50 protein-coding genes and 1 tRNA gene (1 of these 51 running past the window's edge) are annotated in these 57,671 nt (G+C 61.6%); 29 read left to right on the top strand and 22 right to left on the bottom strand.

Annotated elements, in window-relative coordinates; translation table 11 throughout:
• Both GQB03_RS16325 and GQB03_RS16320 read right to left on the bottom strand, forming a co-directional pair.
• On the bottom strand, nucleotides 1-1,112 hold the 5' portion of the coding sequence (locus GQB03_RS16325; RefSeq protein ID WP_159691686.1) for an acyl-CoA carboxylase subunit beta. Its footprint begins 442 nt before the window's first position; the window shows 1,112 of its 1,554 coding nt (coding positions 1-1,112); its start codon is at nucleotides 1,110-1,112; its stop codon lies beyond the left edge, outside the window.
• Nucleotides 1,113-1,364: 252 nt separating this feature from the next.
• Nucleotides 1,365-1,441 (bottom strand) — tRNA-Met (locus GQB03_RS16320).
• Between the two features lie 149 nt (nucleotides 1,442-1,590).
• On the opposite strand from GQB03_RS16320, the gene GQB03_RS16315 reads away from it, so the two are divergent.
• The 11 genes from GQB03_RS16315 (at nucleotide 1,591) to GQB03_RS16265 (ending at nucleotide 14,732) form a co-directional block, all read left to right on the top strand.
• Nucleotides 1,591-1,962, top strand: a complete 372-nt coding sequence (locus GQB03_RS16315) for a hypothetical protein (RefSeq protein WP_235027099.1) — start codon at nucleotides 1,591-1,593, stop codon at nucleotides 1,960-1,962.
• Nucleotides 1,963-1,975: 13 nt separating this feature from the next.
• Nucleotides 1,976-3,313, top strand: a complete 1,338-nt coding sequence (miaB, locus tag GQB03_RS16310; RefSeq protein ID WP_159691684.1) for a tRNA (N6-isopentenyl adenosine(37)-C2)-methylthiotransferase MiaB — start codon at nucleotides 1,976-1,978, stop codon at nucleotides 3,311-3,313.
• Nucleotides 3,314-4,327, top strand: coding sequence for a PhoH family protein (locus tag GQB03_RS16305; protein ID WP_159691682.1), 1,014 nt, complete (start codon nucleotides 3,314-3,316; stop codon nucleotides 4,325-4,327). It abuts the gene before it with no gap.
• Nucleotides 4,324-5,040 (top strand): rRNA maturation RNase YbeY, encoded by a 717-nt coding sequence (ybeY, locus tag GQB03_RS16300; RefSeq protein WP_159691680.1) that lies wholly within the window; start codon nucleotides 4,324-4,326, stop codon nucleotides 5,038-5,040. Before GQB03_RS16305 ends, ybeY begins: the two co-directional genes overlap by 4 nt.
• An 88-nt stretch (nucleotides 5,041-5,128) precedes the next feature.
• Nucleotides 5,129-5,971, top strand: a complete 843-nt coding sequence (locus GQB03_RS16295; protein WP_159691678.1) for an HlyC/CorC family transporter — start codon at nucleotides 5,129-5,131, stop codon at nucleotides 5,969-5,971.
• Nucleotides 5,971-7,458, top strand: coding sequence for an apolipoprotein N-acyltransferase (gene lnt, locus GQB03_RS16290; RefSeq protein ID WP_159691676.1), 1,488 nt, complete (start codon nucleotides 5,971-5,973; stop codon nucleotides 7,456-7,458). The genes GQB03_RS16295 and lnt overlap by 1 nt, the downstream gene beginning before the upstream one ends.
• A gap of 102 nt (nucleotides 7,459-7,560) precedes the next feature.
• A complete protein-coding gene (locus tag GQB03_RS16285) occupies nucleotides 7,561-10,272 on the top strand; it encodes a cation-translocating P-type ATPase (protein WP_159691674.1) in 2,712 nt (903 codons plus the stop codon).
• A gap of 121 nt (nucleotides 10,273-10,393) precedes the next feature.
• Complete coding sequence (gene glyQ / locus GQB03_RS16280) at nucleotides 10,394-11,311, top strand: glycine--tRNA ligase subunit alpha (RefSeq protein WP_159691672.1); 918 nt, start codon at nucleotides 10,394-10,396, stop codon at nucleotides 11,309-11,311.
• Nucleotides 11,311-13,392 carry a glycine--tRNA ligase subunit beta gene (glyS, locus tag GQB03_RS16275; RefSeq protein WP_159691670.1) on the top strand — a complete coding sequence of 694 codons (2,082 nt, stop codon included), beginning with the start codon at nucleotides 11,311-11,313 and terminating at the stop codon, nucleotides 13,390-13,392. The genes glyQ and glyS overlap by 1 nt, the downstream gene beginning before the upstream one ends.
• A 75-nt stretch (nucleotides 13,393-13,467) precedes the next feature.
• A complete protein-coding gene (gene gmhB / locus GQB03_RS16270; RefSeq protein ID WP_159691668.1) occupies nucleotides 13,468-14,004 on the top strand; it encodes a D-glycero-beta-D-manno-heptose 1,7-bisphosphate 7-phosphatase in 537 nt (178 codons plus the stop codon).
• Between the two features lie 8 nt (nucleotides 14,005-14,012).
• Nucleotides 14,013-14,732 carry a lysophospholipid acyltransferase family protein gene (locus GQB03_RS16265; RefSeq protein ID WP_159691803.1) on the top strand — a complete coding sequence of 240 codons (720 nt, stop codon included), beginning with the start codon at nucleotides 14,013-14,015 and terminating at the stop codon, nucleotides 14,730-14,732.
• Between the two features lie 175 nt (nucleotides 14,733-14,907).
• Here the strand turns inward: GQB03_RS16265 and phaP are convergent, their stop codons facing one another.
• The 5 genes from phaP to GQB03_RS16240 form a co-directional block, all read right to left on the bottom strand.
• A complete protein-coding gene (phaP, locus tag GQB03_RS16260; RefSeq protein ID WP_159691801.1) occupies nucleotides 14,908-15,471 on the bottom strand; it encodes a phasin family protein in 564 nt (187 codons plus the stop codon).
• A 300-nt stretch (nucleotides 15,472-15,771) separates the two neighbouring features.
• Nucleotides 15,772-16,548, bottom strand: a complete 777-nt coding sequence (locus tag GQB03_RS16255) for an enoyl-CoA hydratase (protein WP_159691666.1) — start codon at nucleotides 16,546-16,548, stop codon at nucleotides 15,772-15,774.
• A 96-nt stretch (nucleotides 16,549-16,644) separates the two neighbouring features.
• Nucleotides 16,645-17,211, bottom strand: a complete 567-nt coding sequence (gene lptA, locus GQB03_RS16250; protein WP_159691664.1) for a lipopolysaccharide transport periplasmic protein LptA — start codon at nucleotides 17,209-17,211, stop codon at nucleotides 16,645-16,647.
• A 5-nt stretch (nucleotides 17,212-17,216) separates the two neighbouring features.
• Nucleotides 17,217-17,783, bottom strand: a complete 567-nt coding sequence (lptC, locus tag GQB03_RS16245) for an LPS export ABC transporter periplasmic protein LptC (RefSeq protein WP_159691662.1) — start codon at nucleotides 17,781-17,783, stop codon at nucleotides 17,217-17,219.
• Nucleotides 17,784-17,807: 24 nt separating this feature from the next.
• On the bottom strand, nucleotides 17,808-18,794 hold the full coding sequence (locus GQB03_RS16240) for a KpsF/GutQ family sugar-phosphate isomerase (RefSeq protein WP_159691660.1): 987 nt from the start codon (nucleotides 18,792-18,794) through the stop codon (nucleotides 17,808-17,810).
• Nucleotides 18,795-18,905: 111 nt separating this feature from the next.
• Between GQB03_RS16240 and GQB03_RS16235 the strand changes: the two genes are divergently transcribed.
• Nucleotides 18,906-20,876, top strand: coding sequence for a cation:proton antiporter domain-containing protein (locus tag GQB03_RS16235; protein WP_159691658.1), 1,971 nt, complete (start codon nucleotides 18,906-18,908; stop codon nucleotides 20,874-20,876).
• 48 nt (nucleotides 20,877-20,924) lie between these two features.
• On the opposite strand, the gene GQB03_RS16230 is transcribed toward GQB03_RS16235, so the two are convergent.
• A complete protein-coding gene (locus GQB03_RS16230; protein ID WP_159691656.1) occupies nucleotides 20,925-21,563 on the bottom strand; it encodes a prepilin-type N-terminal cleavage/methylation domain-containing protein in 639 nt (212 codons plus the stop codon).
• Nucleotides 21,564-21,772: 209 nt separating this feature from the next.
• Here GQB03_RS16230 and GQB03_RS16225 point away from each other — a divergent pair, with 209 nt between their 5' ends.
• Complete coding sequence (locus GQB03_RS16225; protein ID WP_159691654.1) at nucleotides 21,773-23,479, top strand: ATP-binding protein; 1,707 nt, start codon at nucleotides 21,773-21,775, stop codon at nucleotides 23,477-23,479.
• Here the strand turns inward: GQB03_RS16225 and GQB03_RS16220 are convergent.
• From GQB03_RS16220 to GQB03_RS16165, 12 genes are all read right to left on the bottom strand, one after another.
• The gene (locus tag GQB03_RS16220; protein WP_159691652.1) at nucleotides 23,455-24,753 is read right to left on the bottom strand and encodes an adenylate/guanylate cyclase domain-containing protein; all 1,299 of its coding nucleotides are present in this window, start codon (nucleotides 24,751-24,753) and stop codon (nucleotides 23,455-23,457) included. The two genes, GQB03_RS16225 and GQB03_RS16220, sit on opposite strands and share 25 nt — an antisense overlap.
• A gap of 106 nt (nucleotides 24,754-24,859) precedes the next feature.
• A complete protein-coding gene (locus GQB03_RS16215; RefSeq protein ID WP_159691650.1) occupies nucleotides 24,860-25,549 on the bottom strand; it encodes a type II secretion system protein in 690 nt (229 codons plus the stop codon).
• The gene (locus GQB03_RS16210; protein WP_159691648.1) at nucleotides 25,537-26,754 is read right to left on the bottom strand and encodes a type II secretion system protein; all 1,218 of its coding nucleotides are present in this window, start codon (nucleotides 26,752-26,754) and stop codon (nucleotides 25,537-25,539) included. The genes GQB03_RS16215 and GQB03_RS16210 overlap by 13 nt, the downstream gene beginning before the upstream one ends.
• Nucleotides 26,751-27,134, bottom strand: a complete 384-nt coding sequence (locus GQB03_RS16205; RefSeq protein ID WP_159691646.1) for a hypothetical protein — start codon at nucleotides 27,132-27,134, stop codon at nucleotides 26,751-26,753. The genes GQB03_RS16210 and GQB03_RS16205 overlap by 4 nt, the downstream gene beginning before the upstream one ends.
• Nucleotides 27,131-27,736: a hypothetical protein gene (locus tag GQB03_RS16200; RefSeq protein WP_159691644.1), complete on the bottom strand. Its 606-nt coding sequence runs from the start codon at nucleotides 27,734-27,736 to the stop codon at nucleotides 27,131-27,133. The genes GQB03_RS16205 and GQB03_RS16200 overlap by 4 nt, the downstream gene beginning before the upstream one ends.
• The gene (locus GQB03_RS16195; protein ID WP_159691642.1) at nucleotides 27,736-29,274 is read right to left on the bottom strand and encodes a hypothetical protein; all 1,539 of its coding nucleotides are present in this window, start codon (nucleotides 29,272-29,274) and stop codon (nucleotides 27,736-27,738) included. The genes GQB03_RS16200 and GQB03_RS16195 overlap by 1 nt, the downstream gene beginning before the upstream one ends.
• 4 nt (nucleotides 29,275-29,278) lie before the next feature.
• Nucleotides 29,279-30,481, bottom strand: a complete 1,203-nt coding sequence (locus GQB03_RS16190; RefSeq protein ID WP_159691640.1) for a type II secretion system F family protein — start codon at nucleotides 30,479-30,481, stop codon at nucleotides 29,279-29,281.
• A gap of 4 nt (nucleotides 30,482-30,485) precedes the next feature.
• On the bottom strand, nucleotides 30,486-32,198 hold the full coding sequence (locus tag GQB03_RS16185) for a GspE/PulE family protein (RefSeq protein ID WP_159691638.1): 1,713 nt from the start codon (nucleotides 32,196-32,198) through the stop codon (nucleotides 30,486-30,488).
• Nucleotides 32,195-33,430 (bottom strand): tetratricopeptide repeat protein, encoded by a 1,236-nt coding sequence (locus tag GQB03_RS16180; RefSeq protein WP_159691636.1) that lies wholly within the window; start codon nucleotides 33,428-33,430, stop codon nucleotides 32,195-32,197. The genes GQB03_RS16185 and GQB03_RS16180 overlap by 4 nt, the downstream gene beginning before the upstream one ends.
• Entirely contained in the window at nucleotides 33,427-35,079 is a 1,653-nt protein-coding gene (gene mshL / locus GQB03_RS16175) for a pilus (MSHA type) biogenesis protein MshL (RefSeq protein WP_200832257.1), read from the bottom strand. The genes GQB03_RS16180 and mshL overlap by 4 nt, the downstream gene beginning before the upstream one ends.
• 251 nt (nucleotides 35,080-35,330) lie before the next feature.
• Nucleotides 35,331-36,806, bottom strand: a complete 1,476-nt coding sequence (locus tag GQB03_RS16170; protein WP_159691632.1) for an ExeA family protein — start codon at nucleotides 36,804-36,806, stop codon at nucleotides 35,331-35,333.
• A 9-nt stretch (nucleotides 36,807-36,815) separates the two neighbouring features.
• Nucleotides 36,816-38,270 (bottom strand): sigma-54-dependent transcriptional regulator, encoded by a 1,455-nt coding sequence (locus GQB03_RS16165; protein ID WP_159691630.1) that lies wholly within the window; start codon nucleotides 38,268-38,270, stop codon nucleotides 36,816-36,818.
• Nucleotides 38,271-38,428: 158 nt separating this feature from the next.
• On the opposite strand from GQB03_RS16165, the gene GQB03_RS16160 reads away from it, so the two are divergent.
• From GQB03_RS16160 to murA, 10 genes are read left to right on the top strand one after another with little or no spacing between them, the layout of a single operon-like run.
• The gene (locus GQB03_RS16160; RefSeq protein ID WP_200832262.1) at nucleotides 38,429-39,259 is read left to right on the top strand and encodes an ABC transporter ATP-binding protein; all 831 of its coding nucleotides are present in this window, start codon (nucleotides 38,429-38,431) and stop codon (nucleotides 39,257-39,259) included.
• Complete coding sequence (gene mlaE, locus GQB03_RS16155; protein WP_159691626.1) at nucleotides 39,256-40,044, top strand: lipid asymmetry maintenance ABC transporter permease subunit MlaE; 789 nt, start codon at nucleotides 39,256-39,258, stop codon at nucleotides 40,042-40,044. The genes GQB03_RS16160 and mlaE overlap by 4 nt, the downstream gene beginning before the upstream one ends.
• A gap of 2 nt (nucleotides 40,045-40,046) precedes the next feature.
• Entirely contained in the window at nucleotides 40,047-40,517 is a 471-nt protein-coding gene (gene mlaD, locus GQB03_RS16150) for an outer membrane lipid asymmetry maintenance protein MlaD (RefSeq protein WP_159691624.1), read from the top strand.
• 16 nt (nucleotides 40,518-40,533) lie between these two features.
• Complete coding sequence (locus GQB03_RS16145; protein WP_159691622.1) at nucleotides 40,534-41,361, top strand: MlaA family lipoprotein; 828 nt, start codon at nucleotides 40,534-40,536, stop codon at nucleotides 41,359-41,361.
• Nucleotides 41,362-41,381: 20 nt separating this feature from the next.
• Nucleotides 41,382-42,005, top strand: a complete 624-nt coding sequence (locus GQB03_RS16140; protein ID WP_159691620.1) for an MlaC/ttg2D family ABC transporter substrate-binding protein — start codon at nucleotides 41,382-41,384, stop codon at nucleotides 42,003-42,005.
• Nucleotides 42,002-42,313 (top strand): STAS domain-containing protein, encoded by a 312-nt coding sequence (locus GQB03_RS16135; protein ID WP_159691618.1) that lies wholly within the window; start codon nucleotides 42,002-42,004, stop codon nucleotides 42,311-42,313. Before GQB03_RS16140 ends, GQB03_RS16135 begins: the two co-directional genes overlap by 4 nt.
• On the top strand, nucleotides 42,310-43,206 hold the full coding sequence (locus GQB03_RS16130) for an ABC transporter ATP-binding protein (RefSeq protein WP_159691616.1): 897 nt from the start codon (nucleotides 42,310-42,312) through the stop codon (nucleotides 43,204-43,206). The genes GQB03_RS16135 and GQB03_RS16130 overlap by 4 nt, the downstream gene beginning before the upstream one ends.
• Nucleotides 43,207-43,213: 7 nt before the next feature.
• Entirely contained in the window at nucleotides 43,214-43,969 is a 756-nt protein-coding gene (locus tag GQB03_RS16125) for an ABC transporter permease (protein ID WP_235027098.1), read from the top strand.
• 10 nt (nucleotides 43,970-43,979) lie between these two features.
• Nucleotides 43,980-44,237, top strand: coding sequence for a BolA family protein (locus tag GQB03_RS16120; RefSeq protein ID WP_159691614.1), 258 nt, complete (start codon nucleotides 43,980-43,982; stop codon nucleotides 44,235-44,237).
• 15 nt (nucleotides 44,238-44,252) lie between these two features.
• Nucleotides 44,253-45,506, top strand: a complete 1,254-nt coding sequence (gene murA, locus GQB03_RS16115) for a UDP-N-acetylglucosamine 1-carboxyvinyltransferase (RefSeq protein ID WP_159691612.1) — start codon at nucleotides 44,253-44,255, stop codon at nucleotides 45,504-45,506.
• A gap of 27 nt (nucleotides 45,507-45,533) precedes the next feature.
• On the opposite strand, the gene rnk is transcribed toward murA, so the two are convergent.
• On the bottom strand, nucleotides 45,534-45,941 hold the full coding sequence (gene rnk, locus GQB03_RS16110) for a nucleoside diphosphate kinase regulator (RefSeq protein ID WP_159691610.1): 408 nt from the start codon (nucleotides 45,939-45,941) through the stop codon (nucleotides 45,534-45,536).
• A 145-nt stretch (nucleotides 45,942-46,086) separates the two neighbouring features.
• On the opposite strand from rnk, the gene hisG reads away from it, so the two are divergent.
• Together hisG and hisD are read left to right on the top strand one after the other, a co-directional pair.
• Nucleotides 46,087-46,728, top strand: a complete 642-nt coding sequence (gene hisG / locus GQB03_RS16105) for an ATP phosphoribosyltransferase (protein WP_159691797.1) — start codon at nucleotides 46,087-46,089, stop codon at nucleotides 46,726-46,728.
• A complete protein-coding gene (gene hisD, locus GQB03_RS16100) occupies nucleotides 46,725-48,029 on the top strand; it encodes a histidinol dehydrogenase (protein WP_159691608.1) in 1,305 nt (434 codons plus the stop codon). Before hisG ends, hisD begins: the two co-directional genes overlap by 4 nt.
• An 80-nt stretch (nucleotides 48,030-48,109) precedes the next feature.
• On the opposite strand, the gene rpoH is transcribed toward hisD, so the two are convergent.
• On the bottom strand, nucleotides 48,110-48,964 hold the full coding sequence (gene rpoH / locus GQB03_RS16095) for an RNA polymerase sigma factor RpoH (RefSeq protein ID WP_159691606.1): 855 nt from the start codon (nucleotides 48,962-48,964) through the stop codon (nucleotides 48,110-48,112).
• A gap of 245 nt (nucleotides 48,965-49,209) precedes the next feature.
• On the opposite strand from rpoH, the gene GQB03_RS16090 reads away from it, so the two are divergent.
• The 4 genes from GQB03_RS16090 to GQB03_RS16075 all read left to right on the top strand — a co-directional run.
• Nucleotides 49,210-51,396, top strand: a complete 2,187-nt coding sequence (locus GQB03_RS16090) for a type I secretion system permease/ATPase (protein ID WP_159691604.1) — start codon at nucleotides 49,210-49,212, stop codon at nucleotides 51,394-51,396.
• The gene (locus GQB03_RS16085; protein WP_235027097.1) at nucleotides 51,393-52,808 is read left to right on the top strand and encodes an HlyD family type I secretion periplasmic adaptor subunit; all 1,416 of its coding nucleotides are present in this window, start codon (nucleotides 51,393-51,395) and stop codon (nucleotides 52,806-52,808) included. The genes GQB03_RS16090 and GQB03_RS16085 overlap by 4 nt, the downstream gene beginning before the upstream one ends.
• Complete coding sequence (locus GQB03_RS16080; RefSeq protein WP_159691602.1) at nucleotides 52,805-53,449, top strand: LuxR family transcriptional regulator; 645 nt, start codon at nucleotides 52,805-52,807, stop codon at nucleotides 53,447-53,449. The genes GQB03_RS16085 and GQB03_RS16080 overlap by 4 nt, the downstream gene beginning before the upstream one ends.
• Before the next feature lie 138 nt (nucleotides 53,450-53,587).
• Nucleotides 53,588-57,671: retention module-containing protein (locus GQB03_RS16075; protein WP_159691600.1), on the top strand; the 4,084-nt coding region annotated here is incomplete at its 3' end.

Genomic DNA, 57,671 nt, shown 5'->3' with positions numbered 1-57,671 from the left:
ATGCCGGGCAGGAAGCCGGGCACGTCGACCAGCGTCACCAGCGGAATGTTGAAGATGTTGCAGAGGCGGATGAATCGCGCGCCCTTGTCCGAAGCATCGATGTCCAGGCTGCCCGCCTTGACCTGCGGTTGATTCGCGACGAAGCCGACGACCACGCCATCGATTCTGCCAAGTCCAATCACGAGGTTCCGCGCGAAGTCGGCCTGCACCTCGAGAAAACTGTTGTCGTCCGCGATGCGCATGATGATGCCCTTCACGTCGTAGGCCATCTTTGCATCCTCGGGCATCAAGGCTTCGATGCCATTGTCATCGCGCAGTGTGATCTCATCATCCATGTGGTGCGGCGGATCCATCATGTTGTTCGAGGGCAGGTAGCCGAGCAACGCGCGAACCAGCTCCAGCGCATGACGGTCGTCCTCGGCAACGAAATGGATGTTGCCCGAATCCCTTGCATGGGCTTCAGCCGAGCCGATCTCTTCCATTGTGGTGTGCTGGCCGGTGACCGCGCGGATGACTTCGGGTCCGCAGATGAACATGCTCGCCGAACGCCTGGTCATGATCACGAAATCCATCAGTGCCGGCGAGTACACTGCGCCGCCCGCGCAGGGGCCGCAGATCACTGCAATCTGTGGTACCACGCCGGAGAGCAGCACATTGCGGTTGAACACCTGGCCATAGCCCGAAAGACTCTCCACGCCTTCCTGGATGCGCGCGCCACCCGAGTCGTTGAAGCCGATGATGGGCATTCCACCCCGTCCGGCGTGGTCCATCAACTCGCAGATCTTGCGGGCGTGTACCGTACCGAGTGACCCCCCTGCAATCATGAAGTCCTGGCTGAAGCCTGCGACCGGGCGTCCGTCGATAAAGCCGATACCCGTGATCACGCCGTCGGTGGGCAAGGTCTTGCCCTCCATGCCGAAGCCGTGCGTCTGGTGTTGGGCATGAAGGCCGAATTCCTGGAAGGTGTGCTCCGCGTAAAGGCCCTCGAGTCGCTCGCGGGCGGTCAGCAAACCCTTTTCATGACGTCGGGCGATTCTTTCAGCGCCGCCGGACTCGAGCGCCTTGGCCCGTCGATGTTCGAGATCGTCGATCAGCTTCTTGTCGATCGCCATGAATTTCCTTGGATGCGGGAAAGGCTGCCGCCTTTGCGGTGGCGAACCTGAACAGTAGCATGGGCATGCGACGGATATGTGCCGGAACCGCCCACGGGGACGGTTTGCTCCGGTCTTCCCGCGGGCGGTCGAAAACCGACGACCCCAAGCCGCTGGTTTGCCGTAATCGGGCGCGGCCAGACTGTCCGGCCGGGGCCACCTTCGGGCCCATAAGGAATAAGGGCCTGCATTTCTGCAAGCCCCCGAATTGGTTGGTGGTGATGGGCAGAATCGAACTGCCGACCTATGGGTTATGAATCCATCGCTCTAACCGTCTGAGCTACATCACCGACCGAGCCGATGAATATAGCGGGTCAGGCATTGCGCGTCAATATCCTCGCAATGCGCCGGTATTGCGCCGCTTGGTTGTCGAGGCATCTGCCGTCAAGCTGTAAGTGTTGATTTATAAGGCTTTTGCATTGACATCAAGGGGGCGATCATGGATCATCCGTGTCTTGTGGCTCTTGTCGGCGATAGCGGAAAATCTGTGCGCACATTGCGTCTCGTCTTGTTGGCCGTGTTCGGCTGTGTGTTTTTCTCGCAGGCGCAGGCTGCCGTAACCCGGCCGATCCCGCTCGCCGCCAAACGTGTGGTCATGGCTTTCTCGGGCGGCAATTCCGTTGAATTTGCAGGTGGAGTTCGGACGTTGAGCCCGGGAGCGCAGATTCGCGACGTACACAACCGGATCGTCCTGCCCGGGGCGATGTCCGGTGTATATACGGTGCGCGCTCTGATCGATAACAATGAGCAGGTTCACCGGGTCTGGATCCTCACCCCTGAAGAACTCGCGGTGCCTGATCCCAAGCAGTGATTTCCCCCAACAAATGAAGAAACTCTACATCCGCACTTTCGGGTGCCAGATGAACGAGTACGACTCCGACAAGATGGCGGACGTGCTCGGTGCTTCCGAAGGCCTCACCAAGACCGACAATCCAGAAGAGGCTGATGTCATTCTTTTCAACACCTGCTCGGTGCGCGAGAAGGCTCAGGAGCGTGTCTTCCACGACCTTGGCCGGGTGAAGCATCTCAAGCAGCTGAATCCGAACCTGATCATCGGTGTGGGCGGTTGCGTGGCGAGCCAGGAGGGCGATGCGATCGTGCGGCGCGCACCCTATGTCGACGTGGTGTTCGGGCCGCAGACCCTGCATCGGCTGCCCGGGCTGATTGCCGAGCGCAAGTCGTCGGGCCGCTCGCAGGTGGACATCTCCTTCCCCGAGATCGAGAAGTTCGACAATCTGCCGCCCGCGCGGGTCGAGGGCGCGACGGCGTTCGTGTCGATCATGGAGGGGTGCTCCAAGTACTGTACTTTCTGCATCGTCCCCTATACCCGTGGCGACGAGATCTATCGTCCCCTTGGCGACATCCTTGCCGAGATCGCCGGTCTGGTGGAGCAGGGCGTCAAGGAAGTGACCCTGCTGGGCCAGAACGTCAATGCCTGGCGTGCGCCGATGGCACCGGACAGCGATGAGATGGCCGATTTCGCCTTCCTGCTGGAGTGCGTGCACGACATCCCGGGCATCGAGCGCCTGCGCTACACCACCTCGCATCCGCGTGAGATGACGCAACGCGTGGTCGAGGCCTATGCTCGGCTGCCAAAGCTGGTGTCCCATCTGCATCTGCCGGTACAGTCCGGCTCCGACCGGGTGCTGGCGGCGATGAAGCGCGGCTACACGGTGCTTGAGTTCAAGTCTCTGGTGCGCAAGTTGCGTGCGGCGCGGCCGGATCTTTCGCTTTCGTCGGATTTCATCGTCGGATTCCCCGGTGAAACGGAAGCCGATTTCGAAGCCACGATGAAACTCATCGAGGAGGTCGGCTTCGATGCCTCGTTCAGTTTCATCTACAGTGCCCGACCCGGTACGCCCGCGGCCGATCTGGCGGACGATACGCCGCAGGACGTCAAGCTCAAGCGTCTCGCACGGCTGCAGAAGCGCATCGACGAGCAGGCGGCGGTGATCAGCGAGCGCATGGTCGGGTCGCGTCAACGCATCCTTGTCGAGGCGGTATCGAAAAAGAATGCGGATGAGCTGGCCGGGCGCACCGACAACAACCGGGTGGTCAATTTTGCCGGGAATCCGCGTCTCATCAATCAGTTCATCGAGGTGAACATCGCCTCGGCAATGCCGCACAGCCTGCGCGGTGAAATCGTGATCCGGGAAGTCTGAGTGCCACGAACCATTGAAGTTGCCATGGAGCCAGCCGACAACCAGCGGCTGGCCAATCTCTGCGGTGTGCTCGACGAACACCTGCGTCAGATCGAAACGGCCTACGACGTTTCTATTGCGCGCCGTGGCGCGCATTTCAGCGTGGGCGGCACGCCGACCCAGGCCCGGCTGACCGTCAAGGCGTTGCGACATTTCTACGACAAGGCCGGTGAGGATCTGTCGATCGACGATATCCAGCTCGGGCTGATCGAACTCGCCAATGCCGGTGAGTCGGACCGTCCGGCGCCATCCTTGCTGACGCGCAAGTCTGAACTCCATGGCCGGACACCGCGGCAGGTCGAGTATCTGCGCAACATCCAGGAGCACGACATTACCTTCGGTATCGGTCCGGCCGGTACGGGCAAGACCTATCTCGCGGTGGCGAGTGCGGTCGATGCCTTCGAGCGTGATCTTGTCGAACGCATCATCCTTACGCGTCCGGCCGTAGAGGCGGGTGAGCGGCTGGGTTTCCTGCCTGGCGATCTGGCGCAGAAGGTCGATCCGTACCTGCGGCCGCTCTACGATGCCCTCTACGATCTGATGGGCTTCGATCGCGTGGCCAAGCTCTTCGAGCGTGGCTCGATCGAGATCGCGCCGCTCGCCTTCATGCGGGGACGCACCCTCAATCACGCCTTCATCATTCTCGACGAGGCGCAGAACACCACGCCGGAGCAGATGAAGATGTTCCTGACCCGCATCGGCATCGGTGCCAAGGCGGTGGTCACCGGCGACCTGACTCAGGTCGACCTCCAGCGCGGACAGATCAGCGGCCTGCGCGAGGCGCGTGACGTGCTTGGCTCCGTGCGTGGGATCGCGACGACGCAGTTCCTCAAGGAGGACGTGGTACGCCATCCGCTGGTCGCCCGTATCGTCGAGGCCTACGAGCTGCGTGAGGCCAGGCGAGCACGCGAGGAGAAGGCGGAGAAAGCGGCGCGGCTGTTGCGTAACGATGATGTCGGGCAGGGCGCACGATGAGCGGTTTTCTTGCGATCGATGCCGACGGCAGGCGACGGCCTCTCAAGGCGCGCTCGCTCGAGCTGACGCTCCGCGATGGGCGCTGCCTGCAGCTCAGTCTCGGCGAAGGCGCTGACGAGCTCAGGCTCGCCGCGGAGGTCGATGGGGGCGTGGCTGTCATGCTCGTGCAACCCGTCTCCGCCAACATGCTTGCCGTGCGTGTTGCCGGACCCGCATCGGCGCAGACCGAACGGAGGCCACGGCTCGCGTTGTCGGTGCAGAAGGCGGTGCGCAAACGAGATGGCGCAGGTTTGCCCAGACGCCGTGACATCCGGCAATGGGCCAGTGCGGCGCTGGCCTGCGATGCGGAGATAACCGTCCGGATAGTCGATTCGGTCGAGGGGCAAGCGCTCAACAAGGCCTACCGGGGCAAGGACTACGCCACTAACGTGCTGACCTTCGTCTACCACGAGGGTGACGAGACCCCCCGGGCCGACGATGCACCACTTGCCGGCGACCTCGTGCTGTGCGCGCCGGTGGTGGCTGCCGAGGCTCTGGCGCAAGGCAAGTCGCTTCTCGCCCACTACGCTCATCTGGTGGTACATGGTGTGTTGCACCTTCAGGGCTACGATCACGAGAACGACGAGGATGCTGAGCGGATGGAATCGCGTGAGCGCGAGATTCTGGCAAACTTGGGCTATTCTGATCCCTATGTGGGCGAACAACAGACCTGATCTCGTATGTGACTTTGGTTGCTGAGCGATGCGCCATGGGTTGTGGCTGACGTCATTTCCCATCGCCCATCTCTCAAAAACCCTTCAAATGGACAGTTCCCCTCGACCTAGTTTGCTTGACCGTCTTTCATCGCTTCTCAGCAAGGAGCCCGAAGATCGCGACGAGCTTCTTGCCCTGCTGCACTCCGCCTACGAGCGGAGCCTGATCGATGGCGACGCGCTTTCGATCATAGAGGGCGCGCTTCAGGTTTCCGACATGCAGGTTCGGGACGTCATGATCCCGCGCGCCCAGATGGACATCGTCCATGTCGTCGACCCCATGGAGGAGATCGTCAATTTTGCAGTCGAAACCGCCCACTCGCGCTTCCCGGTAGTCGGCGAAAACAAGGACGACGTGATCGGTATCCTGCTGGCCAAGGATTTGCTGCGCTATTTCGCCGGCAAGGAGTTCGATCTGCGCGACATGCTGCGCCCGGCGGTGTTCGTGCCCGAGTCCAAGCGGTTGAACGTGCTGCTCCGTGAGTTCCGGATCAGTCGCAATCACATGGCAATCGTGGTTGACGAGTACGGCGGCGTGTCAGGCCTGGTGACGATCGAGGACGTCCTCGAGCAGATCGTCGGTGATATCGAGGACGAGTACGATTTCGATGAGGCGGAGGACAATATCCGCCTCGATCAGGCTGGTCGCTACCGCGTCAAGGCCACCACCGAGATAGAGGATTTCAACGAGGCGTTCGGCTGCAGCTTCTCCGACGAGGAGGTCGATACCGTCGGAGGGCTGGTGATTCGTCAGCTGGGGCGCTTGCCCAAGCGCGGCGAGATCATCCCGCTCGAGGGCTTCAAGGTGCAGGTGCTGCGCGCAGACAGCCGTCGCGTTCACACATTATTGGTCGAGAAGGTCGCTGTCGCACCACCGGTGGCGGGGGGGTAATGCGCTTCAGCGTGCTTCTCGCCGCGCTTGCTGGATTTGTCGCGGTCGGGGCCTTTGCGCCCTTCGGTCTGTTTCCGCTGGCGCCCCTTTCGCTGGCCCTGCTGTTCAGTTTCCTGCGGCGGGCCCAAGGGCCGGGACACGGGTTCTCGCTGGGTTTCGGCTGGGGGCTGGGGTTCTTTCTGGGCGGGGTCTCGTGGCTCTACGTGGCGTTGAATCGGTACGGCGGCATGCCGCCGGCCCTGGCCGGATTCGCGATCTTTCTTTTCTGCGCTTATCTCGCCTTGTTCTACGCGGGTGTCGGAGCCCTGTACGTACGTCTCGCGCGTGGCGGATTGTGGCGCGACGCGCTGCTGGTGGCGGGCTTGTGGAGCTTCTCCGAGTGGCTGCGTGGAACCCTGCTGACCGGATTCCCGTGGCTATCGATCGGCTACTCGCAGACCCCGCCGAGCCCGTTGGCCGGCTTCGCGCCAGTGGTCGGAGTTTACGGCATAGGTTTTCTGGTGGCACTGGTCGGTGCCCTCATCGCTTTTGCGCCATGGCGAAAGGCGTCGCCGGCGCCCGCGGTGCTGGCGATTGTCGTGGTGCTGGGGGCAGGGGCGGCGCTTCGGCGGGAAGCATGGACCGAGCCGACCGGCGAGCCAGTATCCGTGGTCCTGCTGCAGACCAACATCGAACAAGGCCTCAAGTGGGAGCCGCAGATGCTGCAGCGATGGCTGCAGGTCAATCTCGACCTGGTTCGGGAAAATCCGGCCCAGCTCGTGGTCCTGCCCGAGACGACCTTGCCAATGCTCGCCGATCAGTTGCCGCGTGGCTACCTCGACACCTTGTCGGATGCTGTCGAAGGCGCCAGCGGCGATCTGGTTCTTGGTGTGTTTACCCGGAGTCCTGCGGGCGAGGTCAGCAACTCCGCGATCAGCCTTGGCGTTTCTGAGCGGCAGCAGTACGCCAAGCATCACCTCGTGCCCTTCGGCGAATATTCGCCCCCGAGCTTTGGCTGGTTCTACAAATACGCCAAGATTCCCATGTCGGACCAGACTCCCGGTGCGCCCGATCAGCTGCCGCTGGAACTGGCAGGACAGCGGATTGCGGTGAACATCTGTTACGAAGATCTGTTTGGTGCCGAGATCGCGCACCGGGCGGCAGGCGCCAGCCTGCAGTTGAATCTTTCCAATCTGGCCTGGTACGGGGATTCGCTCGCGCAACCGCAGCATCTGCAGATCGCTCGCATGCGCGCGCTCGAGACCGGTCGCCCGATGCTGCGTGCAACCAATACCGGAATGACCGCGGTGATCCAGCCCGATGGCCGTGTGAGTGGTGTGCTACCGGCATTCCAGAGCGGAGCGTTGAGGGCCGAGGTACGCGGCTACGAGGGCGTGACGCCATATATTGAGTATGGCGACCGACCGGCGTTGGCCCTGATCCTCGCGGCAATCTTTATTTCACTGGCATTCGGTCGCCGGCGTGTTGGCGCTATGATCCACGAGTGACGATTCGGCGCGAAGCGCGCATTGTCAGCAACTTGGCAGCGAGTGCGCTCGCGTTTGCGGACCTTCGATGGCGCGTGACGTCGACTGGTGACGAAGGCAAGAATGGCTCAGAGTACTGAAGCACCTGACAGGACCCGCTGGCATCAGTTGAGCGTTGGCGCCGTACTCGACATGCTCGGGACCCACGCGGCGAACGGTTTGAGTGACGAGGAGGCAGCGCGGCGCCTTGACGCGCATGGGCCCAATGCACTTCCCGCTCCCGTCGGCAGGAGTGTGGTTCTGCGCCTCCTGCTGCAGTTTCACCAACCGCTGATCTACATTCTGATTGCATCGGCCGTCGTCACCTTCGCGCTCGGCGAATGGATCGATTCGGGCGTGATAGCCGGTGTCGTGCTGGTCAATGCCTTGGTCGGTTTCGTTCAGGAGGGGCGGGCGGAAAACGCCCTAGCGGCGCTTGCGAGAAGCGTGGCCAGCGACGCTACCGTGCAGCGTGACGGCCGCAGGCTGCGCCTGGACGCACGGTCGCTGGTGCCCGGAGATGTCGTATGGCTGGCTGCCGGTGACCGTGTCCCGGCGGACATGCGCATCATCGATGCGCGATCGATGCAGACGGCCGAAGCGGCACTGACCGGCGAATCCTCGGCGGTGGGCAAGCAGAGCGAAGCGCTCGCGCCGGAAACTCCGCTGGCTGATCGCGTGAACATGGCCTTCGCCGGCACCATGGTGGTGTCCGGCCAAGCCAGCGGGGTCGTGGTGGCGACCGGCGAAATGACCGAGACTGGCCACATCTCGCGAATGATCCGGGAAACCGACCTGCTCGCCACGCCGCTGACCCGTGCCATGGCGAAGTTTTCGAATCTGATGCTGGTGGTGATCCTCGCCCTGGCAGTGCTGACCTTTGCGGTCGGCATGCTGCGGGGCGAGCACTGGCTGGAGATGTTCATGGCCGCGGTGGCGCTGGCGGTAGGGGCCATTCCCGAAGGCCTGCCGGCGGCGATTACGGTGACGCTGGCGATTGGTGTCGCCCGCATGGCCAGGCGACGGGCGATCATACGGCGCCTGCCCGCGGTCGAGACGCTTGGCAGTACGACCGTGATTTGTTCCGACAAGACAGGAACGCTCACCGAGAACCAGATGACCGTGCGCGAGTTGTACGCCGGGGGGCTGCGCTTCGAGGTGAGTGGAGACGGCTATGCACCGCTCGGGACAATCGGTCCGATCGACGCGACCGGTGGGGCAGGTGGGTGTTCTGCTGCATTACGCGATCTGTTGGTGGCCGGAGTGCTCTGCAATGATGCCTCGCTGGCGGGGTCGAGCGAAGGTGGCTGGCGCGTTACCGGCGATCCCACCGAAGCGGCCCTGCTTGTGGTTGCCCGCAAGGCCGGCATATCGGAGACGTCGTTACGCGCGTCCGCCCCGCGCTTCGACGAGATTCCCTTCGATTCGGAGCGGCAGTTCATGGCGACGATGCATCGACTCGACGGCGCGCGCGTGATGTTCGTGAAGGGGGCGGTCGAACGCATACTGTCGCGCTGCAACCGGATGCTGGATGAAACCGGCCAGGCCGTGGCCTTCGATGCCCGGGCTGTGCTGGCGGAGGCGCAAGCGTTGGCGTCGCGCGGTCTTCGGGTGCTGGCCTTCGCCCGGAGAGAGGGCGACGCTCCCGTGCTTGCGGAGGGGACGCTCGAGGCCGGACTGGTGTTCATCGGTTTGCAGGCCATGCTTGACCCGCCCCGTAGGGAAGCGATCGTTGCGGTCGCGCATTGTCAGCGGGCCGGCATCCGGGTCAAGATGATCACCGGTGATCATGCCGGCACTGCACTCGCGATTGCGCGACAGATCGGCATCGCGGATCCCGCCTCGGAGGTGCTCTCCGGCCGTGAACTCGCGGCGCTGGACAACGATGCGCTGCGTCGTGCTGCATCGACCGTACCGGTTTTCGCGCGGGTCGAGCCTGAGCAGAAGCTGCGGCTGGTGAGGGCCCTGCAGGCCGAAGGCGAAGTCGTGGCGATGACCGGGGACGGGGTGAACGACGCGCCGGCGCTCAAGGCCGCCGATATCGGCGTCGCCATGGGGGCTGGGGGCACCGAGGTGGCCAAGGAGGCTGCGGCGATGGTGCTCACCGATGACAACTTCGCAAGCATCGAAGCGGCGGTCGAAGAGGGGCGCGGGATCTTCGACAACCTGCGTAAATTCATCGCATGGACTCTGCCAACGAATTTCGGCGAAGGTCTGGTGATCCTTGTTGCTGTGCTGGCGGGGGTGACATTGCCGATTACGCCGCTGCAGATCCTCTGGATCAACATGACTACCGCCGTCCTGCTCGGGCTGACGCTCGCCTTCGAGCCGGTCGAGCAGGACGTGATGCTGCGGCCGCCGCGAGCGCCGGCGGCCCCGATCCTCGATCCGGTGCTCATCCTGCGCATCGTGCTGGTCGGCGTACTCTTGCTTGCCGGCGCTTTCGGGCTTTTCATGCGTTGGGAGGCGCTCGGTGCAAGTCTTGCGGAAACGCGCACCATCGCGGCCAACGTCTTCGTTGCCGGCGAAGTGTTCTACCTGTTCAACTGTCGTTCCCTGACTTCACCGTTCTGGCGGCTTGGCTGGTTTTCGAACATGTGGCTGTGGGGCGGAGTGCTGCTGACGGTGCTGTTGCAGATCGGCTTTACCTACCTGCCGGTGATGAATCGGCTGTTTGGCACGGCACCGCTTGGCGTTGCCGAGTGGCTGGAGATTCTCGCCGCGGGGTTCATCGTGATGCTTTTCGTCGGTGCCGAGAAGGCTTTGCGCCGACGGCGTGTCGCACCCGGAGGGTAAGCGCCCCGATCCAGCGGCGACAGATTGCCCTGCGTACCTTCCGTTTGCGTTTCGCGCGCATCGCAAAAGCAAGTAAAATCGCGGTTTTACCTCATCGCGGCTGCATTTCGGCCCACTTTCCATGAGCGTCACGAAACCGACCTTCCAGCAAGTCATCCTCACCCTGCAGCATTTCTGGGGCGATCGCGGCTGTGTGCTGCTGCAGCCCTACGACCTCGAAGTCGGAGCCGGCACCTCGCACACCGCCACCTTCCTGCGCGCGATCGGTCCCGAACCCTGGAATGCTGCCTACGTGCAGCCCTCGCGGCGCCCCAAGGACGGCCGCTATGGCGAAAATCCCAACCGCCTGCAGCACTACTACCAGTTTCAGGTGGTGCTCAAGCCGTCGCCGCTGGAGATTCAGGAGCTTTATCTAGACAGCCTGCGTGCGCTGGGTATCGATCCGAATGTGCACGACATCCGTTTCGTCGAGGATGACTGGGAGAACCCTACGCTCGGCGCGTGGGGGCTGGGCTGGGAGGTGTGGCTGGACGGCATGGAGGTGACGCAATTCACCTATTTCCAGCAGGTCGGCGGCATCGACTGCAAGCCGGTCCTCGGGGAGATTACCTATGGGCTGGAGCGCCTGGCGATGTATCTGCAGGGCGTTGAGAACGTCTATGACCTCGTCTGGGCGGTCTATCCGGACGGCTCCAAAGTGACCTATGGCGATGTCTTTCATCAGAACGAGGTCGAGCAATCGACCTTCAACTTCGAACACTCGAACGTGGATTTCCTCTTCTCGCTTTTCTCCAGTTATGAATCCGAGGCGAAACGCATTATGGAGGCTGGATTGGCCCTGCCGGCCTACGAGATGGTCCTGAAAGCCGGCCATACCTTCAACCTGCTCGATGCGAGAGGCGCCATCTCGGTGACCGAACGTGCTGCCTACATCGGGCGTATTCGCAACCTCTCCCGCGCGGTTGCACAGGCTTATTTCGAATCGCGCGAGGCGCTTGGTTTCCCGATGCTGCAGGCGAGCAGCAAGGAGACCGCGTAATGTCGAACGCGACCCTGCTCGTAGAATTGCTGACGGAAGAACTGCCGCCCAAGGCGCTTCCCCGCCTCGGTGAGACCTTCGCCATGAAGATCCGCGAAGGCCTGGGCGCCCGCGACCTGTTGCTGGCGAACGAAGGCATGCGATGGTTTGCGAGTCCTCGCAGGCTGGCGGTGACGATTCCCGCGGTGGCCACACGTGCCCCTGCACGAGAAGTGACCGAAAAACTCATGCCGGTGGCTGTGGCGCTTGACGCCGACGGCAGGCCCACCCCTGCGCTGCTCAAGAAGATGCAGGCCAAGGGCATTCCGGAGTCCGCGGTGGCCAGCTTCGAGCGCCGCGTGGACGGAAAGGCCGAGGCGCTGTTTTACACCAGCGCCGTTGATGGTGCGACGCTTGCGGGTGTTCTGGAAACGGTGGTCCAGGAGGCGATCAAGGCCTTGCCGATTCCCAAGGTGATGCGCTGGGGGGACGGTGACGCGACCTTCGTGCGGCCGGTGCATCTGTTGACCATGCTGCATGGTGGCGAGGTGGTGCCGGGCCGGGTGCTGGATCTCGATTCGGGGCGCCTCACCCGTGGGCATCGTTTCATGAGTCGCGGTGAGATTGAAATCGCCAGCGCCGATGCCTACGAACCGACCCTGATGGCTGAAGGCAAGGTAATCGCCCATTTCGGCGATCGGCGCGCCGACATCGAGACGCAGCTGATCGAGGCCGCCACGCGTGAGAATGCCAGTCTTGGTGAGTACGCGGATCTCCTCGACGAGGTGACTGCGCTGGTCGAGCACCCCACCGTCTATGTCGGCGAGTTCGAAGCCGAGTTTCTGGCCGTGCCGCAGGAGTGTCTGATCCTGACCATGCGTGCCAACCAGAAGTACTTCCCCTTGTTCGATACGAACGGAAAACTCCTGAGCCGCTTCCTGATCGTTTCGAACATGCGTGTTGCGGATCCGGCCAACATCATCACCGGCAACCAGCGCGTGGTGCGACCGCGCCTGTCCGATGCCCGCTTCTTCTTCGAGCAGGATCGGAAACAAACGCTGGAAAGTCGCCTCCCGAGGCTCGCCAAGGTGGTCTACCACAACAGGATCGGAAATCAGCTCGAACGGATCGAACGGCTCGAGGCCCTGGCGGGAAAAATTGCCCATCGGCTCGGGGCGGATGTCGCTGCGGCCCGGCGTGCCGCGCGTCTCGCCAAGGCGGATCTGGTCACCGAAATGGTTGGCGAATTTCCGGAACTCCAGGGGGTCATCGGACGCTATTACGCGCTCAACGACGGAGAGGGTGAGGTTGTGGCGGACGCCGTCGCAGAGCACTATCGTCCAAGGTTTGCCGGCGACGCGCTGCCTCGGGGGAACGTGGCTTGCGCCGTGTCGCTCGCGGACAAGCTCGATGCAATGGTCGGGTTTTTCGGGATCGGGATGGTCCCGACCGGAGACAAGGATCCCTTCGGTCTGCGTCGCGCGGCGCTTGGCGTGTTGCGTATTCTCATCGAATCCCCGTTGCCGCTGGACCTCGGTGAGCTGATCGGCGACTGCGCAGCGGGATTCAAGCCAGGGATCCTCGCAGATGGCTTCGATACCCAGCTGCTGGATTTCATGCTCGAGCGGCTGCGTAACCTGTTGCGCGACGAGGGCCGGCCGCAGGCCGCGGTGGATGCGGTGTTGGCACAACGCCCGAGCCGGGTCGATCTCGTGCCGCTCAAGCTCGCTGCCGTTCTCGATTTCCAGAAGATGCCCGAGGCGGAAGCCCTGACTGCGGCAAACAAGCGCATCGTGAATATTCTCCGAAAGGCCGAGGGCGCCTTGCCCGATGCCGACGTGACCTTGTTGCAGGAGGTGGCGGAGAAGGAACTGTTCAACCAGATCGTGGTGGCGGAGCCTTTGGTTCGATCACATTTCGAGAACGGCAATTACACCGAGTCGCTCACCGTGCTGGCGGGTCTTCGCAACAGCGTCGACCGTTTCTTCGACGAGGTCATGGTCATGGCGGAGGAGCCCTTGATTCGTCGGAACCGTCTGGCCTTGCTGGCGCAACTTGCTGGACTGATGAAGCGCGTGGCCGATATTTCAAGATTGTCTTGAATTACCTGGCGCATCGTCTGTGAGTCCGAGGGGGCCCGAATTGCGATGCGCTCTTCCATCAAGCAGAGTGTTGGCATGAAACTGATCATTCTCGATCGAGATGGCGTCATCAACGAAGACTCCGAGCAGTTCATCAAGTCTCCCGAAGAATGGCACCCCATTCCGGGCTCTCTCGAGGCCATTGCACGCTTGAACCAATGGGGATGGCGGGTCGTCGTTGCATCGAATCAGTCCGGCGTGGGGCGAGGGCTTTTCGACATGGACACGCTCAACTCCATTCACGAAAAGATGGTCAAGTCGCTGGCACAGGCAGGCGGGGGGCGCATCGACGCAATATTTTTCTGCCCGCATGCGGCCGATTCGACCTGTGATTGCCGCAAGCCGAAACCAGGTCTGCTCAAGCAGATCGCGGAGCGTTTCAATGTCGATCTTGCCGGCGTACCGACAGTAGGTGACAGCATGCGAGACTTGCTGGCTGGCGAGGCGGTCGGATGCGCTCCGTATCTGGTCCTTACCGGAAAGGGGGCGAGGACCAGAGAGGATCCCGCCTTGCCCCCAGAGACGCGGGTATTTCCCGACCTTGCGGCGGTCGTCGCCGAACTCACAGCTTGAGCAATATCGTGAATCTGATTCGGTCCGTCCTCTTCGCAATCGTGCTGTTGATCGTGACCCCGCCGGTTGCACTCTTCGCGTTTCTTACCTTCCCGTTGAAACCTCATACACGTTATCGACTGATCACTGTCTGGACCGACGTTGTAATGTGGTTTGTCCGCTATCTGCTGGGAATCCGCTACAAGGTTCTCGGCAAGGAGAACTTGCCGACCGAGCCCGCGGTGATCCTGTGCAAGCATCAGTCGGCATGGGAGACGATGGCGCTTCAACACATCTTCCCTCCGCTGTCGTTCGTGTTGAAGCGCGAGTTGCTGAAAGTGCCGTTTTTCGGGTGGGGTTTGAGCCAGCTGCCGGTAATTTCCATCGACAGGTCAGCCGGAAAAGATGCGTTGGCGCAGGTCGAGGAACAGGGACGGCGTCGACTCGAGGAGGGTTTCTGGGTTGTTGTATTTCCAGAGGGAACACGGATTGCGGTCGGTGCGAAGAAGCGCTACAAGGTCGGAGGCGCCTATCTCGCAAGCAGAACGGGGGCCCGGGTGGTTCCGGTGGCACACAATGCCGGAGAGTTCTGGCCGAGAAATGCCTTTGTCAAACGACCGGGAGAGATTCTGGTCAGCATCGGCCCAGCGATAGATACCGTGGGACTCGCGCCGGAGGAGATCAATACGCGTGCCCAAGCCTGGATCGAAGCCGAAATGCACCGCTTGTTCCCTCACCACTACCGCTAGATTTCGGATTGCAATATCGCCGATTGGTGATTTCCGCTGCTCTCGCGCAGCCATGCGGTCTTTCTACGGATACCGCATCTGAACAGATCCGATTACGTTCCCGCATATTGAATCGCGCCTGACAAAGAAAAAGCCCCGCGTCACGCGGGGCTTCTCTTGCCGATCCAGACGGCAATTAGGCCGCTTTCTTGGATCCGGCCTTGCTCGTCGAAGCGCCAACTGCCTTGACGGTTGCGCTGGTCGCGGCAGCGACGTTCGCTTCGGCGATTTCCGCAACCTGCTTGGCAGCCTTGGTCATACTGTCATAAGCCGAGTTGGCTGCCGCGATTGCAGACTTGACTGCAGCTACGGCAACGTCGGAGCCGGCGGGCGCCGATTTGGCTGCCTTTTCGAGAGCGGCGGCAACGTTCTTGTTCGCTTCGCTCATTTGCCCCTCGACAACCTTGGCAACCTCTTCCTGGGCCTGGGAGGTGATCTCGTACACATTGCGGCTGTAGGCAACGGCCTTCTCGATCATCGGTTGGGCCATGGCGGTCTGCAGGCTTACCAGTTCCTGGAGATCCTTCGCCGCGAGCAGCGCCTTGGCGTTCGCGACGCCATCTTCCAGCACCGAACGAGCGGTGTTCAGGTTCAGTGCGGCAAGGCGCTCTGCGTTTGCGAACGCAGTGTTGGCCAAGGTCAGAACGACTTCGATGTTTGCCTTGTTGGTAGCAGCGAGCTGCTCGGGTGTTGCGAACATGCCTGTATCTCCTAGTGGTGAAGCGGTGTCAAAGCGTTTTACGCAGCCACACTGTTCTGTTTTTATGTTGCGCTGCGACACGATCCGAATTATAGGAGAAGTCGATTCGAAGTCAACTTGATGGCGAGTATTGACGACCTACTAGTGCGGGCAAACGTTTGTTTGAAAAAATTTCACTTTAAACAGTAACTTGTGTTTGTTTTTCTCGAGTTTTTAATGAGGTTGAAAAAATGCTGCCGGAATTTGCAGTGGATTTCTGCACGGCAGCATTCTGGACACTCTTGCAGGGCTGAATCGTGTTCAGCGGTGCTTGAACTCGGGTTTGCGCTTCGCGACGAAAGCGGCCATGCCTTCCTTCTGATCGTCCAGCGCAAAGGCGGAGTGGAAAACCCTCCTCTCGAAAAGCAGACCTTCCTGCAGACCGCTTTCGAAGGCCCTGTTGACCGATTCCTTGATCATCATGACCACGGGCAGCGAGTAAGCCGCAATGGTCTGGGCTGCTGCTAGGGTTTCTTCCATGAGGTTGTCGGCGGGGATGACTCGCGCCACGAGTCCACACCGTTCCGCTTCTGTCGCGTCCATCATGCGCGCAGTCAGGCACATGTCCATGGCCTTGGCCTTGCCAACCGCACGCGGCAGCCGCTGGGTGCCGCCCGCACCTGGCAGAATGCCGAGTTTTACTTCCGGTTGGCCAAACCTCGCGGTGTCCGCGGCGAAAATCATGTCGCACATCATCGCAAGTTCGCAGCCACCGCCGAGCGCGAAGCCGGCAACGGCCGCGATGACGGGTTTTCGGCAGGTCTTGACCCGCTCCCAGTTACGGGTGATGTAGTCGCCCTTGTAGGCGTCCATATAGGAAAACTCGGCCATTGCGCCGATGTCTGCGCCGGCAGCGAAGGCCTTGTCGGATCCGGTGATGACGATTGCGCCAATGCCTTCATCGGCTTCGAAACGGTCGAGCGCCTTGCCGATCTCGTCGACCAGCGCATCGTTGAGTGCGTTGAGCGCCTTGGGTCTGTTGAGCGTAATCAGCCCTACACGGTCACGGCTTTCAACAAGAATGTTTTCGTATTCCATCGATTCTCCTTTCTCGGTGTTTTGCGCCTAGTGTGAATGGAGGGAGCGTGACAGACTCCCGCCGGGTAAAGCGTCCGTCTATTGAGAAACCCGTTTCTAGTTGGAGCCCGGACTCTGCGGTGTCGTGGCCGGCGCAGACGGAATGCCTTTGGGCTGGATGACCGCTTTTACCCGCGGGCTGCTCTCACTGGAGGATGTGCCCGGCGCCCTGCCATTGGTCACGAGGTAGTTCTCCGTCATGCCGTCGTACTCGATGTATTGTCCCTTGACCAGATCACCGCCGCTCCGTACCTCGGCACGCCCTACCAGGGTCGCCTTCTCTGTGCGGCCGTCGTATTCGATTTTCTCGGCAAGCCCTTCCACGAATTCGTTGCGACCTTCACGTCGCTGCCTGAAACTTGCACGTCCGTCGGCCCCCCCTATCGCTACGCCCTTCTGGAATCCATCTTCATTTTGTGTAACGACCAGACGGTTGCCGCGGATCGACAGCGTGCCCTGGCTGAGGATCACGTTACCCTCGAAGGTATGCGTCTTGTTGCGGTCGTCCACTGACACGCGGTCGGCCTCGATATTGACCGGTTGCTTGCTGTCGGCGCGTTCGGCATGGGCGGCCATGCTTGCCAGGGTCATCGAGAGACAGGCTATCAGGAGGCGGATTGGCATCTTGCTTACCGGGAGAAGGTGGCCTTGACTCCGCCACCGAGTTGTAGATTGCCGCGCAGATTGTCGGCTGAGAGTGTTGCTGCGGTGACCGTGTTGGTGCCTTCGCGATAGGAGACCGGTACCGCGCTTTCCACCTTTTCGGTATCGGGCCAGATAGTCAGTGCTTCCGTGCGTATTTCGCCTTGCGGTTTGCCCGCCGAAGCTTCGCGCACAACGATGACGTTGCCTTCCAGCAAAACACGTTCGCCATTGGTGCTCACGGATCCTGTGGTTGCGCTTGCGTGGGAAGTACGGTCCACCCCGTAAAAACGGAGTTTCGGCTCGTCGAGATCGGTGCGACCGTCAAGCGGAAAGTGACGCATGGTTCGGGCAGAGAGCTCATATTGCAGGCGCCCAGCGGAATCAAAGCGATGAACGGAAAAGCGCTCGACCACCATGTCCGGGCCGCTCGAGGCTGCAACGGGCACGCTTTGCTCTACCGGCCTCGAGATCCGCTCGAGCCATAGCGTAACGGCCGCCAGCGCGCCAAGCGCAACGACTGGAAAAAGCCGGTGTAGCGTATCGGCTCGCATGCCGCTACTGGGGGCTGAGCATGCTCAGATCACCTTGGCGCGCATCAGGTCCAGGGTGGTGAGGGCACCGAGCAAGGTATTGTGCTCGTCGCTCACAAGAAGCTGGCTGATGCGGGCCGACTCCATTACGGCAGCGGCTTCGGCGGCGAGCGCGTCCGGCGAAATCGTGCGGGGAGACCTCGTCATCACCTCGATTACCGAAGCATGACGCACGTCGACGCCCCGCTCGAAAGTGCGTCGCAAGTCGCCGTCGGTAAAGATACCGATGATCGCGTGCTGTTCTCCGACCACCGCCGCCATGCCCATTCCTCCGCGAGACATTTCGAGCAGGACGCTCGTGAGCTTCGCCTCGGGCCCGACCTGGGGTACCGTGTCGATCCCGCGCATCACGTCGCTTACCCGGGTAAGGAGGCGTCGCCCCAACGTACCGCCAGGATGCGAGCGCGCAAAATCGTTCGTGTCGAAACCTCGTGCATCGAGTAAGGCCACTGCGAGCGCGTCACCGAGCGCAAGGGCCGCGGTGGTGCTGGCTGTCGGTGCCAGATTGAGCGGGCATGCTTCTTCCGCAACGGCGCTGTCAAGATGGACGTCGGCCGCCTGCGCGAGCGGAGAGGCGGGGTTCCCGGTCATGGCAATCAGCTTGGCGCCCTGACGTTTCACCAGGGGAACGATGGTGAGGAGTTCCTCGCTCGCCCCTGAGTTGGACAGGGCGATGACGATGTCCTCCGGAGTGATCATGCCGAGATCACCATGCGCGGCTTCGGCTGCGTGGACGAAGTAAGCCGGTGTGCCTGTGCTGGCGAGCGTGGCCGCAAGCTTGCGACCGATATGCCCGGTCTTGCCGATCCCGGTTACGATCACTCTGCCGTGGCGGTTGAGCACCAGTTCGACGGCCGCGAGGAACTCGCCGTTCAGGCGGTCAGCCAGTGCGTCGACCGCGCGGGCTTCGATATGCAGAACACGACGGGCCAGTTCCAGGCTGTGTTCAAGAATGTCCGGCGTTGTCATCATTTCGTTGAGCGGCAGGCAGGCGTTAGACTAGGCTGAAAAGTATAACAGACGGGCATTGCCCGATCGGTTGCCGCACCGCCCGTTCAAAGCGTTCTCGGTATAGATGACTCGATGACCAATACCCTCGAACTGGTCCTGCTGTTGCTGGCTGCCTCGGTCTTCATGGTGGCGCTTTTTCGCGGCTTCAATCTGCCTCCGGTGCTGGGTTATCTGATGGTGGGGGCGGCGATCGGGCCGCATGCACTGAACCTCATGTCCGAAGGGGAGGGCGCCGGCCACCTTGCCGAGTTCGGCGTGGTTTTCCTGATGTTCTCGATCGGCCTCGAGTTTTCGTTGCCGCGCTTGTTCAGCATGAAGCGCATCGTATTTGGTTTGGGGGCCGTCCAGGTGTTCGGCACCATGGCATTGGTGACGCTTGTCGGCAAGCTGGCCGGGCTTGGCTGGGTGGGGAGCTTTGCTCTTGGTGGGATCGTGGCGATGTCGTCAACCGCGATTCTGTCGAAGCTTCTCACCGATCGCCTTGAGCTCGACTCGCGTCACGGGCGGGAAGCCATAGGGGTTCTTCTCTTTCAGGATATTGCGGTGGTGCCGCTCCTGATTGTCATACCTGCGCTGTCGCGGCCGGCCGGCGAGCTTGCCTTGACGCTTGGCGTCGCGGGCGTCAAGGCTGTCATCCTGCTTGCTGTCGTGCTGGTGTTCGGCCAACGCTGGATGCGGACGTGGTTCACGCTGGTCGCCCGGCGGCGTTCGGGCGAGCTGTTCATGCTAAATGTTCTGTTGATCACGCTTGGCCTGGCCTGGCTGTCCGAATCCGTGGGACTGTCTATGGCACTCGGTGCCTTCCTCGCCGGAATGCTCATTTCAGAAACGGAATACCGTTATCAGGTCGAGGAGGATATCAAGCCGTTTCGGGATGTGCTTCTCGGTCTGTTTTTCGTGACGGTAGGCATGTTTCTGGACGTGCGCACGATCGTCGTGAATCTGCCTGCCGTCCTCGGCCTGTTGCTGGCGCTACTTCTGCTGAAGTTTGCGGTCGTCGCGGCGGCTTCGCGGGCGTTCGGCGCGTCGGCCGGTACCGCGATGCGGTCGGGGCTCTGGTTGTGTGCCGGTGGTGAATTCGGATTTGTCCTGATTTCGCTTATCGACGGCCTGAACCTCTTGCCATCGGCGGTGATGCAGGTGACTGTCGCGGCGCTCGTGTTATCGATGCTGATCGCACCCCTGATCGTCCAGGTCAGCGACAAACTGGTCATGCGCTTCGTCGCTTCGGAATGGTTGCTGCGCTCCATGGAGTTGACGAGGGTAGCGGCCAAGTCGATGAGTACCCAGGGCCACGTGATCATTTGTGGGTACGGACGAAGCGGTCAGTACATGGCGCGCTTCATCGAACAGGAAAACGTCGACTATGTTGCGCTGGATCTCGATCCGGAGCGTGTGCGGGAAGCCGCAGCGGCGGGTGACACCGTGGTTTACGGTGACGCTGCGCGGCGCGAAACGCTCATGGCGGCGGGTATCAGCAGAGCCTCGGCGGTGCTGATCTCGTTTGCGGAGGTTGAAGCGGCGCTGCGCGTGATGTACCACGTGCATGCCTTGCGGCCCGATATGCCGGTTATCGCCCGTGCGGCTGACGAAGCCGATATGGAAAAGCTATCCCAGGGGGGGGCGACCGAGGTGGTGCCAGAGGCCTTCGAAGGCAGCATCATGCTGGCTTCGCATGCCTTGGCGTTGGTTGGGGTGCCGCTCAACCGCGTAATTCGTCGTATCCGTGAAATCAGGAACCAGCGCTACGAATTGATGCGCGGCTTTTTCCATGGTGTCAGCGACGAGCAGGAAGGGCCCGATTCACAGCAATCCCGCCTCCATGCGGTGGTCGTCGCAGCGGGCGCCGATGTGATTGGACGAACACTTGCCGAGCTTGAACTCGAATTGCTTGACGTGACGGTTTCAGCTGTGCGCAGACGCAATATCCGTGGCCTGAGCCCGGCGCCCGAAACCGTGGTCGCTGAGGGCGATGTGCTCGTTCTGCTTGGTGTGCCGGCTAACCTCGAACTCGCGGAGATGCGTATTCTGCGAGGCGGATGAAGCTGGATGAGCCGTGTGCAAGTGGCTCATCCAGCTTCTGACCATCCGTCAGTAGGCGACGCACACGGTGTAGGTGCCGGTGTCGGTCACGGTGGCGCTGGCTGTCGGTTTTGTCGCTTCGGTCGTCAGTTGTACCGTTCCGGTGTTGCTGATGCCGTCGTCCATTGTTGTATCGATCTGGCGTGCGAATCGTCCGGAAAGACTGCCCTGACAGACGAAAAATGATCCGGTCAGGCCGGTGATCGGGACTGTGCTCGTAATGCCGATCCTGCCGCCCTCTGCATTGCGTGGCAACCACGCCAGAATCGTTGCTGCAGTCGGGGCCGTCGTGGTACCCGACGTCAGGTTGGCGAGCCGGACGTGTTGCCAGAACAGCACCGATTCGTCGGTTTCCGTGGTTGAGTCCCATGCACCTTCAATGCGTCCGTTGCCAAGGGTGCCGCCGGTCGTCGCCTTCACGCCGCCGATGTGGGTGTCGGCCGCGGCGTCGTCGCCCGGAAGCGCACGAAAGCGGTCCTGATAACCGTAGAGAAAAGTCGCCGTTGCCCTGAAGTCATTGACAAGGCTCTTGGCCTTGGCGCTGTTGATGAGCTCCTGACCTTTCAGCACACCGCCAAGCAGCAGACCGATGATGACCAGCACAACGGCCATTTCCACCAAGGTAAAGCCGGATTGTTGTCTTACCATTGCCTTCTCCGCTCGATGCAGTGACTGACTGCATGTTTTGACACTCTTGCGATGGTTGAAGCAAGCTTCATGCCGGTGACTTTGGCGCTATTTTGTCTTTTGGCGGTCAAATGTAGTTTGATGTGTCAAGAATTCGACAGCTTGGCGTCAATATTTCGACATGGCGTCAGTATGTTGACAAGCCGTCTTCAAGGAAGGAATGCGACAGGATGCCACGCTGGATAAATGACCTGAGCACGCTCTTGTCGCGGCGGCAAATCTTGCTCGCCGCAGCCCTTCTGGTGTTGATGCTGGCCGTGATTCAGGGGCTCGATGATCCGGTTGGCAAAACACTTGTGGTCGCTCATTTTGGGCTGTTCCTGCTTTGGCAGCCCGTCGTCAGGGCACGTTATCGCCTTGCCGCACGCGATCTGCTGATCATGACAGGCGTCCTCGGAGCCCTGCTTGCGGTTCTTTCGGCGGGTGTAATGGTCGTGTGGGTCGTGGTGCTCGCGGCTGTGGTCGCGGGGCGCGCGTTCGTTGCGCATTCGGTGCTCGCTCGCCTGTCGTACCAGCTTGCGGTGGTGTTTCTGATTCTGCTGCTGATGCTCGAATTGTTGCCCTCGGTCGTGCCGGGGGACAAGCTTGGGTTGGATGTCTTTTCCAGCCTCATGCAGTTTGGATCGCCGGTATTGTTGCTTGCGATTGCTTCGTTGCCTGCAGAGCGAAACGAGGCAGGGGAGGTGCTGGGGGGCATCGATCTCCTGTCTTCCCTGTTCATCCTGCTGGTGCTGGCGGTAACTGTGCTGGGCGGCATCGCATTGATGCAGATCGGTGGGCAACCGTACTTCCGCGCGTTGGCAATGTCGGTCATGGGAATGGCAGCCGCTCTTTTCGTGCTCACCTGGGCGTGGAATCCGCAGCGGGGCCATGCAGGACTTGGATTGCAGCTTTCGCGACGATTGTTGTCGACCGGCCTGTCGTTCGAGGAATGGCTGCACGGCATGACGACCCAGGCGCTGGCCGAGTCGGATCCGGAGCGTTTCATTGCCCGTGAGATTTCGGGCCTCGTTCGCTTCCCCGGTGTGGTCGGGGGGGCGTGGAAAGTGGAGGCCTGCGAGGACGAACATCAGTTCGGTGCGGCGGTTGGAATCGTCCGTGAATTCATGCACCGGGGGTTGCGTGTCGAATTGCGCTTCGCGCGCGCGCCGAGCGCAGCGTTGGTTTGGCATTACAACCTGCTCCTGCGGGTACTGGCGGAGTTCTATCGTGAGAAGTGCCACACCCGGGAGCTACAGACGCGCTCGTACCTCGAGGCGGTTCACGAAACAGGCGCGCGGTTGACGCACGACGTGAAGAATCTCCTGCAGTCGCTCAACGCTCTTTGCGCAGCGGTCGAGCGCCCGGACTGCGATGATGCGGCAACCAGGGGGTTGTTCCTCAAGCAGCTGCCACTCATTGCGAGGAGACTTGAAGGCACGCTCGACAAGTTGAAGCTGGCCGGGCCTGAGCAGATTGAGTTCGTGGCGCTCGACCGATGGTGGTTTGGCGCCCGGTCCCGCCATCAGGGAGAAGGTCTGGTATTTCTCGCGATTTCCCGGCCTGAGCCGTTGTCCGTGCCGAATCAGCTTTACGACAGCGCGCTGGAAAACCTGATTCAGAACGCCGAGGCCAAACGGCATCGCGATGCCAACCTGCGGATCATCGTCTCGCTGGATGGATTGACGCTGAGCGTGGAAGATAGTGGTGCCGAGCTGCCGGCCGAAATTGTCAGGCGGCTATTCAGTCAACCACTTCAGTCGGATCAGGGGCTTGGCATGGGACTCTATCAAACGGCCCGCCTCGCCGACAGGTTGGGCTTCCGGATTCGCTTGGCCGAGAATCGTTCCGGCTGTGTCCGCTTTGTGCTGGATCAGCCTGCCACCGGGCTTGAGTAGGGCAGGACACTTGAGGCGCATGAGGGACGCTCCAGTCGGTAGACCACGACCTTCCCCTTGCCTTTGAGGCTGAGTTCGACAGGGGCGGAAAATTCGAACATGTGATGAAGCTGTTGGTGGCTGCGTTCGTCGCATTGAATGACGCCGGGTTTTCCTTCCGAAGTGAGGCGACTCGCCAGGTTGACCGTGTCGCCCCATAGGTCGTAGATGAATTTCTTGCGACCGACGACTCCCGCGACGACCGGTCCGGTTCCAATGCCGATACGCAGCGAAAGGGGTGGGGTGTCCGAGCCCTCGAGTTCTGGCAAGGTTTGTTGCATCGAAAGAGCGAGCTGAGCGATGCGGTAACAGGCATCCGGTGCTTCGCTGTTGAGTCCGCCCGCAACCATGTAGGCATCGCCAATCGTCTTGATTTTTTCCAGACCAAGGGATTCGGCGAGCGCGTCGAAGCGGCAGAATACGTTATTGAGCATCGAAAATACGCGTTCGGCACTCATGCCACTGGCGATCTGGGTGAAATTCACGATGTCCGCAAACATGACCGTCACTTCGGCAAAGCCGTCTGCGATGGTCTGGTCGCTGTCCTTCAGCCGTCTCGCAATCGGTGCGGGGAGGATGTTGAGCAGCAGGCGTTCCGAACGGATCTGTTCGGCCTGGAGTAGGCGGTGGGCTTCAGCCTGGCGCTTCTGGGCGCGGTCGCGTTCGGCAACGGCGAAACGCAGCATGGCAAAGACGATGGCCGAAATCGTAACGAAGTTGAGCACGAAAAAGACGACCGACGTGCGGATCGGAATTTCAGCGGCACCGATCGGATTGAAATCTGCAAGGTAGTAATCGAAGAAGCCGGTCAGCGCGGTGAGGAAAAGATAGGCAAAGAACCAAGGCGTGGATTCGCGCGAGCCCATGCAAAGAACTGCGCCTATCGGCGCCAGCAGACCCCACAGGATGAGACCCGAGGCCGTGATGAAGTTGCCGATGCTCCACTGCGCAACGAAGGGAAAGAACAGAAGGAGCGCGAGCTGGCTTGCCCGGAACCATTCGAATCGCCCGCTCTTGATATAGAGCGCCAGGTTGCCGGCGAGCAGGAGCTGGAACAGGAACGGAAGTGTTGACGAAAGTCTTGGCCCCAGACTCCAGTAGAGCATCAGCCACACGACCGAGGCCATACTGACCAGACCGCTCGCGAGAACAAGCAGCGACTTCGCGAGCCGTGTGTTTTCGTCGTCTGCGTCAGTGATGCCGGCGCTTCGCAGCTTTTGTATGAACTCGTGCATTGTTTCCGGATTCACCGTCAGACCAGGGTCTGAGGTAAGGATGGGAGTACCCGACCGAGTCGAGCCCGGAAAGGCGTCCCGGCCAAAGAGACTGCGCGGGCAAGGTTCAGAGCGACCCGGCAGCGGCCATGCGCGCGATCAATAACGGATGGCCGATCCACGCCACGATATCATCAAACGTGGTGGTCGGCGCGCCGGTCTCGTATGTTGCGACGGAGCCGGCTTCGTAGCTCGCATTCGCGCCGTCGGGGGTGCCGTTCGGTCCGGTCGAGTACACCAGTGCCGCCAGCGCCTTGCCGTCCACCATGGTACTGCCGTCGGCGTCTACGAGACGCAGTTCGTCGTCCAGGGTCGTGCCGACATCGATATGAGCAGTCGGCAGAGATACGGATGGGACTACTCGGTACCGCCAATACCCCGTCCACGGATCGGTGTCCTTGGTGCGTGGCCGGCCCCACGCATCATGCGACTCGACTCCGAGGGTGCGCCAGGGAAGGTAGCCCTCGGCATTCTTGCTGCAGGTCGCGTCTTCGATCCCGTAGGCGGCGACGGTCGGGTTCGTTTCAACCGTAGGGCAGGGCAGTCGGCGGTGAATGATCGCAAAGCCAATCAAAGCCTCGCGGATTTCCTCGAGTGCCGCCTCCGTCTCATGGCGACGACGACTTTCCTCCCTCCCGCTGAGTGGCACGATGAATGCAGCAGCAAGAATCGAAATGATGAGCAGGACGACTGCGAGTTCGGCGAGCGTGAACCCTCGTGCGTCCTTGAAAGTGCGGATTGCCGTCAGTAAATGCACGAGATGACGTCCCTGTCCGGATGATCTAGGCTGATTTTGTCCAGTCCTGAAAAGCCCGATGTCGGCGTGCTGAGCGCAGCGACGTTCGTGCCCTCGAAGTATTCTGACGGATCCGCTTGTTGCGCGGTCGTCAGCCTCGACTGAAGTGGTCCAGAAAGACGTCTTGAGCCGCCGAAGACGAGTATCCCTCGGCAGGTGACGTAAGTGAGCGCCGATGCATTGTCAGGGTCGGTCTGTAGCAGCGCGCCGAGGCACTGTGTTCCGTCGCGACAGCGCGCGTACCAGGTCATGCTGCGCCAGTCGTCATGGATCCTGGCCGTCGCTTCAGGTGCGATCATCAAGGTGGCGGCACTCGGAAGTTTGCCAACGGCTAGGTTGCCGCTGGCGTCGACCAGTGGCGATTCGGGATCGATATTCAGAACCGACAGCCTGTCGTGAGCGGTGTCGAGCATCTGCTGCAGGTGCGCGTTCACAAATGCAGTACGGGAGAATTGCTGACCGAGGTCCTGGGCACTGATCCAGGCGATGCGATCATTATTGGCATTGCCAGTGAACAGCCCCTCGCTGATCGTTACCGGTAGAGGGCCTGGTGCCGGTATCGATGATTCGAGGTAGGAAGCAAGCTCGGCCGCAGCGTCATCACCGCCCGGGCATGGGTGCGATGTGCCGCTGCGTGATTGGCCACCGATCGGCCCTGAAGGTGCCAGCACCACCGCCACCGCTGCCTGGTGGCCGTTGCCGGCGTCATTGAGGGGCATGCCGCCGCTGCTCACGAGATTGAACTGCCCCGGGGTGTCCCAGTTGAGTGGCCCGGGAGGATCCGGATTGTTCTTGTAGTTGCCTGCGACGGCATACCATAGGCAGTTCCCGCTGCCATCGATCATCTTGGGCAAACCAAGGGTACGAAACGGGAATCGGCCGATGGAGAATGCATTCTGGCTGCCACAGGTGTCCGAGCTGCCGTCGTTGTCGAGGTCCGGACAGGGCAGCAGGCCCAGCCGTGGATTGCCCGTGTGAGTGAGCGGATAACTCAGCGCGAACCCGACCAGTGCCGACCGTGCATCTGCCAGCGCACGAATGGTCTGGCGATGCTGGCGAGCCTTGATATCCGATGTGAGCCGCGACTCGGCGAGGCCAAGGGCAATGATGCCGACCAGCATGAAGACCAGCAGTGCGGGCAGGATGATTCCACCCTGGCGGTTCACTGCCCGTCCCCGGGTGTTGCTTCGTCCATAGGTGGGAGAGGGGCGACATCGCCGACCTTCAGCCTGACCCGGTGGCCGTCAGGCAGGGTCACCGCCGCGGCGGTGCCGCCCGAGAGGCGTTTGGCTGCCGCCGGCGGCACTTCGCGGCCATTGATCCAGACGGTTGCGCTCCCGTCCGCGCGCCGGATGATCCCATCGAGGCGTATCGATTCCGGCGCGCGATCGCCCGAGGGGGCGGGGGCCGCGGGGTGTACGACGCCACGTCGATCGAGTTCAAGACGCTCCTGGGGCGAGAAGAACAGCCTGCCGAGCTCTTCCGCGCAGCCAGGTCCGCTCAGCAGGGCAAGACCGAGCAGCAGCAGGAAATTCCTCGGCGTCATCGCGTCGCCTCGTCCGTAGGCTTGTCGGCGACGGTGATCCAGTCGAGCTCGCAGCGGACCTGAAGCGGCGCGTCGTGGTCAGTCATTTCGGCTTCACTGTGACGCTTGATGTCGCAGCTGCGGACAATGACCAGCGCGGAGCTTTCAAGCGTCAGTCTGTCTAGAAAGGTGATCAGGCGTTGCGCGTGCAGCATGTCGCCGGTGACGAGCATGCGGCTCGCCGTGAGCGCGTAGCGTCCCGGAGCGGTCGGCATCGGAATCGGCAGGCGCGGCCGCAGCTCGTAGTCCAATTGTCCCCATCCGGCCGCTTCTCGCGCGGCACGCAAGCGTTCGATCCAGCCGAGACGGGATTCGTCGCCAATCATGTGTTGAGCTTCCAGGACCCGGAATCGCCTGATGGTAAGGCGCATCAATGCTTCGTCGCGCCGCGCGGCCTCGTATCGGCTGTGCGCCGCATTGAAACCGCCGCTCGCTGTCCGCTCGTCCTCGACGGCCTTCTGTCGCCGTACCGTTGCGTGCCAGCCTGCACCAAGTGCCAGCAGAAGGCTCAGGGCGAGCACGAACAGCGGGGTGCGCAGACGTACGAGGTCTCTGGCTTCCATCAGTTCTTCCCCGGCCCCTTCAGCACGTATTGAATCTCCAGCGCGGCCGGGCGGTCCGACAGCGCTTCGCGTCCTTCGCGTCCCCGAAGCGTCTGGGAGGACTGGAGATCAATCGGTAGCCGGACGATTCTGACCGTATCTCCGGCGTAACGTGTCAGCGTTGTCGAGAATCGTTCGCTCAGTTCGATCATGCCGCGCTGGTCACCTTCGAGGTAGTCGGGCAAGCGCAGATCCGCGGTTGCAATCACCCGCGTGTCTGCCGCCCAGTCCGCGGCCGTTGTCGTCGCCGAGGCGCTGGACTGATCGATTTGCCAGCGCACGCGGACGAGCGTGAGTTCCGGTTCGTTTTCAAGCGCGCGGGACAGCGGCTGCAGAATCCGTATCGCCGGAATCGACAGCGACTCCAGGCGATCGATATCGTCGATCAGGGTCCGAAGTTGCTCAAGTGGTGCCGGCAGGGGCGGAAGACTGCCGATCAATTCGCGATAGCGCACGTCTTGATCAGCCGCCCGTTGGCGCAGCAAATCGGCATGGCCCCTGATGTCGATGCTATCCAGCCACAGTTTGCCCGAGAAAAGCAGGCCCGCGACCAGGACGACGGCGGCGGCGCCGAACACCGCCCGCCGCGCAAAGTGGATCCGGTGAAAGCGGAGAATCGACTGGCTGCCCAGGTGCAGACAGTCCGCTTCGCGGTCCAGTGCCGAGAGCAGCAGAGGCAGACTGTCACCGCTTTCGGAGGGGGCGGGCAGCTTGAGGCGGGCGGCGATCGTGCTGCAGGGCGCGAGCACCAGGCGCAACTCGTCGGTGCCGAGCTGCTGGCCGGCAAGAATCTCGAATTCGCGCTCGCCGGCCATGACGACCACGTCTACCGGCTCACCACGGGCAAGCAGGCGTTGTCCGGTCAGATAGGCGTGGGTCTTGCGTATCTCGTCGCTGCCGCTTCCCTTGAGTAAGCCAGCTCCACCGTCGTGGTGTGCCGTGAGCCGGCTGAAACGCAGGCGGCCCTGGTCGAGGAAGCTCTGTCGCAGGCCGGCCGGGGTGAGATTGATCAGCAGACATCGGCCGAACCCGCTGCGCTTGCGCTCGAGCATGCGGTCAAGCAAGAGAGGAACGCTATGCACCCCGCTTACCCTTGCTTCGGTTCTCGTCAGGGCGTCGATCCAGGGCTCGAGGACCGCCTGCCGGGTGACGGCCGCAAAGAGGATTCTCTCGTCCCTGCGACCGGTCTTCTCCCTGCCCAGACTGGTGGCAGCGGTATAGGTGTTCCCATAGAAATGCTGCGCGAGCTTGCGATTCAGCATTGCTCGGCGGTCGCTTCCACTGACCGCAGGCACGACATCGACGTGGAAGGCCTCGTCGGCAACATCTACTAATACGGCGAACGTGGCCGTTTCGCGAACTTCGGCAAGCCGGGCTGCGAACACCTGCTGGCCGGCCTCCCCGGTGTCGAAGCTGGCGAACAGTTCCGCTCGTCCGGACTTGAGCCGGAACCAGCGCAGGCCGTCCGACGTGATATAGAGGATGTGGCGGCTGCTCATCGACTCATACCGGCAGCTGGGTGATGATGTCGTACACCGGACCGAGCACGGCCATCATGATCCAGAGCAGAATCGAGCCCAGGATCAATGTCAGCATCGGCTCGATCATGGTCTGCAACCGCTCGGTGGCTTCCTGAACGTCGCGGTCGTAGAAGTAACTGACATTCGCGAGCGCTGTGTCGAGCGCACCCGTGTTTTCGCCGACACGCAGCATGCGCGTGACGAGCGGCGGGAACAGTGCTGTGGCTGCAAACGAGGTCGAAACGTTCTGACCCTGGCCGATGCGTTCCCCAACCCGTTCGAGGGCGTTCTGAATGACCCGGTTGCCGACCACGCGTTCGGCGCTGTGCAGAGCCTGAATGATGGGAATGCCCGAGGCGTACATCATCGCGAAGAGATTGGCGAATCGGGCCAGCACGATCTTGCGGCGTATGTTGCCGAGCAGCGGCAGGCGCAGAAGCAGCGCATCGTAACGCAGCCGCGCCGAGGGCAAACGCTCCACGGAGAGCCGGATACCCGCGGCCAGGCCGACAATGCTGCCCAGCACCAACCACCAGTAATCGCGCAGGAAAGCCGAGAGACCTATCAGCAGTCGGGTCTGTAGCGGCAAGGACTGTCCGGTACTGCGGAACAGCCGCGCCAGTTCGGGGACCACGTAGATCAATGAAACCGAGATCGCCGCAAGAATGATGGTGCCGACGATTGCCGGATAGATCGTCAGCTTTCGGGCATAGGCGGCCAGTTCGTCTTCGCGCTTGAGCGCCGATGCCAGCTCACGCAGGACATGTGGCAGGTTCCCGGATGTCTCGCCCGCCCGTACCAGATTGCAGAAAACCGGATCGAATGCCTGGGGGTAGTCTTCCAGCGATTGCGACAGGCTGCGTCCGCCTTCAATGCCCTCGACCACGCCGGCAACGACCTCTCGAAATCTGGGATGCTCGGTCGAATCGCGCAAATCGGCAAGGCCTTCGAGAATCGGCACGCCGGCACGGGTCAGTTGTTCGAGGTGGAAGCAGAAGTTGATCAGTTCGCGTCGCGGCGCCGGGGTCGGTCTGAAGAGCGCATGGTGGCGGATCGGCTGGCCGTTGATGAAGTCGAGCTCCATTCGGCGCAGGCGCATTTCCAGGTCGACGAGGTTGATCGCCTCGAGCTCTCCGCGCACCAGGCGACCGTCGGGCGTCATTGCCTTGTAACCGAAGATTGCCATTGATTCAGGCCATCCTTTCGGTCAGGTCCACCACGCGGGCCAGCTCGTCAAGCGAGGTGCTGCCTTCAAGGACCCGGCGAACGCCGTCCTCGGCGAGCGTTCGGAATCCTTTGGCTCGGGCCGCGTTGCGGATTTCCCGATAGCTGGCGCGACGTGCCACCAGCTCGTCGAGATCGGAGTCCATGCGCATCACTTCCATGATCGCCATGCGGCCCCGATAGCCACGATAGTTGCATTCAGGGCAACCTTCGGCCCTGAATATGGTGGGCAGACTGCGTTCGGGTTGCAGGCCGAGCAGGCGGACCTCCCATGGTTCGGGCGTCTGCGGGCTGCGACATTGCAGGCAGAGCCTGCGCAGAAGGCGCTGGGCCACCACGCCGATGATGTTGCCGGCGATGATGTCGGGCACGATGCCGATATCCAGCAACCGGGGAATCGCCCCAATGGCGGAATTCGTGTGCAGTGTGGAATACACCTGATGGCCGGTCATGGCGGCGCGAAACGCCATCACCGCAGTATCCTCGTCACGGATCTCCCCAACCAGAATCACGTCCGGATCCTGTCGCAGCATTGCCCGCACACCGTTGGCGAAATCGAGCTTGGAGGCTTCGGCGACCGATGTCTGTCGGATCATCGCCATCGGGTACTCGACGGGATCCTCCAGGGTCATGATGTTCAGACCCTCCGAATTGATGTGATTGAGGATCGAATACAGCGTGGTCGTCTTTCCACTGCCGGTCGGGCCGGTCATGAGAATCAAGCCCTCCGGCCTCGCAATCATGAGCTTGAGCAGATCGAGTTGTTGCTCGGTAAGGCCCAGCCCATCGAGTGGAACGATCCCTTTCTGTCGATCCAGTACGCGCAGAACAACGTTTTCGCCATGAATCGTGGGCTGGCTCGAGACCCGGAAGTCCACCGGGCGCCCGTTGATGTTGAGTGATATCCGTCCGTCCTGTGGTGCCCGCGTTTCGGCGATGTTCATGGAAGACATGACCTTGATGCGTACGGCCATGGCTGCCCAATAGGATTTGTGGAGCGCCCGGATCTGATGCAGGAGCCCGTCGATCCGGTAGCGGATGCGCAGAAAGCCTGCTTCGGGTTCGAAATGGACGTCGGATGCCTCCCGCTTTACGGCATCGGTGAGCAAGGCATCGATGAGCCGGACCACCGGCTGGCTGTACTCGTCCCCCGCGGGGGGCATCGAACGGTAATCGATCTCCCCTGTCTCGATTTCGTTCAGGATTCCGTCGATCGATAGTTCGTAACCGTAGCATTGGTCGGTCGCGCGCGCGATCTCCGACTCGCCAGCGAGCATCGTCTCGACTGAGACCGCGTCGGGCAGATGGCTGCGAAGGGCGTCAAGCGCCACGACGTCGTTCACGTCCGAAATCGCAACCGTGAGCACTTGTTGATCGGGATCGAAGCTAAGCGGCAGAAGACGATGACGTTTGGCGAGTTCGCGAGGTACCAGGCCGAGGGCTTCCGGGTCGGCAATCGAGTGGGCGAGATCCACACTCTGCTTTCCGTAGAACTCCGAAAGCGCCTCGCGCATCACGCTTTCGGTAACGAAGCCGAGCTGCACAAGCAGGCGCCCGAGGGGTTGATGCTTCCGGTTTTGTTCCAGTAGCGCAATGTGCAACTGGTCTTCGGACAGCAGGCCCATGGTGATGAGAATCTGCCCGAGCAGCTTCCGCTGGTTATCCGTTGGCGGGCTCATCGCTGCAACTCCGCCGCGAGCGCTTCAGCACGTGCCTGTGCTGCTGCCGGATCGAAGGCCGCCGGACTGCCACGGGATATGTCGCTTGCCTCGAGGTAGAAACGTCGGGCAAGCGCGTACTGCCCGAGCCGATCGAGGCTTATCGCCAGATTGAAGCGGTAGTCCGGATTCTCCGGTTGCAGCGAATACGCTTCGAAGTATTCCTGCTGAGCCTCGTTCCAGCGTCGTTCGGCGGCGAAAAGATTCCCGAGGGCGAAGTGCAGCGCAGCGGCCTTGGGTTGAGCCGCGATGAGGTTGCGCAGGCGGCTTTCCTCCCCAGCACCCACGGTGGCGGGATTCGCGTTGCTCAGGCCGGCCAGCGCGACCGGATTCTCGGGATCCAGGTTCAGCACCTGACGAAATCTTGCCGTGGCCCGATCGACATCGCCGATCCGCAGCGCAATGGCGCCCAGGCCGTTGAGCGCATCGATGCTGCGAGCGTCTTCCGCCAGCGCCGCCCGATAAAGTCCGTAGGATTTTTCAAGGTCGCCAGATTCGTAGGCATGCCATGCCTGCTGCAGGCTGGTGGGGACGGCTGGGGTACCGGCACTCCGCGTAATGGGGATGCGCACCCGTATCGCTTCACTTGGCTGTATTGCCTGGGGCGCGGGTGTGTTCGCCACACCGAAACTGCCGCGGGTCGCGCCGTGCAGGCGGCTTGACTGTCGGCGTGGCGCCTCGGTGCTGGTCGGCTCGGGTGGGGAGGGCGTATCGCGCTCGACCACTGATATCGGCGCCTGGGGAGGCGTATCGAGCGGGATGATGCGTGGGGGGACGGCCTGAGCTACATATGGTTCGGCGTTCGTCGAGCGAGGTGGCGAAAGCGTGTCCAGTCCGCCCGAAGGCTGAAGCTGCCACCAGAAATAGCCGCCAATGGCAAGAAGCGCGAGCAGTGTTGCGCTGCCCACGATGAGCAAGAAGCCCCTGCCCGTATCCGCTTCCTTGACCTCGAAAAGGTTGCGGGCCTGGCCTTGAGCCGTTGCCGCCGGATCCTTCCTGGGCGCATTCCCCTGTTTGCCCGGTCGGTCGTTCAGCGCATCGAGTTCATGCTGCAGCTCGTCACGGCGCGGAGACGGGGGCGCTTCGAGCGGGGCAAGCGTCATCGACTCGTCGGCGGAAGTCGTCTCTCCCGATTTGGCGGCTGCGCGCTTTGCCTCCTCGGCGCGGCGCAAGGCGTCGATCAGCAGGCTCATTGGGCCGGCGCAAGCGGAGCGATCGCCGCGCCACCGAGATTGGGATTACGCGGATTGCTGTCGCGCGAGAAAAAGTCGCTGCCTGGCAGCTGGTCGCGGAACCTTCGATAGTCGCCGTCGATGCTGGCTTCGCGGATCACTGTCGGGCGCAGGAAAATCACCAGTTCGGTCTTGGTCGTGGTGTCGTCGCGGTTGATGAAGAGTTCGCCAGCCAGCGGGATGCGCGACAGCAATGGCACCGAGTCGTCCTTGTCGTTACGCAGGTCTTCCATCAGCCCCCCCATGACGGCGATGTTGCCGTTGCTTACCCGGATCACGGATTCGATTTCGCGCGAACGGATGATCGGGATATTGTTCACGATGCCTTGTTGCTTGAGTGCGGGGTTTGGATCGGTAGCCTGGCCGATTATGCGCGACAGGCTCGGACGCAGATTGAGCAGTACCGTGTCATTCTCGGAAACCTGGGGCGTGACGTTCATGACGAAGCCGATCGGCACCGAGTGAACTGTGGTCGTATAGGTGATAAGGGTCTGGTTCTGGTTCTGATTGGTGTCACTCTCGATGGTGAAATACACCGCGTTATCCACCACTTTCAGCACGGCGCTCTGGTTGTTGAGGACCGATAGTTTCGGGCTCGACAAGACCCGCACGTCGCCGAAGCTCTCCAGCAGTTTGATGCTGCCATTGAAGCTGCCGCCGCTCGATGTATAAGCAAGCTCGAAGATGCTCGATGTCGGCGCGCTGATGTTGCCCGATGCGCGTTGCACGAGCCGGAAGCCACTGCCGCCGAGATTGATCTTGCTCCAGTCGATCCCCTGCTGATAGTTGCGCGAAAGACTGACTTCGAGAACCGTTGCTTCGATCAATACCTGGCGCGTCGCGGAGCGCTGTACCTGATCAATGAATTCGCGGATCCGTTCGTGTTGGCGTCCCGTGGCGCGTACCGTGATGACGCCGGTTTCCGGGTGGGCGATGACCGAGGCGGCTTCCCGGTAGAAATTCCTGCCTGGTGCCGCGGCGATCGCGGGGCTCAGGTTGACCGCGAGATTCAAGCTCGGGCTGTTCTGCTGTCCTTCCTTGGGGGGCGGTGCCACGGGCGCTGCCACCTGAGTTGCTTGGGCAGGTTTGTCCTCTCCCAGCGGAATCAGCTTGTCCGTTTCGTGCAGGATGTCCTTGATGTTCTGGATGAGGGTTTCCCAGAAATGATTCTTCGCGGTATTGCGGATCTCGGTCTGCGAGCTGTTGCCGGCCGTTCCACCCCCACCGACGTTGCCGGCGCCGCCCGAAATGCCTGCCGACGCGATCTGCGTCGCGACCGAGATCGTGCTCGTGGTGTCACGGTCCATCAGCACATAATCGATGTGGTAGGTACGCAGAAACGGGGTGTCGGGCGTGACCACCAGGTTGCCGTCCCTGAGTTCGTAACGCATGTCCACCTGCTGCGAGATCCTCGACATCAACTGAGGCAGCGTCTGGTCGATGGCATTGAGCGTCACGAGGCCTTCCAGGCCCGCATGCACGTCGATATTGATCTTGGCGTCGCGGGCGAGGGCGAAAAGCAGTTCCTGGACAGGTACCTTGCTGACAACAACCGAATACGTCTCGAGCCTTGGTGCGGGTTTCGGTGCCGGCAGGCTGAAGCTTCGCATGACAGGTTCGGGGATGGGGGCAGATGGCGCTTTCGGTTCAGTTGTGCCCTGAAGATGCCCGCTGGACGTCGGCTGTGCGGGAAGCTGCGCACACGCACTCAGAATCGTCGCTGCGAGCAATGGAAGAAACGGGCGTCTTTTCATTTCATGTGCCTGGTTGATGGGGCGATGTTAACGATTTATCGCGATTCTTCAATGACCCTTTGATTCAGAAAGCAAACTCGTTGAAATCGGGTGTGGCCTGTACGCCATCAACGCAGCCCTTTTACCTGCCTCAAGTAGGCACCTTGCCGACGCAGCTGATTCGGCAGGTCGTTAAGTGCCGCCGCTGCTGAATTGCGATCGTCATAATCCCCGTAGATTACGCCAACCCGGGTGAGGCCGTGGTATGGCGTCGCGTAGACGCCGAGCTTGACGCCACCGAGCAGCGATTCGACGCGCGTGATATAGCTGTCGAGATCGTTCATGTTCGGGTCGTTGACCGTGTGCAACTGGATGAACCAGTGCTCGTCGTCACTGTCCCGGATCCACTGCTGTGACTCGCGGTAACGCATTCCGGCAAGCGGCCCGAGGCCTGACGGCGTGCCGGGTGTGGTGCTGACGGGGCGCTCCTGCTGCCCGGTCGCCCCTGCAATCCTGGCGCTTGATGCCGCGGGGGCTTCCGGTTCGACCGGGGAGGGGGCATTTGCGAATTTCGACGGCCGTGGCTCGTTCGTGGGCACGAGGAGGCTCTGCGGCGCCGGTTGATGCGTTTCGGGCTTCCTGGACCGTGCGTCCTGCGTTGCGCCCTTGGGTGTCGTCGCGACGGAAGGTGCGCCCGCATCATGAGGGGCTGGCGGACGCAGCAGCCAGCCCGCGGCGAGCACTGCGGCCGCCAGCAGGGCCAGAATGCTTGCGATCCTGCGCACAGGTGTCGGCAACGGGGGATACTCGGCGTCGCGGATGGCCAGGTCGACATGGCGGGGGCTGATCTGGTGCAGATTCTGGCTGTAGGCGGCGAGCATCGCCTTGTCGGCCAGAACATTGATGCGCCGTGACAATCCGCCCGAGGCAGCACTGATGCGGCCAATCGCGGCGGGGCTGAAAATGGTCGGGCCGCGATATCCCGCGGCACGCAGCCGAAAGTCGACATACTGGGCGACTTCGGCCGGTCCGAGCGGATCGAGCCGGAAGTTCTGGGTAATCCGGTCCTTGAGTTGGCGCATGTCCCGCTTTGCCAGGATTTCGTTCAGTTCCGGCTGGCCGAACAGCACGATCTGCAGCAGCTTCTGCTGGGAGGATTCGAGATTCGAGAGCAGGCGGATCTGTTCCAGCGAGGCGGGCGGCATTGCGTGAGCCTCGTCGATCAGCGCGACGACGCGCTTTCCGCCTGCAAATCGCTCGATCAACGCGGACTGTATTGCCGAAAGCAGTGCCCCGGAATGATCGCTCGCGACGGGTACCGCGAGTTCATCCGCGATCTGTCGCAACAGTGCGTCCGGGCCGAGCGTCGGATTGCTCAGGTAGAGGGTTTCCACACTGTCCGGCAGGCGCTCGACGAGGACTCTGCTGAGCATGGTCTTGCCGCTACCGACTTCGCCGCAGACCTTGACGATCCCTTCATCGTGGATGATTGCGTAGACCAGCGCGTCAAGGGTTGCACCACGGCGCGCGCCCGCGAAGAAGAATTGGGTGTGTGGTGTGATCCGGAAAGGGCGCTGATCGAGACCGTAGTGTTCGAGATACATCCGCGTGTTTCAGTTTTCCGACGTTTGGTGGCCGCGCGGCATGCCCAGTGCATCCATTCTGCTGTACAGGGTCGAGCGGTTTATTCCGAGGCGCCGCGCGGCTTGGCTCATGTTGCCATGGCTCAGCCGCAGCGCAGCGTCGATATAGCTTGCCTCCCATCGGCAGAGCATGGTGTTCAGCTCGAAATCCTGTCCCGACTGGAGGTCACGCAGCGCGACTTCGAGCGGATCCTCACGGTGGGCCACAGGTAGTTCGATCGTATCCATCGGCAACGTTCGCTGTTCGGTGGACTCGAGTTCTGCGTCAAGTTCGGCAATGCCGACATCGCGACCAGGGTACTTGGTCTGAAGGCGGATCACGATGTTCCGGAGTTCGCGGACGTTGCCGGGAAACGCATAACCGGCCCAGCGGCGCCTGGCTTCGGATGAGAGACTGAAGGCGGGGCGTCCGGAGCGGCGCGCGAAGAGGGCGCGGTAATGCTCGAGCATCAACACGCTATCGTCGCCGAGATCGCGCAAGGCCGGGACCCGCAGAGAGAACACGCTGAGGCGGTGATAAAGGTCGGATCTGAACCGCCCTTCGCGTATCTCCGTCCGCAGATCACGGTTCGTCGCGGCGATGATTCGTGCGCGGCTGATACGGTTGTGGGTTTCTCCGACGCGCTGATATTCGCCGTTTTCGAGCACTCTCAAGAGTTTCGGCTGCAACTCGAGTGGCAGTTCGCCGATCTCGTCGAGAAACAGCGTGCCATCCTGGGCCTCTTCGAAATAGCCGGCATGGCTGCCGCTTGCCCCGGTGAACGCTCCCCGCATGTGCCCGAACAGGAGCGACTCGATGAGTGCGGGCGAGATCGCTGCGCAATTGAGGGTCAGATAAGGCTTCTTGCTGCGTGCGCTCTGGAGATGCACGCTCCGCGCCACGAGTTCCTTGCCGGTACCCGATTCGCCTTCGATCAGCACCGGAAAGGGTGAGTCCGCGTACTGTCGGATCTGCGCCCTCAGCGCTTGGATCGGGCCGCTCTGTCCGAGGAGCATCTGCGCCCCGTTTGCGGTACTTGTGGCATCTGCCGGCGGCAGCGTCAATGCGGCGAGGAGTGTCTCGCGCAGTTGCGCCGGCTCAGCGGGCTTTGCGATGAACTCGAGTGCTCCGAGGGTACGCGCGTGCCTGGCGTTCGACGTTTCGTCCTGGCCCGACAGAACGAAGATCCGCATTTCGGGCGAGTGCGCCAGCAGATCGGCGATCAGCGCAAAACCCTCGTCAGGGCGGTGAGGATAGGGGGGCAGGCCGAGGTCGACAAGCGCGAGCGGCGGCGGCGCCGCGGATTGTCGCAGCGCGGCAATCGCGGCGCCGCGAGAATCGGCGCTCACGATGAGGAAGTCCCGCCCGAGAAAATACGACAGCGCTTCGGTTATCAGCGGGTCATCGTCGACGATCAGCAGGGCTGGACGTTCTGCATCCGACATTGGCACTCTACGGAATTATCATGCCGCGAGTGTACGCAATACGCGCTGGAACGTGTCGCAAATCTGACACTTTTCGATGCAATTTGCGCCGGGGCCGTAGCCGCAGTGCAGCAATTGCATGATTTCTCTCTGTTACACTATGCCGTTTATAAAGAGCAATAACAGTCGTGCCGCCCTCAACTTCCGATTCTCTGGTCAGCTTGCGCAATGTGCGTTTCGCCTACGGCGAGCGCGAGATCCTGCGCGGCATCGATCTGGAGATTCCGCGGGGCAAGGTGGTTGCGATCATGGGTGGCAGTGGGTGCGGCAAGACGACCTTGCTGAGACTGATCGGCGGGCAGATCCAGGCCTCCTCGGGCGAAGTCCGGGTGGCGGACAAGGTTCTCAAGAACCTTCCAAAGTCCGATCTGTACGCACTGCGTCGGCGGATGGGCATGTTGTTTCAGTTCGGCGCATTGTTTACCGACATGTCGGTGTTCGACAACGTCGCGTTCCCAATGCGCGAGCATACCAATCTCGATGAGACGCTGATTCGGGATCTGGTGCTCATGAAGCTTGATGCGGTCGGCCTGCGCGGCGCATACAAGCTGATGCCCGCCGAGCTTTCCGGCGGGATGGCGCGTCGCGTCGCGCTGGCGCGTTCCGTGGCCCTGGACCCCATGCTGATCATGTACGACGAGCCGTTTGCAGGTCTCGATCCGATCTCCCTGGGCATCATCGGGCAGCTCATCCGCCGTCTCAATGATGCGCTCGGCGCAAGTTCGATCATGGTGACTCACGATGTGAGCGAATCGCTCGAGATCGTTGATCACGTCTGCTTTGTCTCGGAAGGACGCATCGTTGCGCAAGGTACCCCGGCGCAGATCCGTGAGTCCAGGGATCCGTTCGTGCATCAGTTCGTGCACGCAGAGGCGGATGGGCCGGTGCCGTTTCACTATCCGGCGGCGCCGATCGCAGAGGACCTGCTGGGCGCGGAGGAGCGACGATGAGGATGATCGCGAACGTGCTGCGCAGTCTTGGTCACCGTGCCGTGGACGGCGTTTGGCGGCTTGGCTTCATTGCGCGCTTCCTGGCGATGGTGTTGCTCTATTCGGGACAATCCTTTCGGCGCGTACACCTCACCATTCGCGAGATCTACTTCAGTGGCGTACTCTCGCTCCTGATCATCCTTGTTTCGGGGTTGTTCGTTGGCCTCGTCCTGGGGCTGCAAGGCTACGAAACGCTTCAGCGATACGGCTCGAGCGAGGCGCTTGGAGTACTGGTTGCGTTGTCGCTGACCCGGGAGCTCGGTCCGGTGGTTGCCGCCCTGCTATTCGCCAGCAGGGCGGGGTCCGCGGTGACGGCCGAGATCGGCCTGATGAAGACGACCGAGCAGCTCACTGCAATGGACATGATGGCGGTGAACCCGATCGCCCGAGTCGTTGCGCCGCGGTTCTGGGGCGGCGTCATCTCGATGCCGCTGCTCGCGGCGCTGTTTTCGGCGATGGGCGTCTTTGGGGGATGGCTGATCGGCGTCCCATTCATTGGTGTGGACGACGGTGCGTTCTGGTCGCAGATGCAGGCCGCGGTCGATTTTCGCTACGACATTCTGAACGGGGTCATCAAGAGCGTGGTCTTTGGCGTCGCGGTGTCGCTCATCGCGGTTTTCGAAGGCTTTGACTGCGTTCCGACTGCCGAGGGGGTCTCGCGGGCCATTACCCGCACCGTCGTCAGTTCGGCGCTGGCGATACTGGCGCTTGATTTCGTTCTTACATCCTTCATGTTCCGGGGTTAGAGATGAATCGGACCACGCTCGACCTATGGGTCGGTTTCTTTGTCGCGATCGGGATTGCAGCGCTTCTTTTTCTGGCGCTGAAGGTGGGGAATCTCTCGGCAGGCAGCTTTGCCAATAACTATGCTGTGGAGGCAAGTTTCGACAACATTGGTGGCCTCAAGCCGCGAGCACCGGTCAAGAGTGCCGGCGTCGTGGTCGGGCGCGTCGCGTCGATCGATTTCGATCCCCAGAGCTACCGCGCGAAGGTCGAACTGGCAATCGACAGCCGCTACGCTTTCCCGAGCGACACCATCGCTACCATCCTGACATCCGGGTTGCTCGGCGAACAATATGTGGGCCTGGAAGCGGGCGGCGATGAAAAGATGCTCAAGGCGGGTGACACGATTCGCATTACCCAGTCCGCCGTCGTACTGGAGAAGCTGATCAGCCAGTTTCTTTTTGACAAGGCGGCAGAAGCGCCGGCCGCCAAGTGATCTTTCGGGGCAGTCCATGAACAAGCATCCCAACCTCATGTTTCCGCGCGTAGCGTGCGTGTTGGCGCTGTCGCTGCTGGCCGGCGGCTGTGCAAGCACGAGCCAGAATCCGGACGATCCATTCGAGCCCTACAACCGAGCCATGTTCGGTTTCAACGAGGCGGTAGACAAGGCTGCGATCAAGCCGCTCGCACGAGGCTATGATGAGGTGGCCCCGCTGCCAGTGAAGTCCGGGGTCGGCAACTTCTTCGGAAACGTCGGGGACATCTGGATCGGCTTCAACAATCTGCTGCAGGGCAAGGCTGGCGACGCATTCAATGATGCCGGCCGGGTGCTGATCAACTCCACCGTGGGTATCCTCGGGGTGTTCGACGTGGCATCGGAGCTGGGGCTCGAGAAGCACGACGAGGATTTCGGTCAGACGCTCGGAGTGTGGGGTGTTGGCGAAGGCGCCTATTTCGTGGTGCCTTTCTTCGGGCCGCGGACACTTCGCGACACTGCGGTGCTTCCGATCGATCTGGCGGGCGACAACGTATGGGCGATCGATAGCGTTGCGACGCGCAATGCGCTCACCGGCCTTAGGTTGATACATACGCGTGCAGCTCTCCTCGGGGTTGACAAGACGCTCGAGGAGGGCACGCTCGACAAGTACGCCTATGCCCGGGACTTTTACCTGCAGCAGCGGCGTTACAAGGTCTACGATGGTCACCCTCCGCGCGAGGATTTCGACGATCTGAGCGCCGCGGCCATCGGTGCAGGTGCGGATGCCGCAGCCCGTGCGGCGCGTACGCTTGAACTTGCCTTTATCAACGATGAAACGGCGTCGACCGGTTCGCGTCCCTGACAGTAAAAGGAAATTCGCTCATGAAGCGCTTCTTCTCCTGCATCCTCGTTGCAGCATCTTTGTTCAGCCTGCCTGCGGTGGCCGCCGATTCGGCGCCGGACGAACTGGTCAAGACCGTGACCAACGATGTGTTGACCATTGTTCGTCAAGACAAGGAAATTCAGGCCGGTAATACACGCAAGGCGGTTGATCTGGTGGAAGAAAAGGTCTTGCCCCATTTCAATTTCCGGCGAATGACGATTCTGGCCGTTGGCCGCGATTGGCGCTCGGCCACTCCGGAGCAGCAGCGGCTGCTGATCGACTCCTTCAAGACCTTGCTGGTGCGAACCTACTCGAACGCCCTGACCCAGTACAAGAATCAGCAGATCGATTTCAAGCCGCTGCGTGCCGCGCCGGGCGATTCCGATGTGATCGTCCGCACCGAGGTTCGCCAGCCTGGCGCTACGCCCGTACAGATCGACTACAGCCTGGAAAAGAATACCGATGGGTGGAAGGTCTACGATGTCGTGGTGGCGGGCGTCAGCCTCGTCACCAATTACCGGGGTACCTTCTCCCAAGAGATCCGTAGCGGAGGCATCGACGGGTTGATCAAGGCGCTTGAAGAGAAGAACCGGCAACTCGAGCAGGCTGGTGCCAAGGCATGATCCGTTTTGATCGCGGCGCGTTGTCGGTCGTCGGGCCGATGACGATGGAGACGGTGGCCGGGCTCAAGGCCGAGGCAACCGGGTTCTTTACGCGGGATTTGCGAAAGATCGAGCTTGCTCAGGTCACCGAAGCGGATTCAGCGGGCGTCGCCCTTTTGATCGACTGGTTGCGGCGTGCCCGTGGCATGGGCCTGCCCATTGCCTTGTCTGCCCTTCCTCCGGCAATGTCCAGCCTCGCATCGCTTTACGGTCTTTCCGGGATTTTCTCCGGGCGGCCTGCGACAGACTCGGAAACAATCGAATCATGACTGTGCCCGCGATCAGGGTCACCGGTGTCACCAAGCAGTATGGCGCGCTGAAGGCGCTTGCCGGGGTTGACCTGGAGATAGGGCAGGGCGAGTTTTTTGGCCTGCTCGGACCTAACGGCGCGGGCAAGACAACCCTTATTTCGGCGCTCGCGGGGTTGGTGCGGCCCGATAGTGGCACCCTAGAAGTCATGGGGCACGACGTCGTTGGCGACTACCGCAATGCGCGACGTGCGCTCGGAGTGGTCCCGCAGGAGCTGGTCTTCGACCCGTTCTTCACGGTCCGCGAAGCATTGCGGCTGCAGTCCGGTTATTTCGGCATCCGCGATAACGATGACTGGATTGACGAGATTCTCGAGAGCCTGGATCTGACCGCCAAGGCTGGTGCGAATATGCGCATGCTGTCGGGCGGCATGAAACGTCGGGTACTGGTTGCGCAGGCCTTGGTGCATCGGCCGCCGGTCATCGTGCTTGACGAGCCGACCGCTGGAGTGGACGTGGAACTCAGACAGGGTCTGTGGCAGTTCGTGCGCAAGCTCAACCGTGATGGCCATACCATCGTCCTCACGACGCACTATCTCGAAGAAGCCGAAACCTTATGCGGACGCATTGCGATGCTAAAGGCCGGGCGGATCGTTGCTCTCGACAGCACGGCCAATTTGCTCGCGCGCTTCACGACGCACTCACTTCGGGTCCGCCTGGCGGCGCCCTTGCGAGACCCGGCGCTGTCGGTGACACCCGACGAGGAAGGCTGGCTCGAATTCGGGTTCGAGCGCTTCGAGGAGGTCGAGGGGGTGCTTGCAAGGTTGCGTGCCGCCGGAGCGGAGATTGCCGAAATGCATCTCGGCGAGCCGGACCTCGAAAAGGTCTTTATCGGCGTCATGCACGCTGCTTGAGGTGATCGTGAGCGGTTTCAAGACCTTGTTGTACAAGGAAGTATGGCGTTTCTGGAAAGTCAGCTTCCAGACGGTCGGTGCACCGGTGCTGACTTCACTGCTCTATCTGCTGATCTTCTCTCACGTGCTCGACCGACACGTCACGGTTTACGGTGAAATCGGCTATACAAGCTTCCTGATTCCCGGATTGGTGATGATGTCGGTTCTTCAGAACGCCTTCGCCAACAGTTCGTCGTCACTTATCCAGAGCAAGATCACGGGCAACATCGTTTTCGTGTTGTTGCCGCCGATCAGTTACCGTGAGTTCTATGCTGCCTATGTGCTCGCCTCGGTGTTCCGCGGCGTCTTTGTCGGCGCCGGGGTTGCGATTGCCGGATTGTTCTTTGCCGAACTGCCCTTGAAGGCGCCCTTGTGGATACTTGCCTTCGCAATCCTGGGGGGCGGGCTATTGGGAAGTCTCGGGGTGGTTGCCGGCATATGGGCAGAAAAGTTCGACCAGCTTGCGGGATTCCAGAATTTCCTGATCATGCCGCTGACGATGCTCTCCGGTGTCTTCTATTCCATCCATTCACTGCCCGAGTTCTGGCAAGGCGTCTCTCATTTCAATCCCTTTTTCTACATGATAGATGGCTTCCGCTACGGCTTTTTCGGACAATCGGACGTTTCGCCATGGCGGAGTCTGACGGTCGTGGTGGCGTGTTTTGCCGCTGTTGCGGCGCTTACCCTGAACATGTTGTCGCGCGGCTACAAGCTGCGCGGCTGAGGTAAAGACGATGTTTGAAGCAAGCGAAATCAAGCGGCTGATCGAAACCGGCCTGGACTGCGAGCATGTCGAGATTGTTGGTGACGACGGCGTCCATTTCAGCGGAATCGTGGTCAGTGGCGCTTTTGCGGGAAAGCTTCGGGTGCGCCAGCATCAGGCGGTATACGCGACGTTGGGAAACCTGATGGGCAATGAGATCCACGCGCTGCAGCTGCAGACGTATACGCCCGAGCAATGGGCGCAAATGCAAAAGGAGCTGGGCGCCTGACCCAGCCTAGAGAAAATGGACAAACTCCTTATCGAAGGCGGTGTGCGCCTTACTGGCGAAGCGGCAATCTCCGGTGCCAAGAATGCTGCTCTGCCAATCCTTTGCGCGGCCCTTCTGACCCGCGAGGCGGTGACTTTCACCAACGTCCCCGATCTGCAGGACATTGCCACGCTGCTGAAGCTGCTCGCGCAGATGGGCGTCAAGATTAACCGTGAGGGCGATACCGTAACCTTGGACGCCTCCGGTCTGGACAATCCCGTTGCGCCCTATGAGATGGTCAAGACCATGCGGGCCTCGATCCTCGTTCTCGGTCCGCTGGTGGCGCGCTGCGGCGAGGCCAGAGTGTCGCTGCCAGGTGGGTGCGCGATAGGTGCGCGTCCAGTCGATCAGCATATCAAGGGCCTGCAGGCGATGGGGGCCGAGGTCGGCGTCGAGCATGGTTATGTGCATGCGGTGGTTGCCGGGCGGCTCAAGGGCGCGCGCCTGTTCACCGACATGGTAACCGTCACCGGGACCGAGAATCTCATGATGGCGGCCTGTCTGGCCGAGGGTGAAACGGTCATAGAGAATGCGGCGCGCGAACCTGAGGTCGTCGATCTTGCCAGCTGCCTCTCGGCGATGGGGGCCAGGATTTCCGGTGCGGGGACCGACGTCGTCCGTATTCAAGGCGTGGCGCAGCTCCACGGGGCCACTCACCGCATCATGCCGGACCGCATCGAAACGGGGACTTACCTTTGCGCCGCGGCGGTGTGCGGCGGAGACATCCGCCTGACCCGGACGTCGAGCTCATACCTTGACATCGTGGTCGACAAGCTCATGGATGCGGGTTGTGAGATCATCGCGGAGCGCGACTCGATCCGTTTGAAGGCGCCCGAACGGCTGGCGGCGGTGAGCTTGAGGACCGCGCCTTACCCCGCATTCCCGACCGACATGCAGGCCCAGTTCATGGCGATCAACTGTGTAGCCCAAGGTACTGCGGTCATTCGCGAGACGATCTTTGAAAACCGCTTCATGCACGCGGTCGAATTGCAGCGTCTTGGCGCAGACATCAAGATCGATGGCAACACTGCGGTGGTTACCGGTGTGGCCAGACTCGAGGGTGCCACCGTAATGGCAACGGATCTGCGAGCGTCGGCGGGGCTGATCATCGCCGGCCTTGTCGCCGATGGCGAGACCCTGGTCGACAGGATCTACCATCTCGATCGGGGTTACGAAAAGCTTGATGCGAAACTGTTGGCTCTCGGAGCCCGGGTACGGCGACTTGCTTGAGCAGCGCGGCACCCGGACCGAGTCGGCTCAGAGGTCGAAGCGGCCGTTGGCTTCCGGTTGCCAAGTGACTTCAAGCACGGTGATCCGGATGGTGTTGCCACTCCCGGCGTTCCAGTCGATTTGTTGTTGTTCCGACAAACCGAGCAGGGCGCTGCCGGCCGGAGAGAGGATAGAGATCCGACCGTTCGCGTGATCAGCCTGCCGCGGATAGCTCAGGGTCAGTTCGTACTCCCGCCCGGTGTGCTCTTCACGAAACCGGGCACGGCTGTTCATGGTGATCAGGTTGGCCGGGACGTCTGCGGGATCGCACACGGTGGCCCGCCCGAGTTCTTCGCGCAGCGCATCCAGATCGCTGCGTTTGAGTTGCTCTGGGGCGTAAAGCAGTGCTTCGAGCCGCTCCATGTCATGGGCGGCGACGATTATATCGGGGATCATTGCGGTTCTCGCTATTGGCGGAGCGGCCTGACGGGCTCCGGACGTAATGAAAGCCGAGCCACTCAAGGGTGGATCGGCTGTGTAGCGAGGCTACCAGAAGGATGCTCGGGGTACAATGTTGCTCACTTTTTCCGAGGCGTTTTTCGTGTCCAGCATCACCATTGCACTTTCCAAGGGTCGAATCTTCGAGGAAACGTTACCGCTGCTTGCCGCGGCGGGGATCGAGCCCACGGACGATCCCGAGACATCCCGCAAGCTCATCATCGGCACCAATCGTCCTGATGTCAGACTGGTGATCGTGCGGGCCACCGATACACCGACTTATGTTCAATACGGGGCGGCCGATCTTGGCATCGCCGGCAAGGACGTGCTCATTGAACATGGTGGGGTCGGACTCTATCAGCCGCTCGACCTCAAGATTGCCCGCTGCCGGATGTGTGTCGCGACGCCCGCCGGGTTCGACTATGAGGAAGCTGTGCGGCCGGGTGGACGCATCCGCGTGGCAACCAAGTACATTGAAACGGCACGTCGGCATTTTGCGGAGAAAGGCGTCCACGTAGACCTGATCAAGCTTTACGGTTCGATGGAGCTCGCACCGCTGGTCGGGCTTGCCGATGCCATCGTTGATCTCGTCTCCTCCGGCGGTACGCTGAAAGCGAACAATCTCGTGGCGGTAGAGGAGATCATGCCGATCAGCTCGCGATTGATCGTGAACCAAGCGTCCCTGAAGACCAAACGCGAGAAAATTCAGCCGGTTCTCGAGGCTTTTGAAGGAGTCGTCAAATGAGTGCGATTCGTCGGCTCGATACGCTAGACGCACGATTCGTCGAGATGCTTGATGCCCTGCTGGCTTTCGAGAGTGAAACCGATGCGAAGATCGAGACGTCTGTCGGCGACATACTGGCGAGGGTAAGGAACGAAGGCGATGCGGCGGTGATTGAATATACCCGTCGTTTTGACCAGCTTGACGTCGATTCGATGGAGTGCCTGGCCTTGCCGCGGACCGAGCTCGAAGCGGCGCTTGAAGGTTTGCCGGACGAGCAGCGCGAGGCATTGCGGGCCGCGGCGGATCGGGTACGGGCATATCATGAACGCCAGCCGCTCGAGTCGTGGCGATATACCGAGCCGGACGGCACGATGCTGGGTCAGAAAGTCACGCCATTGGATCGGGTCGGTCTTTACGTCCCCGGTGGCCGTGCTTCCTATCCGAGTTCGGTCCTGATGAACGCCATTCCAGCGAAGGTTGCCGGAGTTCGCGAACTCATCATGGTGGTGCCTACGCCGCGTGGCGAGAAGAACCCACTGGTGCTCGCGGCAGCCGCGATTACCGGTGTGGACCGTGTGTTCACGATCGGTGGCGCCCAAGCCGTGGCGGCACTGGCTTATGGCACACAAACCGTCCCGCAGGTTGACAAGATCGTCGGCCCTGGAAATGCCTATGTGGCGGCGGCTAAGCGTCGCGTTTTCGGGACCGTCGGCATCGACATGGTGGCTGGCCCTTCGGAGGTCCTGATCATCTCGGATGGCTCCGGCAATCCCGATTGGGTGGCGATGGACCTGTTTGCCCAGGCCGAGCATGATGATCTTGCGCAATCGATCCTGCTGTGCACCGATGCCGCTTTTCTCGATGCGGTTGCTGCCTCGATCGACAGGTTGCTGCTCCAGATGCCTCGGCGGCAGACGATCGAGACGTCGCTCGGCAATCGCGGTGCGCTGATCAAGGTGCGGAACATCGAGGAGGCATGCGAGATTGCGAACCGGATTGCCCCCGAGCACCTTGAATTATCGGTGAGTAACGCTGAATCCTTGGTCGATCGGATTCGCCATGCAGGCGCGATCTTCATCGGACACTGGTCAGTTGAGGCTCTGGGCGACTATTGCGCCGGCCCCAACCATGTGTTGCCGACCATGCGCAGCGCGCGATTTTCTTCGCCACTTGGCGTTTATGACTTCCAGAAGCGTACGAGCCTTATCCAAGTCTCGGAGGCGGGTGCCCGTCGGCTTGGACGCATTGCTTCGGTACTTGCTCATGGCGAAGGCCTGCAGGCGCATGCCCGCTCGGCTGAGTACCGGGTCGAGAGCGAATAGCGCCCGTTGGGGCTTGGCACGAGAAACGGCCGGGGTTTCCGGCCGTTTTCTTGTTGCATGAGGTGGTCCAGCGTTCTTATTCAGGCCAGCTGTGCCAGCGCTCCACGCATTTTCTGCATTGCCTTGGCCTCGATCTGCCGGATTCGCTCAGCGGAAACACCGTATTCGGCGGCGAGGTCATGCAGTGTGGCGGCATCGCCTTCGTTCAGCCAGCGGCGCTGGATGATCGTCCTGCTGCGGTCATCCAGGCTGATCAGCGCGTTGCGCAGACCATCTTCCTGCAGATGGGCCATCTCCGTTTGCTCCAGCACCTCGGAGGGCTCAGCATGCGGGTCGCGCAGGTATGCGATGGGCGCGAAACGATCTTCGTCATCTCCTGACGAGGTTTCCATCGGTACGTCCTGGCCCGTCAGCCGGGTTTCCATTTCAATCACTTCCTGCGGCTTGACGCCAAGCTGAGCCGCAACGGCATCGATTTCGTCGGGCCGGAGCGTGTTGCTGCTCTTCTTCATGCCGCGCAGATTGAAGAACAGCTTCCGCTGCGCTTTCGTGGTGGCGACCTTGACCAAGCGCCAGTTTTTGAGGATGTATTCGTGGATTTCGGCCTTGATCCAGTGAATTGCGAACGAGACCAGACGCACGCCACGGTCAGGGTCAAAACGTTTCACCGCCTTCATGAGGCCGATGTTTCCTTCCTGGATAAGGTCTGCATGCGGCAGTCCATAGCCAAGGTAACCGCGTGCGATCGCCACGACCAGACGCAGATGCGACATCACCAGCTTGCGGGCGGCATCAAGGTCCTCGTCGTCGCGCAGGCGGCGCGCGAGATCCCCTTCTTCCTGCTCGGTCAGCATCGGGAGCCGATTGACCGACTGGATGTACTGATCGATGCTGCCGACGGTTGCCGGTGTAGGGAAGGATAGGGTGTTCGTCATGTGCTGTATTCCTCCTGTGCGCAATGTTAGCACTCGGCGTATGAGAGTGCTAACTATCGAAAGGGTTCAATTTGATTCGTTCGCCATGTAGCAAGATGTGAAACTATCCAATATGCCATCAGGGGACGGAGTCCTTTGTGGCGTAATTGCCTAAAGATCTCGCCCTCTCCGTCGTTACACCTGGCCAAGGCGTATAGGCTGAACAAACGTAAGTCGTGCCCTGCCGAATCAGGATTGAATCCGCAATGACCGAAACCCTTGTCGTGCCCGAAGCAGCAGCCGGTGCCGAAGCACGGATCAGCGCACGCCAGGTGCCTGATCCCGATGCGTTGCTGGAATGCTTGATTGCAGTGGCCAGGGCACACGGGCGAACGCTCACGCGTGAAGCCGCACTGGCTGGCTTGCCGATCGACACCGTCGAGGGTTTGACGCCATCCTTGTTTGCAAGAGCGGCCAAGCGGGCTGGTCTCGCCTGTCGGGTGGTAAGGCAGCCGCTCGAGGCGGTGAACGAATTATTGTTGCCGGCGGTCCTGCTGCTGAAGGGCGACAAGGCGTGTCTGTTGCTGGGCTGGAAGGAAGATGGGGCTGCCAGGATCGTGTTGCCCGAGCTCGGCGAAGGCGAGGTTGAATTGTCCCGGGAGGAATTGAACGGGCGTTACCTTGGCCACACGCTCTATGCCCGGCCCGAATTCAAATTCGACGCGCGGACGCCAGAGGTCGGGCAGATCCGCGGCCGCCACTGGTTCTGGGGCACGCTTGCGGAGAATGCAGCCCTCTATCGCGATGTCTTGCTCGCGGCACTGATGATCAACCTGTTCGCGATTGCCCTACCGTTGTTCACGATGAATGTCTATGACAGAGTCGTTCCGAACAATGCCACCGACACATTGTGGATGCTCGCGCTTGGAGTAATCATCGTGCTCGTGGCGGACGTCGTGCTGCGCACAATGCGAGGTTATTTTCTCGATCTTGCGGGAAGCAGGGTCGACGTGCGGCTGTCGGCATACATCATGGAGCGGGTCCTGGGTCTGCGGCTCGAAAGCAGACCGCTTTCTGCGGGGTCTTTCGCCGCCAACCTGCGTTCCTTCGAAACCGTTCGGGATTTCATCACGTCGGCCACGGTAACTGCGTTTGTCGACGTTCCCTTTGCCCTCATCTTCCTGGTGGTGATTGCGTGGATCGGATGGCCGATGGTGCTGCCGGTGATCGTCGGGGCACTTGTCGTGGCTGCTTATGCGTTAGCGGTACGCCACAAGATGCATGAGCTGTCCGAAAGTACTTATCGTGCGGGCGCGTTGCGTAATGCAACGCTTGTCGAAAGCCTGGTTGGGCTTGAGTCGATCAAAGCCCTCGGCGCGGAAGGAACGATGCAGCGCAAGTGGGAGAGCAGCGCTGCCTTTCTGTCGCGGGTTGGGGCCCAGTTGCGTCTGCTTTCGGCGACGACCGTGAATACGGCCGTGTGGGTTCAGCAGACGGTCAGCGTGCTGGTGATCGTGGTGGGTGTCTACCTGATCGGGCAGGGCGAGCTCTCCTTGGGCGGGCTGATCGCCTGTTCGATGCTTTCGTCCCGCGCTCTTGGACCGATCGGGCAGGTTACCGGTCTGCTTGTCCAGTATCACAACGCGTCAACGGCGCTCCAGTCGCTCGACGGTATTCTCAAGCAGCCGGTCGAGCGTCCGGATGATTCGAACTTCGTCACACGTCAGCACTTCACCGGTGCGCTCGAATTCAAGGATGTAAGTTTCACTTATCCGAATCAGGAAATGAGCGCACTGCGTAATGTGTCGCTGCGCATTGCCGCTGGGGAGCATGTGGCGATCCTGGGGCGTGTCGGCTCCGGGAAGAGCACGCTCCAGAAGCTGATTCTCGGGCTTTACCAGCCTTCCGAGGGGGCGGTGCTGGTAGACGGGATCGATCTACGCCAGCTCGATCCTGCAGAGCTTCGCCGGCACGTGGGCTACGTGCCGCAGGACCCGATCATGTTCTACGGGACCTTGCGTGAGAACCTTGCCATATCGGCTCGCCACGCCGACGACACGCAGATCCTGCGAGCCGCCCAGGTGGGTGGGATTGCGGACTTCGTGAATGCGCACCCGAAGGGCTTTGACATGCTGGTGGGTGAGCGCGGCGAGTCACTGTCCGGCGGTCAGCGTCAGGGGGTGGCCATTGCCCGCGCTGCCATCGCCGACCCGCCGATCCTTTTGCTCGACGAGCCGACCGGCTCGATGGATCACTCGAGTGAAGAGGAAATCAAGCGGCAGCTTTCCCGCTTTGCGGTCGGCAAGACCATGATTGTCGTCACACATAGAACCTCTCTGCTCGAGCTTGTCGATCGCATCATCGTCGTTGATGGTGGGAAAGTCGTTGCCGATGGACCCAAGCATCAGGTGGTCGAGGCGCTTCGTCAGGGCCGGATCGGGAGAGCCGTGTGAACGAATTCCTGAAAGCGCTCTTCTCGCGCGCGGGTCGCGGAGCCGATGCCTGGGGGCGGGCAAGCCGGCCAGCGATAGACGGTTTCTTTGGCCGCTGGATTCCTGCACGGGATGATCGATCGCGTGACTGGGCGACCGACGCCGATTGGGCCCGTCTGGAGCAGGCCCCGATTCGGGCGCGGGCCATGTTGCGCCTCGGCGTGCTCGTGCTCCTGTTGCTCATTGTCTGGGCAGGTTTTGCAAAGATCGACGAGGTGACCAAGGGAGAGGGCAAGGTCATTCCGTCGAGTCAGCTTCAGGTCGTGCAGTCTGTGGATGGTGGCGTGGTAGAGGAGATCCGGGTTCGGGAAGGGCAGATCGTTAATGCCGGTGACGTTCTATTGCGCGTCGACCCTACCCGTTTTGTTTCATCCCTGAGGGAAAACCAGGCCGAATATCTGGCGCTGCTGGTACGTGCGGAGCGACTCAAGGCGGTTTCGGAGGGGCGGCCGTTTGAACCACCGCCCGAGGCGCTCCAGAAAGTGCCTGAAATCGTCGCGCAGGAGCGCAGGCTGTATCAATCGAGCCTCGAGGGGCTCGAGGCCCAGCTGGGTATCGCGCGACAGCAGCTGACCCAGCGCAATCAGGAATACAAGGAAGTGCAGGTCGGCCGTGACCAGGCCGCGCGGTCCTACGAACTCGCGGCCCGTGAACTTGCGGTGACAAAGCCCTTGGCGAGCTCGGGGGCAGTTTCCGAGGTAGAGCTCCTGCGTCTCGAGCGGGACGTGAACCGCTTCCGCGGTGAGCGCGATCAGGCCTCCGCACAATTGGTGCGGCTTCAGTCCGCGATCTCCGAGGCGAGCAGAAAAATTGAAGAAGTCGAGCTCAACTTCCGTAACCAGATAAGAGGCGAGTTGTCGGAGGCGTCGGGCAAGCTCGGCAGTCTTTCCGAAGGCAGCACCGCGCTCGCAGACAGGGTCAAGCACGCCGAGGTGCGTTCACCGGTGCGGGGCACGATCAAGCGCTTGCTGGTCAACACCGTGGGTGGTGTGGTTCAACCTGGAAAGGAGGTTGTCGAGGTGGTACCGCTGGACGATGCGCTATTGCTTGAAGCGAAGATTCGTCCGAAGGACATCGCCTTTCTGCGCCCCGGTCAGCCGGCACTCGTGAAGTTTACCGCCTATGACTTTGCGATCTACGGTGGGCTTGCCGCCACGGTCGAGCAGATCGGTGCCGATACAGTGACGGACGACGAAGGCAATGCGTTCTACCTGATCAGGGTTCGCACGAAGGAAAAGGGAATCGGAGAGTCGATGCCGATCATTCCGGGGCTGGTTGCGGAGGTCGATATTCTCACCGGCAAGAAGTCGATCCTGTCCTACCTGCTGAAACCGGTGCTCCGCGCCAAGGCCAATGCGCTGACGGAACGATGAAACGACATTACGCGATCTGCTCAAGTGACGAATTGCTCGTGCGCTGGAAAAAGGCCTTTCCGGGCGGGGTTCGTTGTTCTCGGGATCTGCCCCATGGAGCGGCAGAGCGTGAGGGGGTGGTGCTCTGGTTGCACCAAGAGCAGATGCATCCGGCAGCGCTTGCCACCGAAGTTTCGCGCCTGCGAGCCCTTGCACCTAATCTGCCGCTGGTGGTGATGAGCCTCGACCCGAGGCAGATTGATGCGCTGCATGCGTTCGATGCAGGTGCTGTCGGCTACTGCCATGCGTTGGCGGTGCCGGAGTTGATGGAACAAGTCGCAGTGGTTGTTGACAACGGCGGCTTGTGGCTCGGCCCCGAATTGATGCGGCGGATGATCGGATCCGTCGCGGCGGCTTTCGATCGGAGGGCGGGTTCGACACCTGGCTCCGTGCTTGACGCGCTTTCGCCGCGGGAGCGGGCCGTTGTGCTCGAAGTGGCCAAGGGGGCGGCAAACAAGGAGATCGCCCGTACGCTCGCGATCACCGCAAGGACGGTCAAGGCACATCTTGGCTCGGCATTCGCAAAACTTGGTGTGCGGGATCGCTTGCAGCTGGTCCTGATGCTGAAATCCGAGCCGGGCGTCCTCGAATCGGCTGCCTGACGATCCCGGATGCCGCTGCGTCCGGCGAGCATTGTCCATCGGTCCAATGTTTTTTGTTGCTGTCGGCCCGTAGAGTCGGCAGCAAGACCAAATTTCATTTTCAGTCGCCAGGCTGAACGCTGATCCGGAGAACTCGAAATGGCTGACGTCCTTCCCATCGCCACTGTTGTCGCCGTTGTAGGCAAGGCTTTTGCGCGTGATACCGACGGCAACTTGCGTTCCCTGAAACCCGGTGACGTGCTCCGCGAGGGTGATACGGTGATCACGGCCGCTGGTGATCGTGTCGAGCTTGCGCTGGAGAACGGCGAGCCATTGTTCGTTCAACCCAATCAGACGGTTCAGATGACCGCGGAGCTGTCGGATCTCACGAAACCCGACGCAAGTGAAAGTGCAGTGGCGAGCGCCGACGTGGATAGGGTCATCCAGACGTTGGAGCAGGGGGGGGATCTCAATGCGGAGCTCGATGCACCCGCAGCCGGTCTCGCCGGAGGCACCGGCGGGGATGGAAACAGTTTTGTCAGACTGCTGCGCATCGTGGAATCGACCGAACCGTTGGCTTTTGAGTTCGGCACGGCGCGAGGTGATATCGAGCTCCCATTCAACGGTTTGGTTGGCGACAACCAAGATCTCCCGACGGCGGTTCCAGATACTGCACAGACCGAGCGCGACCACGCTGTGGTCATCAACGTTCTCGAAAACGACCGTTCAACTGCCGGCGGATTACATATCGTGGCGGCTACCGCGGGCACTGGGCAGGTCGTAATCAATCCGGATGGAACCCTGACCTATACACCAGCCCCTGGGTTTACCGGTGGCGACACCATTAGCTACACGATTGTGGACGCTCGTGGCCAAAGCTCGACGACTACGGTTACCGTCAGTGTCACGTTTCCGAACGACGTCCCCGTAGCCACGGACGATACCCTGGTAGCGGTCGAAGACACCCCGCTGACCGGCACTCTCGCGGCCAACGACACCCCAAGTGGTGACGGTGGCAACGTCTGGGCGCTGGCCTCGGGCCCGGCCAACGGCAACGTGACGGTCAATGCCGACGGCACGTTCAGCTACACGCCCGATGCCAACTACAACGGCCCGGACAGCTTCACCTACACGATCACCGACGCGGACGGCGATGTGAGCACCGCCACCGCGATGATCAACGTCGCACCGGTGAACGATGTGCCCGTAGCCACGGACGACACGCTGGCAGCGGTCGAAGACACGCCGCTGACCGGTAGCCTCGCGGCGAACGACACCCCGAGTGGTGACGGCGGCAACGTCTGGGCGCTGGCCTCGGGTCCTGCCAATGGCAGCGTCACGGTCAATGCCGACGGCACGTTCAGCTACACGCCGAACGCCAACTACAACGGCCCGGACAGCTTCACGTACACGATCACCGATGCGGATGGCGATGTGAGCACCGCCACCGCGACGATCAACGTCGCGCCGACGAGCGACGCCCCGATCGCCCAGGACGACGTGGCGACGACGGCCGAAGACACGCCGGTGATCATCGACGTGCTGGGCAACGACAGCGATCCGGACGGCGACACGCTGACGATCACCGAAGTGGGGGGCCAGCCGATCAGCGTGGGCAACCCGGTGACGATTCCGGAAGGCTCGGTTGCGCTGAACCCGGACGGTACGCTGACCTTCACGCCGAGCCCGAATTTCAATGGCCCGGTCTCGTTCGACTACACGGTCACCGACGGCACGACGCCGGTGACGGCGACGGTGGATGTGACCGTGACCGCGGTGAACGATGTGCCGGTTGCGGCCGATGACGTGCTCGCCGCAGTCGAAGACACCCCGCTGACCGGTAGCCTCGCGACCAATGACACCCCGAGTGGTGACGGCGGCAACGTCTGGGCGCTGGCCTCGGGCCCGGCCAACGGCAGCGTCACGGTCAATGCCGACGGCACGTTCAGCTACACGCCGGACGCCAACTACAACGGCCCGGACAGCTTCACGTACACGATCACCGATGCGGATGGCGATGTGAGCACCGCTACCGCGACGATCAATGTCGCGCCGACGAGCGACGCCCCGATCGCCCAGGACGACGTGGCGACGACGGCCGAAGACACGCCGGTGATCATCGATGTGCTGGGCAACGACAGCGATCCGGACGGCGACACGCTGACGATCACCGAAATCGGGGGGCAGCCGATCAGCGTGGGCAACCCGGTGACGATTCCGGAAGGCTCGGTTGCGCTGAACCCGGACGGTACGCTGACCTTTACGCCGAACCCGAATTTCAATGGCCCGGTCTCGTTCGACTACACGGTCACCGACGGCACGACGCCGGTGACGGCGACGGTGGATGTGACCGTGACCGCGGTGAACGATGTGCCCGTAGCCACGGACGATACCCTGGCAGCCGTCGAAGACACCCCGCTGACCGGTACCCTCGCGGCGAACGACACGCCGAGTGGAGACGGCGGCAACGTCTGGGCGCTGGCCTCGGGCCCGGCCAACGGCAGCGTTACGGTGAATCCGGACGGCACGTTCAGCTACACGCCCGATGCCAACTACAACGGCCCGGACAGCTTCACGTACACGATCACCGATGCGGATGGCGATGTGAGCACCGCCACCGCGACGATCAACGTCGCGCCGGTGAACGATGTGCCCGTAGCCACGGACGACACCCTGGCAGCGGTCGAAGACACGCCGCTGACCGGCACCCTCGCGGCCAATGACACCCCAAGTGGTGACGGTGGCAACGTCTGGGCACTGGCTTCGGGCCCGGCCAACGGCAGCGTCACGGTGAATCCGGACGGCACGTTCAGCTATACGCCGAACGCGAACTACAACGGCCCGGACAGCTTCACCTACACGATCACCGACGCAGACGGCGATGTGAGCACCGCCACCGCGACGATCAACGTCGCGCCGACGAGCGACGCCCCGATCGCCCAGGACGACGTGGCGACGACGGCCGAAGACACGCCGGTGATCATCGACGTGCTGGGCAACGACAGCGATCCGGACGGCGACACGCTGACGATCACCGAAGTCGGAGGTCAGCCGATCAGCGTGGGCAACCCGGTGACGATTCCGGAAGGCTCTGTTGCGCTGAACCCGGACGGCACGCTGACCTTTACGCCGAACCCGAATTTCAATGGCCCGGTCTCGTTCGACTACACGGTCACCGACGGCACGACGCCGGTGACGGCGACGGTGGATGTGACCGTGACCGCGGTGAACGATGTGCCCGTAGCCACGGACGATACCCTGGCAGCCGTCGAAGACACCCCGCTGACCGGTACCCTCGCCGCGAACGACACCCCGAGTGGTGACGGCGGCAACGTCTGGGCACTGGCGAGCGGCCCGGCCAATGGCAGCGTCACGGTCAATGCCGACGGCACGTTCAGCTACACGCCGGACGCCAACTACAACGGTCCGGACAGCTTCACCTACACGATCACCGATGCGGATGGCGATGTGAGCACCGCCACCGCGACGATCAACGTCGCGCCGACGAGCGACGCCCCGATCGCCCAGGACGACGTGGCGACGACGGCCGAAGACACGCCGGTGATCATCGACGTGCTGGGCAACGACAGCGATCCGGACGGCGATACGCTGACGATCACCGAAGTCGGAGGTCAGCCGATCAGCGTGGGCAACCCGGTGACGATTCCGGAAGGCTCTGTTGCGCTGAACCCGGACGGTACGCTGACCTTCACGCCGAGCCCGAACTTCAATGGCCCGGTCTCGTTCGACTACACGGTCACCGACGGCACGACGCCGGTGACAGCGACGGTGGATGTGACCGTGACTGCGGTGAACGACGTCCCTGTCGCGGTCGACGACGCGCTCCCCGCCGTCGAAGACACCCCGCTGACCGGTACCCTCGCGACCAATGACACCCCGAGTGGTGACGGCGGCAACGTCTGGGCGCTGGCCAGCGGCCCGGCGAACGGCACTGTCACGGTGAATCCGGACGGCACGTTCAGCTACACGCCGAACACCAACTACAACGGTCCGGACAGCTTCACGTACACGATCACCGATGCGGATGGCGATGTGAGCACGGCTACCGCAACGATCAACGTCGCGCCGGTAAACGACGTCCCTGTCGCGGCCGATGATACCCTGGCAGCCGTCGAAGACACCCCGCTGACCGGTACCCTCGCCGCGAACGACACCCCGAGTGGTGACGGCGGCAACGTCTGGGCACTGGCGAGCGGCCCGGCCAATGGCAGCGTCACGGTCA

The organism is Cognatazoarcus halotolerans (genome assembly GCF_009800965.1).
Taxonomy (GTDB): Bacteria; Pseudomonadota; Gammaproteobacteria; order Burkholderiales; family Rhodocyclaceae; genus Cognatazoarcus; species Cognatazoarcus halotolerans.
Note: the sequence above shows the minus strand (reverse complement) of the source record. Positions and strands in the feature narration are given on the sequence as shown.

Bases quoted from the DNA above. Each gene is read 5' to 3' on its own strand.
- GQB03_RS16315 (WP_235027099.1), top strand. From the start codon at position 1,591: ATGGATCATCCGTGTCTTGTGGCTCTTGTCGGCGATAGCGGAAAATCT.
- miaB (WP_159691684.1), top strand. From the start codon at position 1,976: ATGAAGAAACTCTACATCCGCACTTTCGGGTGCCAGATGAACGAGTAC.
- ybeY (WP_159691680.1), top strand. From the start codon at position 4,324: ATGAGCGGTTTTCTTGCGATCGATGCCGACGGCAGGCGACGGCCTCTC.
- GQB03_RS16295 (WP_159691678.1), top strand. From the start codon at position 5,129: ATGGACAGTTCCCCTCGACCTAGTTTGCTTGACCGTCTTTCATCGCTT.
- lnt (WP_159691676.1), top strand. From the start codon at position 5,971: ATGCGCTTCAGCGTGCTTCTCGCCGCGCTTGCTGGATTTGTCGCGGTC.
- GQB03_RS16285 (WP_159691674.1), top strand. From the start codon at position 7,561: ATGGCTCAGAGTACTGAAGCACCTGACAGGACCCGCTGGCATCAGTTG.
- glyQ (WP_159691672.1), top strand. From the start codon at position 10,394: ATGAGCGTCACGAAACCGACCTTCCAGCAAGTCATCCTCACCCTGCAG.
- glyS (WP_159691670.1), top strand. From the start codon at position 11,311: ATGTCGAACGCGACCCTGCTCGTAGAATTGCTGACGGAAGAACTGCCG.
- gmhB (WP_159691668.1), top strand. From the start codon at position 13,468: ATGAAACTGATCATTCTCGATCGAGATGGCGTCATCAACGAAGACTCC.
- phaP (WP_159691801.1), bottom strand. From the start codon at position 15,471: ATGTTCGCAACACCCGAGCAGCTCGCTGCTACCAACAAGGCAAACATC.
- GQB03_RS16255 (WP_159691666.1), bottom strand. From the start codon at position 16,548: ATGGAATACGAAAACATTCTTGTTGAAAGCCGTGACCGTGTAGGGCTG.
- lptA (WP_159691664.1), bottom strand. From the start codon at position 17,211: ATGCCAATCCGCCTCCTGATAGCCTGTCTCTCGATGACCCTGGCAAGC.
- lptC (WP_159691662.1), bottom strand. From the start codon at position 17,783: ATGCGAGCCGATACGCTACACCGGCTTTTTCCAGTCGTTGCGCTTGGC.
- GQB03_RS16240 (WP_159691660.1), bottom strand. From the start codon at position 18,794: ATGATGACAACGCCGGACATTCTTGAACACAGCCTGGAACTGGCCCGT.
- GQB03_RS16235 (WP_159691658.1), top strand. From the start codon at position 18,906: ATGACCAATACCCTCGAACTGGTCCTGCTGTTGCTGGCTGCCTCGGTC.
- GQB03_RS16230 (WP_159691656.1), bottom strand. From the start codon at position 21,563: ATGGTAAGACAACAATCCGGCTTTACCTTGGTGGAAATGGCCGTTGTG.
- GQB03_RS16225 (WP_159691654.1), top strand. From the start codon at position 21,773: ATGCCACGCTGGATAAATGACCTGAGCACGCTCTTGTCGCGGCGGCAA.
- GQB03_RS16220 (WP_159691652.1), bottom strand. From the start codon at position 24,753: ATGCACGAGTTCATACAAAAGCTGCGAAGCGCCGGCATCACTGACGCA.
- GQB03_RS16205 (WP_159691646.1), bottom strand. From the start codon at position 27,134: ATGACGCCGAGGAATTTCCTGCTGCTGCTCGGTCTTGCCCTGCTGAGC.
- GQB03_RS16200 (WP_159691644.1), bottom strand. From the start codon at position 27,736: ATGGAAGCCAGAGACCTCGTACGTCTGCGCACCCCGCTGTTCGTGCTC.
- GQB03_RS16195 (WP_159691642.1), bottom strand. From the start codon at position 29,274: ATGAGCAGCCGCCACATCCTCTATATCACGTCGGACGGCCTGCGCTGG.
- GQB03_RS16190 (WP_159691640.1), bottom strand. From the start codon at position 30,481: ATGGCAATCTTCGGTTACAAGGCAATGACGCCCGACGGTCGCCTGGTG.
- GQB03_RS16185 (WP_159691638.1), bottom strand. From the start codon at position 32,198: ATGAGCCCGCCAACGGATAACCAGCGGAAGCTGCTCGGGCAGATTCTC.
- GQB03_RS16180 (WP_159691636.1), bottom strand. From the start codon at position 33,430: ATGAGCCTGCTGATCGACGCCTTGCGCCGCGCCGAGGAGGCAAAGCGC.
- mshL (WP_200832257.1), bottom strand. From the start codon at position 35,079: ATGCGAAGCTTCAGCCTGCCGGCACCGAAACCCGCACCAAGGCTCGAG.
- GQB03_RS16170 (WP_159691632.1), bottom strand. From the start codon at position 36,806: ATGTATCTCGAACACTACGGTCTCGATCAGCGCCCTTTCCGGATCACA.
- GQB03_RS16165 (WP_159691630.1), bottom strand. From the start codon at position 38,270: ATGTCGGATGCAGAACGTCCAGCCCTGCTGATCGTCGACGATGACCCG.
- mlaE (WP_159691626.1), top strand. From the start codon at position 39,256: ATGAGGATGATCGCGAACGTGCTGCGCAGTCTTGGTCACCGTGCCGTG.
- mlaD (WP_159691624.1), top strand. From the start codon at position 40,047: ATGAATCGGACCACGCTCGACCTATGGGTCGGTTTCTTTGTCGCGATC.
- GQB03_RS16145 (WP_159691622.1), top strand. From the start codon at position 40,534: ATGAACAAGCATCCCAACCTCATGTTTCCGCGCGTAGCGTGCGTGTTG.
- GQB03_RS16140 (WP_159691620.1), top strand. From the start codon at position 41,382: ATGAAGCGCTTCTTCTCCTGCATCCTCGTTGCAGCATCTTTGTTCAGC.
- GQB03_RS16135 (WP_159691618.1), top strand. From the start codon at position 42,002: ATGATCCGTTTTGATCGCGGCGCGTTGTCGGTCGTCGGGCCGATGACG.
- GQB03_RS16130 (WP_159691616.1), top strand. From the start codon at position 42,310: ATGACTGTGCCCGCGATCAGGGTCACCGGTGTCACCAAGCAGTATGGC.
- GQB03_RS16120 (WP_159691614.1), top strand. From the start codon at position 43,980: ATGTTTGAAGCAAGCGAAATCAAGCGGCTGATCGAAACCGGCCTGGAC.
- murA (WP_159691612.1), top strand. From the start codon at position 44,253: ATGGACAAACTCCTTATCGAAGGCGGTGTGCGCCTTACTGGCGAAGCG.
- rnk (WP_159691610.1), bottom strand. From the start codon at position 45,941: ATGATCCCCGATATAATCGTCGCCGCCCATGACATGGAGCGGCTCGAA.
- hisD (WP_159691608.1), top strand. From the start codon at position 46,725: ATGAGTGCGATTCGTCGGCTCGATACGCTAGACGCACGATTCGTCGAG.
- rpoH (WP_159691606.1), bottom strand. From the start codon at position 48,964: ATGACGAACACCCTATCCTTCCCTACACCGGCAACCGTCGGCAGCATC.
- GQB03_RS16090 (WP_159691604.1), top strand. From the start codon at position 49,210: ATGACCGAAACCCTTGTCGTGCCCGAAGCAGCAGCCGGTGCCGAAGCA.
- GQB03_RS16080 (WP_159691602.1), top strand. From the start codon at position 52,805: ATGAAACGACATTACGCGATCTGCTCAAGTGACGAATTGCTCGTGCGC.